Below are 56,313 nucleotides of genomic sequence, written 5' to 3' on the forward strand. Positions count from 1 at the left end.
CCGGGTCGGTCTTCGGGTCCCAGTTGGGGTTGCGGTCCAGGGTGATCTGCACGCCGACCTGGTTCTTCGCGACCTTGTACGGGCCGGACGAGAACGGCTGCTTGTCCAGGTCGACGCCGGTGTCCTTGTCCGGCGGCAGCGGCGCGGTGGTCGGCAGCGAGACCGCGAACGGCAGGTCACAGCGGGCCTTGGCGAACTCGAAGCGCAGGGTCTTGGCGTCCGGCGTGCTCAGGCCGGGCGGCAGCGACGCCTTGTTCTTCTTGAAGTCCCACTTGGTGTCGAACTGCGGGGTGTCGGCCAGCCACTCCTGAATGTAGGTGGGGCCGCTGGTCAGGTCCGGGTCGAAGGAGCGGGCGATGCCGTAGGCGATCTCCTTGGAGGTGATCGGCCGGCCGTCCTCGAACTTCACCCCGTCCTTGACCGTGAATTCCCAGACCTTGCAGTCATTGTTGACGTTCTTACCCGGGGTCTCGGCCAGGTCGCCGACGAGGACCAGGCCGCCCTTGCCGTCGTCCTTCCAGGTGGTCAGATAGCGGGCGAAGAGCGGGTTGGTCATCAGACCGGCGAACGAGTACGTCCGCTGCGGGTCGAGGTGGGAGATCGGCGACTCCCGGATGATGGTGAAGGTGCCACCCTTCGCAGCGCCACTCACCTCGGCCGCCGGGCCCTGCGAGTCCTTGGGGTCGGTCGCGATGACCCCGGTCTGCTGCCGTTCGGTGTCCACCGTGGTGCCCTCGCCCGTGTTCTTCGAGCACGCACCCAATGCCACAACCAGAGCTATCGCGCCGCCTGCGGCAGCCACTACGCGTGGTCTCATGAAGTACCCCCTTCACCCATGTGCCGTGCGGTTTCGTCGGGGCGAGAACCGCCGACGTCCCGTGGATCGTAAGGAAGAAAACCTGCAAATTGTGTAACAGTTGTCGATAAATTCCGCCACGGTCGGTGTGGCGGACACCCGGCTGCTCAGCGCAGCCGCACCCGGGGGTCGATCGCCGCGTAGAGCAGGTCGACCAGCACGTTCGCCAGCACCACGAAGACGGCCGCGATCAGCACGGTGGCCATGATGGTGGGCAGGTCGCCCGAACGCACCGCGTCCACCGCCGTACGCCCCAACCCCTGGATGCCGAACGTCGTCTCGGTGATCACCGTGCCGCCCAGCGCCCCGCCCACGTCCAGGCCGGCGATGGTCACCACCGGCGTGATCGCCGCGCGCAGCGCGTGCCGCCCGTACACCTTGGGTTTCGCCAGGCCCTTGGCCCGCGCGGTTCGGACGAAGTCCTCCGACAGCGTTTCCAACATCTGCGCCCGCGACAGTCGGGCATAGATGGCTGAGAAGAGGAAGGCCAACGCCACCCAGGCGAGCACCAGCCCACTGGCCCACTTCAGCGGGTTGTCGAACAGGGACGTGTAGCTGGGCACCGGCAGCAGTCGCAGGTTGTAGACGAACACCAGCAGCAGCACCGCGCCCACGAAGTACAGCTGCAACGAGGCGCCGGTCAGGGAGAAACCGATGGCGGCCCGGTCCACCCAGGTGCCCCGGCGCAACGCGGACACCATGCCCAGCCCCACCCCGAGCAGCAACCAGAGAATGGCAGCCGGGATCACGATGCTCAGCGTCACCGGCAGCACCCGGGAGATGGTGTCCGAGACGGCCTCGTTGCTGACGTACGACCAGCCCAGGCAGGGCGCGTCGCACCGGCCGCCCTGGGCGCTGCCCAGGTCCCGTCCGGTGACGATGCCCTTCATGTAGCCGGCGTACTGGCTGATCAACGGGTCGTTCAGGCCCAGATCGTCGCGGACCCGCTCCAGCCGCTCCGGGTTGCAGTTCTTCGGGCACATGCCGGTGACCGGGTCACGCGGCAGGGCGAAGAACATCAGGAAGGTCAGTACGCTCACCGCGAAGAGGGTCAGCGTGGCCGAGAAGAGCCGCTTGATCAGAAATCGCGACATGGTTAACCCCTACCGGGACGACTTCGGGTCGAGCGCGTCACGCAACGCGTCGCCGAAGAGGTTGAAGGCGAACACCAGCGCGAAGATCATGATGCCCGGGAAGAACACGTACGCCGGGTCCGTCTGGAGGAAGTCCAGACTGTCGTAGATCATCCGGCCGAAACTCGGAGTCTCGTCGCTGAGGCCCACGCCGATGAACGAGAGCGCAGCCTCGCTGGTGATGAACTGTGGGACCGCCAGTGAGAACGAGACCAGGATCGGTGCCCAGATGTTCGGCAGCAGTTGCCGGAAGAGCATGTGCCCCAGCCCGGCGCCGCTGGCCTTCGCCGCCTCCACGAACTCGCGCTCGCGCAGCGCGATCACCTGCCCACGGACCAGCCTCGCCGTGCTGGTCCAACCGAAGATGGCGAAGACGGCGATCAGCACGCCCACCCCGAAGGCCGCCGACACCTGCCCCCGCTCGCCGTAGAAGCGCAGCGTCAGGGTGGGGGTCAGCGCCAAGGCGATGATCAGGAACGGCATGGCCAGCGTCAGGTCGGTGATCCAGTTGATCACTGCGTCGAACCAACCGCCGAGGTAGCCGGCGAGGGCACCGAGCACCACGCCGATCGTCGCGGTGATCAGGGCCGCCGCGAACGCGATGAAGAGCGAGGTCCGCAGCCCGTAGATCAGCCGGATGAAGATGTCCCGACCCAGCCCCGGCTCCAGACCGAACCAGTGGTCCCCGGTCACACCGCCGACGTAGCCCAGCGGCATCCCGAAGCCGTCCAGCAGGTTCTGGAACTGCTCCCGCGGGCCGATCCCGTAGACCATCTCGATCAGCGGGGCCGCCAGCGCCAGCAGCATGAAGAAGATCAGCAGTACGCCGCTGACCCTGGCCGTACGGTCGCGGCGCAGTCGCAGCCAGGCGAGTTGACCGGGTGAGCGGCCGACGACGCCCTTCGCGGCGGGTGCGGTCGCGTCCGGGTCGGACTCGATCTCGGCCAGCGCCACACCCTCCACCGGGGACAGGCTCACGACGGCACCTCCTCGACGTTCGCTTCGACCCCGCGACCCGCCGGCTCGACGTTCGCTTCGACCCCGCGACCCGCCGGCTCGGCGCCGATCACGGCGGCGTCCGCCACCAGGCCGGCACCGGCTGGTTCCGGGCTCGTGCTGCCCGCTTCCCCTTCGGGGCTCGTGCTGCCCGCTTCCCCTTCGGGGAAGTGACACGCGGTGGCCTGCCGACCACCGTCGCGCGGGACCAGCGCCGGTTCCTCGGTGGCGCAGATGTCCTGCGCCTTCCAACAGCGGGTGCGGAAACGGCAACCCGACGGCGGGTCAAGCGGGGTGGGCACGTCACCGGTCAGCCGGATCCGGCCCGCCGGGCCGAGCTTGGTGACGTCCGGGATCGCCGAGAGCAGCGCCCGGGTGTACGGGTGCTGCGGGCGCTCGTAGATGTCCGCCCGATCGCCGATCTCCACGATCCGGCCCAGGTACATCACCGCGACCCGCTGGCAGAAGTGCCGGACCACGGCCAGGTCGTGCGCGATGAACACGAACGCCAGGCCAAGCTCCCGTTGCAGGTCGCGCAGCAGGTTGACGACCTGCGCCTGGATCGAGACGTCCAGCGCGGAGACCGGCTCGTCGGCGACGATCAGCTTGGGTCGCAGGGCCAGCGCGCGGGCGATGCCGATGCGCTGACGCTGGCCGCCGGAGAACTCGTGCGGGTACCGGTTGTAGTGCTCCGGGTTCAACCCGACCAGCTCCAGCAGCTCCTGCACCCGGGCCTTGATCCCACCCGGCGGCTTGATTCCGTTGACCTGCAACGGCATCGCCACGATCCGGCCGACCGTGTGCCGGGGGTTCAACGAGGCGTACGGGTCCTGGAAGATGATCTGCAGGTCCTGTCGCAGCGGGCGTAGCTCCCGGCGGCCGGCGTGGGTGATGTCCCGTCCGGCAAACTCGATGCTGCCGCTGGTCGGCTCCAGCAGCCGCACCAGCATCCGGCCGGTGGTGGTCTTGCCGCAGCCCGACTCCCCCACCAGGCCGAGCGTCTCGCCCGGGCGCACATCGAAGTCGAGCCCGTCCACCGCCCGCACCAGGCCGGTGGCGCGCAACCCCTGCCGTACCGGGAAATGCTTGCTCAGGCCGCGGACCCGCAACAACGGCTCATCGGTCATCGGGCCACCCCCACGGATGCGACGTCCTCGGCGTAGAGCGCGGTGCGCTCCTCGGCGCTCAGGTGGCAGGCGACCAGGTGGCCGGCCGGGTCGGCCAAGCCAGCTGCGTCGGCCGCGCTGGCCGCGTCGGCGGGGCGCAGCGCGGGCACGTCGGTGTGGGACCGGCCCCCGGTGCGGTCCGCGTACCGGCAGCGTGGGTGGAAGGCGCAGCCGGACGGCAGGTTGATCAGGCTGGGCGGGTTGCCCCGGATCGGCAACAGGTCCGCGTCCGCGTCGCCGTGCAGCGACGGCACGCTGGAGAGCAACCCCCAGGTGTACGGGTGCTGCGGCGAGCGGAGCACCTGCTCCACGCTGCCCCGCTCGACGGCGCGACCGCCGTACATGACCAGCACCTCGTCGGCGACCTGGCCAACCACGCCGAGGTCGTGGGTGATCAGGATGATCGCGGAGTGGAACTCGGCCTGGAGGTCGGCGAGCAGATCCAGGATCTGTGCCTGCACGGTGACGTCCAGTGCGGTGGTCGGCTCGTCGGCGATCAGCAGCGCCGGGTCGTTGACCAGGGACATCGCGATCATCGCCCGTTGCCGCATACCGCCGGAGAATTCGTGCGGGTACTGGTCGAAGCGACGCGCCGGCTGCGGAATGCCGACCCGGTCGAGCATGTCGATCGCTCGCTGGCGGGCCGCGCGCCGGTTGGCCTTCGGGTGGTGCACCCGGTACGCCTCGGCGATCTGCCGGCCCACCGTGTAGTAGGGGTGCAGTGCCGACAGTGGATCCTGGAAGATCATCGCCATGTCCCGGCCGCGCAGCCGACGTACCTCCTCGTCGGCGAGGCCGACCACCTGCCGACCACCGACGGAGATCTCGCCGGTGATGGTGGTCCGCTTGGGATCGTGCAGGCCGAGAATGGCCAGCGAGGTGACACTCTTGCCGGAGCCGGACTCGCCGACGATGCCGAGGGTGCGGCCCCGCTCGACGGCGAACGACACCCCGTCGACCGCGCGCACCACGCCGTCCTCGGTGTCGAACCGGACCCGCAGGTCGCTCACCCGCAGGTAGGCGTCCTCGTTACCGCGCTGGGCCGGCACGGTGGGATGGTCGTCCGGTTTCCCGGACGGCGCCGGATCAGAGCTGTCCACGGCCGCCTCCCTCAGTGACGAAGAGAACTTACAGGAAAGTCCCGAGGGTGAAAGTAAGCTACAAAGTCGGCAACTGTCAGCGTGCCCGAGCGTAACGAGTCAGCATCGGCCCCGCACCCCCGCCACCTCGCCATCCACGCCCATTCATCTCGCACCCCGCGCCCCACGCCCCGCTCATGGACTCGTGCCCGGCGCCCGGCGCCCGGCGCCCCGCGCCCCGCGCTCCGCGCCCCGCGCTCCGCGCCCCGCGCCCCGCGCCCCGCGCCCCGCGCCCCGCGCCCCGCGCCCCGCGCCCCGCGCCCCGCGCCCCGCGCCAAGATCAACGCAACTTCCCCGATGTTGCTGTCTCCGACGCGCGAGAAGCAGCAACATCCCCGATATTGCGCGAATCTTGACGACGAACACTGCCCCCACGAGACCGGCAGCGGGGTTTGGGGCGCCCACTGCCGCCAAGATCACGCTCGAACCAGGATGTAGTGGCATCACCGACGCGCTACACCACTACAACCAGGATGTTGCGCGATCTTGCGGCCCGCAGCTCGGCGCAACGCGGCCGGCGCGGCGCGGCACGGCGGCGCAGGACGGGGCGGGGGCGCGGGCTACGGGGCGGGCGACGGCAGCGGCGTCTAGGTCATGCTCGAATCCGGGGCCGGTGAGGTGCTGGAGTTGACAGAGCCGGTGCGGGTCACGATCCGGCCGGAGGATCTCGTCCCCTGACGGGTGTCGGCCGGCTGGCCTAGGGTCGGTCGCATGACCGAGTTCGACGCGGCCACCGCCGCCGTCCAAGCCGCCCTCGACGCGGGCGCACGGTACGCCGACGCCCGGGTGATGCACCGCCGCTACGAGTCGATGACCGCGCGCAACGGGGACGTGGAAGAGCTGACCCAGGATGAGAGCATCGGGCTCGGTGTCCGCGCACTTGTCGGGGCGAGTTGGGGCTTCTACGCCGTACCCGATCTGTCGGACGCCGCCGCCCGCGACGCTGGCCGACGTGCGGCACGGACGGCGATGGCCAGCGCGCGGGTGCCCGGCCCGCCGGTCGACCTGGTGCCGGTCGAGGCGGTCACCGCCAGTTGGGCGTCCAATTGCGAGGTCGATCCGCTCGGGGTGCCGCTTTCGGACAAGGGTGACCTGCTGGTCGGCGCGACCCGCACGATGGCCGAGCACGGCGCGGACCTGGCCGAGGGCCTGTACCAGATCTGGGACACCGCCAAATGGTTCGTCTCCAGCGAGGGCCACCGGATCGACCAGCGGATCCGTGAGTGCGGCGGCGGCATCTCCGCCACCTCGATCGGTGACGGCGAGACGCAGCGCCGGTCCTGGCCGAGCTACCGAGGGCAGTACGGCACCACCGGCTGGGAGTTGGTCGAGTCGCTGGATCTGGCCGCGCACGCCGCGCAGATCGCCGAGGAGTCCCGGGCGTTGCTCACCGCACCGCTCTGCCCGGCCGGCGAGACGGATCTGATCCTCGGCGGCGAGCAGTTGGCCCTGCAGATCCACGAGTCGGTCGGCCACGCCATCGAGCTGGACCGGATCCTCGGCTGGGAGGCCGCGTTCGCCGGCACGTCCTGGCTGGACCTGGCCCAGCTCGGCTCGCTGCGCTACGGCTCGGAGCTGATGAACATCACCATCGACCCGACGATCCCGGGGGCGCTGGGCAGCTTCGGCTTCGACGACGAGGGTTCCCCGGCGGTCAAGCGGGACGCGGTCCGTGACGGCCGCTGGGTGGGTGTGCTCGCCGGCCGGGATTCCGCCGCCATGGCCAGCCTGGACTACGGCGGCAGCGTACGGGCCGACGGGTGGGCCCGGCTACCGATGGTGCGGATGACCAACGTCGGTCTGGAACCCGGCCCGCACACTCTGGACGAGATCATCGCTGCGACCGACGACGGTGTGCTGATGGACCTCAACCGGTCCTGGTCGATCGACGACAAGCGACTCAACTTCCAGTTCGGCTGCGAGGTCGGGTGGGAGATCAAGAAGGGTCGGCGGGGGCGGATGCTGCGCAATCCCACGTACACCGGGATCGGTCCGCTCTTCTGGCGGTCGATGGACATGCTCTCCAGCGAGACGGTCTCCTGGGGCACGCCCAACTGCGGCAAGGGCCAACCCGGTCAGACCGGGCACACCGGCCACCCGGCCGCGCCGGCCCGGTTCAAGAACGTCCGGGTGGGGGTATCGGCATGACGGAGTTGGAGCTGGCCGGGCAGGTCATCGAGTTGGTCCGCCGCCTCGGTGGCCCGACCGTGCAGGCCGAGGCGGTGGTGACACGCGCGGATCTGGCGTTGACCCGCTTTGCCAATTCGGCCATCCACCAGAACGTCGCGGAGTCGACCGTCGGAGTCCGGCTCCGGCTACACGTCGATGGTCGGACCGCCGCGGGCAGCGGAAGCGTGCTCACCGCCGACGGCCTGCGCGCACTGGTGGAGCGCACCCTGGCCGCGGCGCGACTCTGCCCGCCCGACCCGGGCTGGCCGGGCCTGGCACCGCCCACACCCACGCCGGACGCTCCGGGGGTCGACGAGGCCACCGCGTACGCCGAGCCGGATCAGCGGGCCGACCGGGTCGGCGCGTTCGTGGCCGCCGCCGGGGGCCTCACCACGGCGGGATACTGCCGCACCGCGCACCGCTCGTCGGCGTTCGCCAACTCGGCCGGGCACACCGCGCACGGCCGCTCCGCGGAGGCGGCGATGGACGGCATCGCCCGCCGAGACGGGGCGGACGGGGTGGCCCGACGCTACGCCGACCGGCTCTCCGACCTCGACGGTGCCGAGTTGGGGGCGCAGGCGGCGGCGAAGGCGCAGGCGGCGGCCGACCCGGTCGAGCTGCCGCCGGGGCGCTACGAGGTGGTGTTCGAGCCGGCCGCCGTGGCGGATCTGCTGCAGAACCTCTCCTGGTACGGCTTCAACGGCAAGCGGTACGCCGAGCGGCAGTCGTTCGCCGAGCCGGGGTCGGCCCAGTTCGACTCGACGGTGACCCTGGTGGACGACCCGCTGGGTTCGTCGGGTCTACCGTTCGACGCGGAGGGCACCGGTCGACGGGCGCTGACCCTGGTCGAGGCGGGCACCACCCGGGCGGTGGCACACGATCGGCGGACGGCCGCCGAGGCGGGCGCGGAGTCCACGGGGCACGCGGTCGCGGGTGGAGCCACCTGGGGCCCGATGGCCCGCAACCTGCGCCTCTCCGGCGCTGTGGCCGGCCCGGCCAGCCCGGTTGGCCGGAGCACCACCGGCACGGCGGCCGGTGCGGTGGTCGACGCGGACACCGCCGCACTGGTCGCTGGCGTACGCCGAGGGTTGTTGGTCAGCGATCTCTGGTACACCCGGGTGCTCGACCCGAAGAGCCTCGTCGTCACCGGGTTGACCCGCAACGGCGTCTGGCTGATCGAGGACGGCACCGTCGTGCGGGCCGTACGCGATCTGCGGTTCACCGAGTCGTACCCGCGGGCCCTCGGGCCCGGGGCGGTGCTCGGGCTGGGCGCGCGGGCGGTGCGTCAACCAGACCGGGTGGACGGTGCCTGGTGGGCTGCCCCCTCGCTGCGGCTGGCGTCCTGGCACTTCACCGGAGGTGCTTCCGGCTGAGCGGGTGACGTTTCTCGATGACGTGCCATCGACCGCCGTGCCAAGGCTTTTCCGCAGGCCAGACACACGGGACACTCCCTTGCGCGGACGGCTCGCGGAGATCGGCGTAACGTGTGTCACTTAGCTGCGTCGGTCGATCCGGCGTGGTCGTTGGTGTGCGCATGACGTGGCAGCGGGTGCGGGTTCGCCGGTCCCGCGTGCCGACCGGAGAAAGATCAGCCCGCCCGTACGGGCCCGTCGAGGAGACGACTCGAATGACTTCATCGGCAACGAGGCCGCGGGGAGCGCGGGCGCGCGCCGCCATCGCGGCGAAGACGTTGCGTACCGACCGCTGGTGGTTGGCCCCGCTGATCACCGTGATCGGGCTCAGCGCCTGGGTCGCGTACGCGACGGTCCGGGTCTTCCAGCATGACAACTACTGGGTGGACGCGTACCACTATCTGACCCCGTTCTATTCCCCGTGCGTGACCGACCGGTGCGTCGAGGCGGCCTCGCACTTCGGCCGGTTCCTGCCCGGCTGGTGGGTCATTCCGGACGCCGCGCTGACCCTGCCGTTCCTGCTGCTGTTCCGGCTCACCTGCTACTACTACCGCAAGGCCTACTACCGGTCGTTCTGGCTGTCGCCGCCGGCCTGCGCGGTGCCGGACGGGCACAAGGAGTACGCCGGTGAGACTCGTTTCCCGCTGCTCGGTCAGAACCTGCACCGCTACTTCTTCTACGCCGCGGCGATCATCTCGCTGATCAACACCTGGGACGCGATCCTCGCCTTCCACTCGCCAAAGGGCTTCGGCTTCGGGCTGGGCAACATCATCCTGCTGGTCAACGTGGTGATGCTCTGGGCGTACACGATCTCCTGCCACTCGTGCCGGCACATCATCGGTGGCCGGCTCAAGCACTTCTCCAAGCACCCGGTGCGGTACAAGGCCTGGACGTTCGTCTCGGCCCTGAACGTCCGGCACATGCAGCTCGCCTGGATCACCCTCGGCACCCTGGCGCTGGCCGACTTCTACATCATGGCGCTCGCGGCTGGCTGGTTCTCCGACCTGCGGTTCATCAACTAAAGGGCCCCTGACATGACCACTACCACTCGTATCGAACGACACCACTACGACGTCGTCGTCATCGGGGCCGGCGGCGCCGGTCTGCGCGCGGCGATCGAGGCCCGGCTCGCCGGCAAGAAGACCGCGATCATCTCCAAGTCGCTCTTCGGCAAGGCACACACGGTGATGGCCGAGGGCGGCGCGGCCGCCGCGATGGGCAACGTGAACAGCCGGGACAACTGGCAGGTGCACTTCCGCGACACCATGCGCGGCGGCAAGTTCCTCAACAACTTCCGGATGGCCGAGCTGCACGCGAAGGAGTCGCCGCAGCGGATCTGGGAGCTGGAGACGTACGGTGCGCTCTTCGACCGCACCAAGGACGGCAAGATCTCCCAGCGTAACTTCGGTGGCCACGAGTACCCGCGGCTGGCGCACGTGGGCGACCGGACCGGCCTGGAGCTGATCCGCACCCTCCAGCAGAAGATCGTCTCGCTCCAGCAGGAGGACCAGCGGGAGTACGGCTCGTACGACGCCCGGATCAGGGTGTTCTCCGAAACGACCATCACCGAGCTGCTGCTCGACGGTGACCGGGTGGCCGGCGCGTTCGGCTACTACCGCGAGTCGGGCGAGTTCATCCTCTTCGAGGCGCCGGCCGTCGTGCTGGCCACCGGTGGCGTCGGCCGCTCCTACAAGGTCACCTCGAACTCGTGGGAGTACACCGGGGACGGGCACGCGTTGGCGCTGCGCGCCGGGGCGACGCTGATCAACATGGAGTTCCTCCAGTTCCACCCGACCGGCATGGTCTGGCCGCCCTCGGTGAAGGGCATCCTCGTCACCGAATCGGTACGTGGTGACGGTGGCGTCCTGAAGAACTCCGACGGCAAGCGGTTCATGTTCGACTACGTCCCCGACGTCTTCCGCAAGCAGTACGCGGAGACCGAGGAAGAGGCGGACCGCTGGTACACCGATCCGGACAACAACCGGCGCCCGCCGGAGCTGCTGCCCCGCGACGAGGTGGCCCGCGCGATCAACAGTGAGGTCAAGGCCGGCCGGGGCTCCCCCGCCGGCGGTGTCTTCCTCGACATCGCGAGCCGGCGTTCGGCCGACGAGATCCGCCGACGGCTGCCGTCGATGTACCACCAGTTCAAGGAGCTGGCCGACGTCGACATCACCTCCGAGCCGATGGAGGTCGGGCCGACCTGCCACTACGTGATGGGCGGCGTGGAGGTGGACCCGGACTCGGGTGCCGCCTTCGGCCACGTACGCGGGCTGTTCGCCGCCGGCGAGGTCTCCGGTGGCATGCACGGCTCCAACCGGCTGGGCGGCAACTCACTGTCCGACCTGCTGGTCTTCGGCAAGCGGGCCGGCGGGCACGCGGCCAGCTACGCCGACGGGCTGGCCGCCAAGCCGAAGGTGGCCGTGGACGCGGTCGAGGCTGCTGTAGAGACTGCGCTCGCCCCGCTGCAACGGGACACCGGCGAGAGCCCGTACACCCTGCAGCAGGACCTCCAGGCGGTCATGGGGGATCTGGTGGGGATCATCCGCCGGGAGGGCGAACTGGCCGACGCGCTCCGTCGGCTCGCCGAGTTGCGTGAGCGGGTGGCCAAGGTGAGCGCGGCCGGCGGCCGACGCTACAACCCGGGCTGGCACCTGGCCCTGGATCTGCGCAACATGCTGGTGGTCTCGGAGTGCACCGCGAAGGCGGCGCTGGAGCGGCAGGAGTCGCGCGGCGGGCACACCCGGGAGGACTATCCGGCGATGGAGCCGAAGTGGCGGCAGGTCAACCTGGTCTGCTCGTTGGACGGTGACACCGTGCAGCTGACCCGCAAGCCACTGCCGAAGATGCGGCCGGAGCTGATCGGCCTCTTCGAGCGGGCGGAGCTGGGCAAGTACCTCACCGACGAGGAGCTCGCTGACTTCGACGCCCTCGTCGCCGACGCTGGAGAGGCGGACAACCGATGAGCGCGAAGCGTCAGTTCCGGATCTGGCGGGGTGACGAGACCGGCGGGGACCTGCAGGACTACATGGTCGAGGTGAACGAGGGCGAGGTCGTCCTCGACGTCATCCACCGCCTGCAGGCCACCGACGCGCCCGACCTGGCCTGCCGCTGGAACTGCAAGGCCGGCAAGTGCGGCTCCTGCTCCATGGAGATCAACGGCAAGCCGCGGTTGGGCTGCATGACCCGGATGTCGACCTTCGGCGACGAGGAGACCGTCACGGTCACCCCGCTGCGCACCTTCCCGGTCATCCGGGACCTGGTCACCGACGTCTCGTTCAACTACGAGAAGGCACGGGAGACCCCGGCGTTCGCCCCGCCGGCGGACGTGGCTCCGGGTGACTACCGGATGCAGCAGGTCGACGTCGAGCGCTCGCAGGAGTTCCGCAAGTGCATCGAGTGCTTCCTGTGCCAGACGGTCTGCCACGTGATCCGCGATCACGACGAGAACAAGCAGGCGTTCTCCGGCCCGCGATACTTCATCCGCGCTGCCGAGTTGGACATGCACCCACTGGACAGCCGGACCGACCGCAAGGAGTACGCGCAGGCCGAACAGGGCCTCGGATTCTGCAACATCACCAAGTGCTGCACCGAGGTCTGCCCCGAGCACATCAAGATCACTGACAACGGGATCATCCCCATGAAGGAACGGGTCGTCGACCGCAGGTACGATCCCCTTGTGTGGCTTGGTAGCAAGATCTTCCGTCGGGGCGAGACGCCCCAGACCAGCGTGACCACTGCCCGTCAGGGCTCGCCGACGCCGGGCTCAGCCCGTGGTGGGCTGCACTCGCACGCGGGTGGGTCCCACGACTCGCAGGCTGAGGCGCAGGCGCAGAGCGGCGTCAACTGGCATCGGGAGGTGCCCCACCCGACCGCTCCGGCTGTCGACGACCGGGGCAAGCTTCCGCTGACCGAGCTCACCTTCGACCGGGCTGCCGCGCCGTCGCCGTTCGGCGACGACGTGACCTTCCCGCTGCCTCCGGAGCACCTCAACTTCGCGCACCCGGAGCAGGACGACAAGCAGCACTAGACACCGCAACGAAGACGGGGGCCGCGGCAACTGCCGCCGGCCCCCGTCCCATTTCCCCCACCCCCACCCCACCACCCCCACCCTCCCCACCACCCCCGTCCCAATAGTTGATCATGAGGTTATAGCTGCGACACGCCGGAGAGCGCGGCTATAACCTCATGATCAACGAGGGTCGGCGGGGGCCGGTGGGGGGCGGCGGGGGCGGGTGGGGTTGGGTTAGGTGGTTTTTAGTAGGGGGCGGAGGGCCGCGACGATGGGGGCGTCGGCCGGGAGCCAGGTGACCGACTCCAGCTCGTCGGCGGCGAGCCAGCGGAGCGCGGAGTGCTCCAGTGCCTGCGGCTGGTCGCCGTGCAGCAGGCGCGCGGCATACACCTTGAGCACCGAACGGCCGTGTGCCATCCGTACGTTGCGGCCGACCCGGTCGCCGATCTCCACGCGTACGGCCAGCTCCTCGGCGCACTCCCGGATCAGCGCGTCGGTCTCGGCCTCCCCCGGCTCGACCTTCCCGCCGGGAAACTCCCACATTCCCGCCACCTCGGGCGGGGCGGAACGCGCACAGGCGAGCACCCGCCCGTCCCGGATGATCGCCGCGCCGACGATCACCTTCAGGTCCCGTCGTTCGGCCTGCCCGCCATCATTCGCCCGTTCGGTCTGCACGGGCGTCCAGGGTGCCAGATCAATCGGCGGTTTGGGTACCGTAGCCGTCCGCTAGGCCAGCAGAACACGGAAGTGTGGGCGTGGACACCCCTTCCGAGCGGCGAGAGACTAGGGGACACCGACAAGACACGGGATGGCGACGATTTGGCCACGAGCCGACAACGGCGCTTGGGGGGTGCGGTGATGCGCGTGTTGTTCAACAGCAGGGCCAAGCAGGACTATCTTTCCGACGCGTTGACCTTGCTGTCTGGTTGGACGCGCGAAGGTGAGCAGATCCGACGGACGCTCGCGATCGACGATTCCCAACACGCCGCCCTCACTGAACGGGTCAAGGTCGTCGCGGACGCGCTGCACCTGCGCCCCGAGATCAGCCGTTCGCCCGACAGCACCCAGATCCGGGTCGGGCACGGCAACGGCGAGCCGCTGACCGAGGGTGAGGTCCTGCTGGCCGCCCGCATCGAGGACGCGTACCGGGCGGTCACCGAGTCCTGATGCCCGTGTCCGGAACCACCTCCGCGTCCTGGGGGTACCAGCGCAGCTCCACCGAGTTGCCGTCCGGATCTTCCACGTAGACCGAGGTCGCCGACCCGCGGGCGCCGAACCGCCCGACCGGCCCGGTCAGCACCGTGAAAGCCCCGGAGTCGACCACCCCAGCCCAGTCCAGCGGTGCCACCACCAGGCAGAAGTGGTCGACGTTCGCGCCCTGCCGCTCGCCTCGGACGAGGTCGATGATGCTGTCGGGGCTGATCCGCACCGACGGGAACGGGACGGCACCCGCGCGCCACTCGTCGACCCGTACCGGCGTCAGGCCGAGTCGGCCGCAGTAGAAGTCCAAGGACCGTTCCACGTCGGCGACGGTCAGCACCAGATGATCGAAGCCGGTCACCCGCACCGCGTTCACGCCTCCTCCAGCGCGGCCGCCGCGCCCAGCCAGCCCGCGAACAGGGCCGGATCGAGGTCGGCGACGTCGCGCAGCTGCACGGTCGCCATCGCGCGGGCGGCGGGCGCCAGTCGCCCGGACGGGTCCGCGATTTCCTGCCCCCGCCACAGCCCGAAGGTCACGTACGCCCGGTAGGCCTTGAAGAAGCAGACCGGGCGCTGACCGGGCCGGTCGCCCAGGCTCCAGACCGGGTGACCGTGCCAGATCGCCCCCGTCGCTCCGGGCAGTGCGTCCGCGATGATGGGCGTCAGCTTCTCCCCGATCTCGCGCAGCGGGCCGGCCAGGCCGGCCAGGTATTCGTCGATGCTCATCTCGCGGCCTCTCAGTCGTGCGGTGTTCTTGCTGGCTTCACGATTCCCTGACGGGGAACGCCGACCAAGACCTGATGTCGCTACGATCGTTGCCCACAGGTCAACGATGGGGGCGTGGTGCTGGAGCGGTACGAGGTCGAGACGTTCCTGACCCTCGCCGAGGAGCTGCACTTCGGCCGCACCGCCGAGCGGCTGGGGGTCAGCACCGGCCGGGTCAGCCACGTGGTCAAGAAATTGGAGCGCCAGGTCGGGGCGCCACTGTTCGCCCGGACCAGTCGAGTCGTCCGGCTCACTCCCATCGGCCGGCAGTTCGCCGATGATCTGGCCCCGCTGGTCGCCGGCATGGACGAGGCTTTCCGGCGCGCGGTCGACGCCGGCCGGGGCGTCACCGGGACGCTACGGGTGGCGTTCCTCGGCGAGTGGACCGCACCGGTGCTGCTGCGGGCCGTGGCCCTGTTCAGCGAACGGCACCCCGACTGCCGGGTGGAGGTGCACGAGGCGCAGCTGTCCAACACTCGTTCCGGGCTGCTCGACGGCTCCACGGACGTGTTGATCGCCTCGTACCCCTTTGACGGAATGGCCACCGGCCCGGCGCTGCTCTGCGAGGGCCGGGCACTGGCGGTGGCCGCGGGTCACCCGCTCACCCGGGAACGGTCGGTGTCGCTGGAGGTGCTCGCCGACCACCCGGTGGTGCAGTACCCGACGGTCACCTCGGTGGAGTTCAAGCGGGACCGCACCCCGGAACGCACCCCGTCCGGGCGGCCGGTGCCGAAGGGCCCCGCCGGGAACACCTTCTCCGAGATGCTGTCCCTGGTCGCGCTGGGTCGGGGTGTCCTGCCGGTCGGCGAACACACGCGGCGCTACTACCCGCGCTCCGACGTGGCCTACCTGCCCATCCACGACGCGCCACCCATCGAGCGAGGGCCGGTCTGGCTGCCCAGCAACACCACCACCCGGGTACGCGAGTTCGTCCGCGCCGCAGCCGACGCGAACGCCCGATGAGACACGGGGAGTTCCGCCACCAACGGCTGGTCCAGGTCTACGACGCCGAGTGTCCGTGGGGGCCCGACGACGATTTCTTCCAGGCGGTGGTCGACGAGACCCCGGCAGCCCGGGTTCTCGATCTGGGCTGTGGCACCGGCCGGCTCACCGTCGCCCTCGCCGCGGCCGGCCACACCATCACCGGCGTGGACCCGGCCGGCGCGTCCCTGGCCGCCGCGCGCGCCAGGCCAGGCGGCGAGCGGGTGACCTGGATCGAGGGCACCTCGGCGCGGTTACCGACCCGGGCGTTCGACGTGGCGGTGCTGACCAGCCACGTCGCGCAGTTCTTCGTCGACGACGCGGAGTGGGCACGTACCCTCGGCGACCTGCGGCGGGCGCTCGTGCCCGGCGGCCGGCTGGTGTTCGACGCCCGCGACCCGGCGGACCGTCGCTGGGAGCGGTGGAACCCGGTGGATTCGCAGCGGCGGATCACGCTGCCGGACGGCGGCGAGGTCCGCGCGTGGACCAAGGTCACCGGGGTACGCGACGAAGTGGTCGACTTTGTCCACCACTACCACTTCGCCGACGGTGCGGAGTTGCTCAGCTCGGCGACCCTGCGCTTCCGTACCGAGGCCGAGCTGCGCGACTCCCTGACCGCGGCGGGCTTCACTGTGGACCGCATCCACGGCGGCTGGCACGGCGAGCCGGTGGGCCGGGGCGACGGCGAGTTCGTCGTCATCGCCCGTGCGGACACGCTGGCACCGGTTTTCTAGCCTTGGGCGCATGGCGAACATCGCGTATGACCGCAAAGAGCAGGTCCAGCAGATCGAGAGTGGCCTCCTCGACGGTGAGCAGATCATCGCCGTCTACGACGCCGTCGGCACCGGCACCGGGTTCATCGGGCTGACCGACCGCCGCGTGATCATCCAGGACCGCTCCTTCATCGGGAAGCGGTTCGCGATCACGAGCATCCCGTACTCGAAGATCACCAGCGTGAGCGTGGTCAGCAACAAGTCCTGGGGTGGTTCGTTCTTCTCCACCGGGGCGATCGCCATCCACGTCGGCACGCACACCTACGAGGTGGAGTTCCGTGGCGCGCAGAAGAGCCACCACGTGCACAACGTGATCCTGCACCACATCTCCTGACCGCACGTCCCGTCGTGGGCCCGGCCGGCGTAATTGCCTTGCCGGGCCCGCAGCGTCTCTGATGTCCTCGGTCCACAGCCGCACGAAGGGAGCAGCCACCATGCCCGTCACGACGAAGTCCCCCGAACCCACCGTCATCCGACCTGAGGAATCGAGACTTCGTGAGCAGGACCGTTCCCCTGGCGCTGGGCGCCACTGACCCCAACCCCGGAGGCCGCTGATGTCGGTCTTCGACGATCCCGGCCTCTTCGGCCGGCTCTGGGCCGCCGGATACGACGACGGCGGCACCAACCCCGACCCGGCCCCCGCCGTCGACTTCCTGGCCGATCTGGCCGACGGGGGTCCGGTTCTCGAACTGGCGATCGGCACCGGCCGGGTCGCACTGCCGCTGGCCGAGCGCGGCCTCACCGTGCACGGCGTCGACGCGTCCGAGGAGATGCTCGCGCAACTGCGGGCGAAACCCGGAGGCGACCAGATCCCGGTCGTCGTCGCCGACATGGCGGACGTACCGGTGGCCGGTGAGTTCCGACTCGCGTACCTGGTCTTCAACACCCTGTTCAACCTGGTGGACGCCGAGCGGCAGGCGGACTGCTTCCGCAACGTCGCCCGGGTGCTGTCGCCCGGAGGCGCGTTCGTCATCGAGACGTTCGTGCCCGACCCGCGCAGCTTCGACTCGGACGAGCAGGTGCAGGTGCGTGCCGTGACCGAGGACTCCGCGACGATCCGGCTGCACCGGTACGACCGGCCGGCGCAGCGGTTCATCCGGCAGACCATCACGTTCGACGCGGACGGTGTGCACCTGAAGCCGTTCGCCATGCGGTACGCCTGGCCGCACCAGATCGACGAGATGGCGCAGCAGGCAGGGCTCCGGCTCACCGAACGGTACGCCGACTGGCACCGGCGACCGTTCCAGGCCGACAGCCCGTCGCACATCTCCGTCTACCGCGCGGAGTAACGGCGGTTGGTCGACTCCGGTTCCGGGAACCTGGGGTGTCAAGGCTGCCTTGCCCCGCCTTCGAGGAACCGGAGTCGATCTCCGCCGCCCGGAAGTGAGATGCCGCCATGAGCAGACGCGCCATCCAGGCAATCCTGGCCCTGTCGGTCGTCCTGATGCCGGTGATTCGAGCCCTCGCGCCCTCGGCTGATTCTGCTGGTAGCAGTAGGTGTTGATCCGCAGGTCCCACACCGGGTGAGCTGACAGCATGCCGGACGCCTCCCGATTCCCGCGCTCCTCGCCGTACTGGCCGGTGGTCAGTCACCCTCAACTCCGGCGCGTCCTGCCCGGGCTCGCCGTCTCCGCGTTGGGCGACGGCCTGGCGGTGGTCGCGGTCACCTGGCTCGCCATCCAACTCGCCCCGCACGATCAACGGGGCACCTGGATCGCGCTGGCCATGGCGGCGTACACGCTGCCCAGCGCGGCCGGGACCGTCGTCTTCGGCCGGCTGCTGCGTGGGCGTGGCGGCGCCCAACTCGCCGGGTGGGACGCCATCCTGCGGGCCACGGCGCTCGCGGCAATCCCCCTCGCCTACCTCCTCGGCGCACTCACCATCGGGCTGTACGTCGTCCTGCTGGCCGCGTCCGCATTGCTGCACTCGTGGGGTTCCGCCGGGCGTTTCACCCTGATCGCCGAACTGCTGCCGCAGCGACACCACCTGCCGGCCAACGCCGTGCTCGCCAGCATCGCCGGGTTCGCCACCATCGTCGGTCCACCACTGGCGGGCCTCCTGATCGCCTGGGTTGGGCCGGTATGGGTCATCGCCATCGACGCCGCCACCTTCGCCGCGCTGGCCCTCACGTACCGTCTCGCCCTTCCCGCACGCAAGAGCGACCACCGGCATGAGCCCGGCACCTCGCGGACCGCCGGCTTCGCCGTCATCCGCCGCAACCCCGCGTTGCTGGGCCTGCTGGTGCTGAGCCTCTGGTTCTTCTTCCTCTTCGGGCCGGTGTACGTGGCCATGCCGATCCACATCACCGACGACCTGCACGCCTCCGCGACGCTGCTCGGTGCCTACTACACCGCGTTCGGTGTCGGCGGTCTGGTCGGCGGTGTGGTCGCCGGCCAGCTACGTCGCTGGCCGTTGCGCGCCACCACCATCAGCATCGTCGTCGGGTTCGGCGTCGCCATGCTGCCGCTCGGCCTGGGAGCACCTGTCAGCCTGTCGCTGCCCGCCTTCGCCCTGGCGGGCCTGATCTGGGCACCGTACATGTCCACGTCGATGGCGCTGTTCCAGCGCAGCACGTCCATCGCGCAGCTACCGGCGGTGCTCGCCGCGAACGGCGCCATCCTCGTGCTGGCGGTGCCCCTGGGCACCATGCTCGGCGGGCCACTGGTGGGTGCCATCGGCGCACGCCCGACGCTGCTGCTGTGCGCCATGGCGATCGTGGCCCTCGGCCTGACCGCCGGGGCAATCGCGATCTCCAGGCGGAGCTCGCGATTGCCCGGCGATGCGGCCGTCACCGAGGTCAGTGCCAGTCGCTGATCCGGACGTCGTCCGGAGCCGGTCGGCCGTGCCCGGTCTCCACCTGCTCCTTGAGGCTCATCAGGAACAGCGCCCACTTGGTGCTGCAGTGGTGCATGAACTCGACCGGCTCGCGCCAGCCCTGGTGCGCGAACTGGACGATCGTGTACTCGCCGCGCTGGTCGAAACGCCAGTCGACCTCGGTGCCGACCCACTCCTCGGGGCCGTCGACGACGCGCCACCGCACCCGCCCGGCGGGGTTCAGCTCCAGGACCTCCATGTCGAAGCCGCCGGCATCGCCGAACCGGAAGGCCAACTGTCCACCGACTTCGCTCTTGCCCACCGTGTCGGTGGTCCACCAGGCGGCGAGGCCCTCCGGCGTTGCCACCGCTCGGTAGACGTCGTCGAGCGGAGCGACGACGCCGACCCGGTGCAGGATGTCGACCATTCTCAGTCTCCTTCGTCGTTGGTGCGGGTGCGTTCGATCGCCTCGGCGATCCGCTTGATCCGGCGCAGTCGGGCGTCCCAGGTGGAGCCGACCGCCGACAACTGGGCGACCGCGCGGGCGAGTTGCGCCTCGTCCACCTGGTAATGACGCTCGCGACCGGCCGGCTCGGCGTGGATCAGCCCAACCCGGTCGAGGACCGCCAGGTGCTTCGAGACGGCCTGACGGGTGACGGGTAACCGCCTGCTCAACGAGGTGGCTGTGCCCGGCCCGTCAGAGAGAAGAAGATCGATCATCGTACGTCGAATCGGGTCGCCGATCGCCGACCACAACTCGTCGTCGACCACCGTGCTCACGGGGTCGCGACCAGCCGCGCAACGTACGCGCCCAGCCGGGGCATGTAGTGGTCCCAACCGTTCTCGTGGTCGCGGTACTGCTCCTCCAGGACGGCGACCTCCCAACCCAGCTCACGGAATCCGGTCTCGGTCATCCGGACCAAGGTCCCCGCGCCGCTGGGCGCCAGGTCAAAGGTGACGAACAGCGCCTGCCCGCTCCGGTCCGGCTCGGTGAAGCACCACCGGAAGGAGAACCGCTTCGGCGGGTCGACCTCGACGACGGCGAGCGCGACGGTCTTCGTCTCACCGGTGTCAGCGTCGCGCCACACCAGCTCGCCGGGCGCGCCGGCGACCGACTCGAACCGCGCGTCGTCGGGCCACCACTCCCGCATGTGCTCGGGTTGGCTGACCACCTCGAAGACGACCTCGGGTGACGCGTTGACGTGGATGTCGCGTTCGATCGTTCCCTGTTCCATGCTCACAACCTTTCGCAACCTTTGGTTGCACTTAACCTACGACGTCCGCGGCCTATGCGCAACCTTTCGTTGCAGATCGCGATCTCGTCGTACCCGGGCCGCACAATGCCGCGTATGTCTGAGCCCTCTCCGCACCGGCACCATGCCATCGACTACGTCGAGCTCACGGTCAACGACCTCGTCGAGGCCAAGCGCTTCTACGCCGACGCGTTCGGCTGGCAGTTCAACGACTACGGGCCGGGATACTCCGGCATCCGGAGTCCCCACGGCGACGCCGCTCCGGAGGTGGGCGGCCTCCGCCTGGACCAGGACGTCCGGTCCGGCGGGCCACTGATCCTGCTCTACTCAAGCGACTTGGACCGGTCCGTGCAGGCCGTGAAGGACGCCGGCGGCCAGGTGGTGAACGGTCCCTACGACTTCCCCGGGGGCCGCCGGTTCCAGTTCACCGACCCCAGCGGCAATGAGCTGGGCGTCTGGGCCGAACAGTAGGGGCGCGACCCCGCGTCAAGATCGTGCTCGATCATGGATGCGGTGGTGTTCGGGTGTTGATCTCCGGCAGAGTGAGCCCATGGGCGGAAGAGGATTGGACGTCGAGGGGTCGATCGCGCGCGAAGGTGCGTTGAGTCGGGTCCAGGGCGCCTTCGTCGATGTTGTCGACGCGGCACGCACGCGGATAACCGAGTCCTTCGGCGCCGCGGGCCAGGGCGCGGACGGCGGCGGCCGACTGCACAGCGCCTACATCTACGGCAGCATCCCGCGTGGCACCGCCATTTCCGGAGTTTCTGATCTCGACCTGCTTCTTGCCCTGAACACCGAACCGACCGAGGCCGACCGGGCAGACGCCAAGAGCATCGAGCAGGCCCTCGACCGTTCCTTCGCACAGATCGACGGTGTGGGCATCCTGCTGTTCAGTGCACGTACCCTGCTCAGCGAGCTGGAACGTCACGACCTCGGCTTCTTCGTCGCCTGCCTGTGCACCCCACTGCTGGGCGACGACCTTGCCGACCATCTCCCCCGTTACCGGCCAACTCCCTTGCTGGCCCGCGAGACAAACGGCGACCTGTCACTTGCGCTCCCGGGTTGGCGGAGCCAAGCGGCCGAAGCGAACACCGACAATCAACGCAAGGCCCTCAGCCGGCTCGTCGCTCGTCGCATTGTCCGAACGGGATTTACCCTGATCATGCCTCGCTGGGGAGGCTGGACAAGCGACCTCGGCGAATCCGCTGAGGCGTTCGGGTTCTACTACCCGGAACGTGCCGGGCAGATGAGCAGAGCTGCCACCACCGGCCGTACGCCGTCGCCAACTCCTGCCGTGCTGCGCGAGCTCATCGACGACCTTGGCCCCTGGCTCGCGGCAGAATACGCAGCCGTACATGGCGAGAAGACCCTCCGCCCCTGACGCTGCGAGGTGCCAAAGGTCCGACATAGCCAACGTCAGCGGCGCGCCTCACGGCACGTGCCGACGTTTCTATCGGAGGTCCTCGCCGCTCAGCACGACACAACCGAACATGTCGCTGAGGACAGCTCGCTGGTGGTCGGTCAACGGGTTCACGAAGACCGCGACGCCGACTCCGTACGCCCGGCACGCATCGGCGACCTCACGCGCCTTGCCGGGGCTGAGCAACGTCCGTCGCGAGAACGGAGTGGTCATCTTGTCCACACCGCCGGAAGAGACGCCCCGCCGCTGAACATGCCGGCTCACCACGTGGCCACCCCGGGCTTCCACTGAGGTGGCCAGAAGATCGATCTTGCCGGCGAACTCCTTGTCCCTGGCCGAAAACAGACCCACCAACGCCACGTCGACGCCTGCCAGCACCGCGCTCGATGTCCCGACCCGATCTCGGCTCACTGCGTAATGATGTCGAACAGGCCGTCCGCCGATGGGCGCTGACGAAGGCCTTCGCTACCCATGACGAATGACCTGATAGAACGTCTCACGCTCCGGTCACAGCCGCCGGACGCGCAGCACGCCGGTCAGCATCGGCAGGGTGAACTCACCCTGGGCCGTTTCGGGCCTGTTCCCGAGGAAGGCGCGGATGCCACCGAGGGCGGCCTCGCGGTCCGAATCTGCCATGACCAGCATCCCTGCCCGCGTCGCGAGTGTCGCGACGAGGGAGTCGGCGGTCCGGCGCTGCCCGTGGGGGAACTCGGCCTGCTCCCGTGCACCGAACCGGGCGACCAGGCCAGGGCTGGGAACGAGCAGGTCCGCCGTCGCCGCGCGCCAACTACTCAACGTGTCACGGGGGCCGATGGCCGCGCTCCCGCTGACCCGTTCGAGCTCGCCGATCCAGTCGATCCGGTCGTCCATGACGTTCCACAGACCAGCCAGGGTGCCTTCGGGTGCGAGCACTCTGGTGATTTCCGCCCCCGCGACGGCCATGTCGAACCAGTGCAGCGCATTACCGGCCAGCACGGCATCGACGGAGGCGTCCGGCAACGGGATCGCCTCGGCGCTCCCCGGCAGGGCACGGACGGCCGGCAACGCGCGGCGCAGCTCGGTGAGCATCGCCGGGTCGGGTTCGACCGCGACAACGTCTGCACCAAGTGCGACCAGCGTGGCGGACAACTTGCCGGTGCCAGCGCCAAGATCGAGAATTCGCGGGCCGGGCGCGAGCTCAAGCGCCCAGCGCACCGCGGCCTCCGCATAGTCCGGGCGGTGCTCGGCGTATGCGGTCGCGGCCGCACCGAACGATGAACTGAGCCGCAGGCGTTCCTCCACGCGGCCACCCTATCGTCGCGCCACCCCCAATTGGGGGCGGTCAATCCGGCGAGGGCGGAGATACCGACTCTGGAGTGGCGTTGGAAGATCAGTTCGTCTCACCGGAACAGCAGGAGCAGCCGGGCTCGCACCCGCAGGCGTCGGGGCTCTCACCGTCAACGGCGAGTGAGGTCGAGCCGTTGGCGGGCATCGCGCAGCAGGTGTCCCCGCGCCACGCCTCGCGTCCTTCCTTGACCGCCACCACAGCGATGACGAGCGCCGCCACGGGGTCGGCCCAGGACCAGCCGAACAGGCTGTTGAGACCCAGGCCGACGAGCACCACGGCCGACAGGTAGGTACAGAGCAGGGTTTGCTTGGAGTCAGCCACCGCCGATCGAGAACCCAACTCACGCCCGGTTCGACGCTGAGCGTAGGACAGCACCGGCATGATGAGCAGCGACAGGGCAGCCAGGACCAGGCCGACAGTGGAGTGCTCGGCCTCTCCGCTGCCGGCCAGCGCACGAACCGATTCCACGGTGACGTACGCGGCCAGCGCGAAGAACGACACCGCAATGATCCGCAGTGCGACCTTTTCCCGCGCCTCAGGGTCACGGCCGGCGAACTGCCACGCGACCGCCGCCGCTGAGGACACCTCGATCACCGAATCCAGACCGAAGCCGATCAAGGCAGTAGAGGATGCAGCGGCACCGGCCGTGATCGCCACTACCGCCTCGATCACGTTGTAGGTGATCGTCGCAGCCACCAGGAGCCGCACCCGCCGAGCGAGGACACCACGCCGAGCCGCGGGGCTGCCGGACTGGATTTGCAGCAGAGGGGCGGACATCAGCAGCACCCCTTCTCATCGGCATCCGCGCACGCCGTCGGGTCAACTGTCAGGACCAGATTCAGCAGGTCACCGAGAGCGTGTGCGAGCCGAGCATCGGTCAGCTCGTAGCGCGTCCGCCGCCCCTCGGGCACCGCCACGACCAGGCCACAGCCGCGTAGGCAGGCAAGGTGGTTGGACAGGTTCTGACGCGTCGTGCCGAGCAGGTCAGCAAGGTCCGCCGGATAAGCGGGGGCATCGCGCAGCGCCAGGAGCAACCGCGCTCGAATGGGATCAGACAGTGCATGGCCGAACCGTGCAAGCACCTGCCCGTACGTCAAGGTCTCCATCCGCCGACAATACAGCTTTCGCTGTATTCAGCGTCAGCTGTACAGTGCTGCTGCCATCACTCAGTGCCGGAGGCATCAGTGGGCTGGGCCGACCGCCGTTCGTAGCCGCAGACGTCGTACAGCCAATAGTCGAAGTACCTACGTACCGCTTCGCTGTCGCGAGGATCCAGTGCCAGCCAATCACGAGCAGCGCGAGTCATCTCGGCAAAGGCGCGCTCTTCCTCGTCCGGCTTGAGTTCAACCCAGTCGGTGAGCGCGCCCCACAGGTTGTACATGCTGACTGCGTACTCGCCGATGCTGATCACGTCGATCGTCTCGCCCATGAACTGCAAGCCGAGATCGTACGGATCGTCCGCGCGAAGGACCTGTTCGGCGAGGTTTCGGACGCGTTCCAGATAGGCCGACCATGCCTCGTCGTCTGAGCTGCTCACCCGCGGGAGGATCACACACGGCCAAGTCCGACTGCAATCCCCGCGGACCCGGCTGCGTTTGCAACCGCCTGAACTGCGGAAACAGGCCGGATTCAGACGTTGAAGCGGAACTCCACAACGTCGCCGTCCTGCATGACGTACTCCTTGCCCTCGATGCGGACCTTGCCCGCCGCCTTGGCCGCCGACATCGAACCGTGCTCGACCAGGTCGTGGTAGGAGACCACCTCGGCCTTGATGAAGCCGCGCTGGAAGTCACTGTGGATGACACCCGCGGCCTCCGGCGCGGTGGCGCCGACCGGGACGGTCCAGGCGCGCGCTTCCTTGGGGCCGGCCGTGAGGTACGTCTGCAGGCCGAGGGTGCGGAAGCCGACCCGGACGAGCTGGTTGAGGCCGGGCTCGTTCTGCCCGATCGACTCCAGCAGCTCGCGGGCCTCCTCCTCCGGCAGGTCCACCAACTCAGACTCGATCTTGGCGTCCATGAAGACGGCCTCGGCGGGGGCGACCAGGGCGCGCAGCTCGTCGAGGAACGACTCGTTGGCCAGCTCGGCCTCGTCGACGTTGAAGACGTACAGGAAGGGCTTCGTGGTGAGCAGGTGCAGCTCGCGCAGGTGCTCCAGCTCGATCTTGGCGGCGGCGGCCCCGGAGTAGAGGGTGGTGCCGCCGTCGAGCACCTCGATGGCTGCCTTCGCGGCGGCGACCGCGGCGGCCCGGTCCTTGCGGAGCTTGGCTTCCTTCTCCAACCGCGGCAGAGCCTTGTCCAGGGTCTGCAGGTCGGCGAGGATCAGCTCGGTGTTGATCGTCTCGATGTCGTCGGCCGGGGAGATCTTGCCGTCGACGTGCACCACGTTCGGGTCGGAGAAGGCCCGAACGACCTGACAGATCGCCGAAGCGTCCCGGATGTTGGCCAGGAAGGCGTTGCCCCGGCCCTGTCCCTTCGACGCGCCGCGAACCAGGCCGGCGATGTCGACGAACGACACCGGGGCCGGCAGCACCTTCTGCGAGGAGAAGATCTCGGCCAGCTTGCCCAGCCTCTCGTCGGGCAGCCCGACCACACCGACGTTGGGCTCGATGGTGGCGAACGGGTAGTTCGCCGCCAGCACGTCGTTCTTGGTCAACGCGTTGAAAAGCGTGCTCTTGCCGACGTTGGGCAGGCCGACGATGCCGATGGAGAGACTCACGACCAGCCAGCTTACGCGGGTGCCGACCGGGCCGGCCCACGCGGCTCCGATTCGACAGTCCGGGCGATCGATCGTCGCTTCCGCCGGGCCGGGGCAGGCATTGCTACTCTCCCGATTCGATGTCTCGCTGCTGGAGGTGGGATGACCTCGACCTTGCCCGAGCTGTACATCGCCGTCGATGTGGAAGCGGACGGGCCGATCCCCGGGCCGTACAGCATGATCTCGCTGGGTATGGCCGTGACCGGCCAACCGGAGGAGACCTTCTACACGGAGCTGCGTCCCATCTCCGATGAGTTCGTGCCTGCGGCGCTGGCCGTCTCCGGCCTGGACCGGGACCGCCTGCTGCGGGAGGCGCCCACCGCGCAGGAGGCGATGTCGGCCGCGGCGGCCTGGGTCAACGGCCTGCGCCGGATCGGCCGCCCGGTCTTCCTCGCCGCACCCGCCGTCTGGGACGGCATGTTCGTGCACTGGTACTTCGTCCGCTTCGTCGGCCACAGCCCGTTCGGTGCCACCGGCTCTGGTGTCGATCTCCGCAGCTACTGGATGGGGCTGACCGGCAGCGAATGGGTCCAGACCCGCCAGGGCACGATCAAACAACACCTGGGCCTGCACGACGTGCCGCACACGCACCACGCCGGGGAGGACGCCGCCGAGCTGGCGCAGGTCTTCGACGCGGTGCTCCGCCGCCGGTCCGGCGAGCAGGACTGACGGTCAGCCGAGCAGGCGCGGGGCGATGACCGTCTCCTGGACGCTGCCGTCCGCGCTGCGGCTGACCTCGTACGCCGAAGCACCCTCGCGGTCCGCGATCGCCTCGACCAGCCGCGTGCCCCGGTAGACCAGGCCGACCCCGTCGTCGGTGCAGTGGCTGGTCGGCAGCGTCCCGTTGCCGACCAACTCGTGCATGAGCGGGCGCCGCTCAGCCTCGCTGTCGTAGTGCACCCCGTTGCCGTAGGGCAGCCAGGCCAAGCCCTCGGTGTAGCCGCGCAGGCGGGGGCCGAAGCTGTCGGTGGCACCGCCGACATGCCAGCAGATCGAGCCGGCGGAGACGCCGGCCAGCACCACGCCGGCCTGCCAGCACTCGCGCAGGATCTCGTCGAGCCCATGCACCCGCCAAACGGCGACCAGGTTGGCCACGCTGCCGCCACCGACCCAGACCACGTCCTGAGCGAGCAGGTGGGCGCGGACGTCCTCGACGTTCGGCATCGGGAACAGGGCGAGGTGCGACAGCCGGAACCGGGTGTCGGCGAACGCGCCGTAGACCGCCGTCAGCGAGGTGGGCTGGTCCCCGACGGCCTGCCCGAGGTAGCAGATCCGCGGCTGCGGACCGGCCTCGGCCAGCTCGGCCGCCAACTCGAAGACCGGGCCGGGGCGCAGGTCGGCGGGGCCGCGGTCGCCCCGGAAGAAGCCCATGCTGGTGGCGAGGATCGTCGGTTCGCTGGCAGGCATCGGAGGTGTCCTTCCGTCGGGGCGGTGCGCCGTCCATCCTGCCGCAGCCGGCCGCCTGCCCACGCGGCGGTCGCCTTGCCGCCCACCGCACTGATCATGAGATCAACCGGACAGGTCCGGCCGCCGCTGGCGGGGCACCTCGACCTCGGGCCGCTGGGCTGCCGAGGGCAACTCGTCGGCCGGGGCCAGTTGCGCGGACGCTGCGCGGGGCAGGGTGAACCGATCGGCGGCGGCCGGGCCGGCCGAGAACGACTCGCGCAGCATCCAGTGCACCTCGTCGGCCGTCCAGCCCAGCCCCGGCCGGGCGGCGATCTCGCGAACCAACCGCCGGCCGACCCGGGTGTCGTCGTCGTAGAAGCGCATGCACCAGTGGTGCGTCCACATCCCGAGCGCCCGCAGGCCCGCGTCGTCGAGTGAGCCCGCCAACCGGCCACAGGCGGTGTCGGAAAACGCCTGCTCCGGGTCGGTCACCCGGTCCCGTTCGATGGCCCCCACGGCGGCCGGCGCGACGGCCCGCATCCGGCGGTAGAGGGACTGCGCCACCGCGCGGGGCAGCGGCGGGAACGCGCCCTGTGTCGACGCCGCCGCCCAACCCGCCACGCTCGCCATTTCGCCGCACCCCTTCTTCAGTTGGTGGCCGGACGCTACCCGCCACGACCGACACTTCCGGGTCGAAAACACCCGTCGGATCGCGGATAGCGACGATGACCTGGGGCGTCTGTAGATGTGACAAAGAAACGGGGGGTGGTGGGTGGACGAGGACGAACGGAGATCCCGGTCACCTTCGCCCGGCGCTCCGCATGCCGGCGAGCGCGCCCCGCACCGGCGGACAGGATGCACCGGTCCACCACGTTTGCCGAGGCCGGCAGGTCCGCTCATTCTTGGGCCATGACCGAGCACGGACATCCGGTATGCGAGCTGCGGAGGCGGCGATGACGACCGCCATGGCCCGGGTGCCCAACTCGCTCACCGGGCAGATCGTCACACCCGGTGACCGCCGGTACGCGCAGCTGCGCTCGACGTACACCACGTCGGCGTCGCCGGCCGCCGTCCTGCTGCCGAAGACCACCGCGCAGGTGATCGACGCGCTGCGCTACGCGCGGGAACAGCGGCTGCCCATTGCCGTCCGCAGCGGCGGGCACGGCTTCTCCGGGGCGTCCTCCAACAACGGCGGCGTGGTCATCGACCTGTCCATGCTCAACCGGGTGCAGGTGCTCGACGAGCGGGCCGGGCTGGTCCGGGTCGAGGCCGGTGCCCGCTGGGCGAACGTCGCGAAGGCGCTGGCCCCGTACGACCTGGTGATCAGTTCAGGTGACCACGGCAATGTCGGCGTCGGCGGCCTGGCCACCGGTGGCGGGGTCGGTTGGCTGGTCCGCGCCCACGGCCTCACCATCGACCGTGTCCGCGCGGTCGAGGTGGTGCTCGCCGACGGAACGCTGGTACGTGCCGATGCGGAGCACGAGCCAGAGTTGTTCTGGCTGGTCCGCGGTGCCGGAGCCGGCGCGGGGATCGTGGTGGCCTTCGAGATCGAGGCAGCCGAGCAGCGCAACGTCGGCGTGGCGCAGTTGGTCGTCGAGGCGCACCCCGACGGTCGCACCATCCGGGAGTGGGCCGCTTACCTCTCGCAGGCCCCACGGGAGTTGTCCGCGGCAGCCGTGCTGTACGCGGAGGGCCGCTCGGCCCTCATGTCCATCACCGCCGTGGTGGCCGCCGAGAGCCTGCGCCGGGCCCGGCCCGCGGTGGAGCCGCTGCTCGCCATCGGAAAGGTGCTCGAACACCGGACCGACCTGCTGCCCTACCCAACCCTGGTGCCGACCGCGCACCTGCACCCCAACGTCGGGCAGCAGCGTGGCACGACCACCAACGGTCTGTTCACCGGGCTGGACGACGCCGTCGCGCGGGCCGTGATGCGAGCGGTGACCGGGCCGGGGCGGGCGGTGATCCAACTCCGTTCGATGGGTGGGGCGGTCAACGACGTCGCTCCCGACGCGACCGCGTATTCGCATCGCCACCAGGACACGCTTGTCATTGCCTCGGTGTTCCCACCGCAGGGCGGGGCGGCGTTGGACGCCGCCTGGCGGGCGCCTGGCGCCCGCGCCGACGGCGCGTACGTCAATTTCGAGAGCCGGCCGAACCCGGCCGCGTTCGCCCGGATCTACCCGGGCGAGACCGGGGCCCGGGTGCGGCGGCTGTGGAAGCGGTACGACCCGGATGGTGTCTTCCGGCCGGCCCTGCTGACCGGCCAGCCCACCCGACCCGGTCAGCAGGGTCGCGTCGGCCAGTCCAGCCGATCGGGCCAGCCCGGCCGATCCGGTCAGCCTCATCGGCGCCGCCGCTGACCCCCACGCCCTGCGCCGAGGCCGACCACCGACAGCCCGACCGGCGGGCCGTTGATGCGGGTCCCGCCCGGCCGGGCACACCGAGGTCCGATTCCCGCCAGCAGGCGGCCCGACCAGCGGGGCATCATCGGTGACATGGAGTTGGACTTCGAGCGTTGCTACCGGGCCGTGGACAGCCGCGACCAGCGGTTCGACGGCTGGTTCTACACCGGTGTGACGTCCACCGGCATCTACTGCCGGCCGTCCTGCCCGGCGATCACACCCAAGCGGCAGAACGTCCGATTCTTTCCGTCGGCCGCCGCCGCGCAGGGCATCGGGCTGCGCGCCTGCCGCCGCTGCCGGCCGGACGCAGCGCCGGGCTCACCCCTGTGGGACGTCCGCGCGGACGTGGTCGGCCGGGCGATGCGGCTGATCGCCGACGGGGTGGTCGACCGGGACGGCGTACCGGGGCTGGCCTCCCGTCTGGGCTACACCGAACGGCACCTGCACCGGATGTTGAGCGCCGAGATGGGCGCCGGCCCGCTCGCGCTGGCCCGGGCTCAGCGCGCGCAGACCGCCCGGATCCTGATCGAGACGACCGGCCTGCCAATGGCGGAGATCGCGTTCGCCGCGGGCTTCGGCAGTATCCGGCAGTTCAACGACACGCTCCGCGAGGTGTACGCGAGCGCACCGTCCGACCTGCGAACGGCCCGGGGCCGCCCGCAGGCGCCGACCGGAGCGGGGACCATCGCGCTCCGGCTGGCGTACCGCCCGCCGCTGCACGCCCGGGCGCTGCTGGACTTCCTCGCGGTGCGGGCGCTGCCCGGCGTGGACGAGGTTCGCGACGGGACGTACCACCGGGGTCTGCGGTTGCCACACGGCGCCGGCCAGGTGGCGCTGACCCCGGCGGACGGGCACGTCGCTGCGACGCTGCGCCTGGCCGACCTGCGCGACCTGGCACCCGCGGTGGCCCGCTGTCGGCGGCTGCTCGACCTGGACGCGGACCCGGCGGCCATCGACGCCACGCTCGCCGCCGACCCGGCGCTCGCCCCGGCGGTCGCCGCCGAACCGGGCATCCGGGTCCCCCGCGCGGTAGACGGCTTCGAGATGGCCGTCCGCGCCGTCATCGGCCAACAAGTCTCGGTCACCGCAGCCCAAAAATCCCTAACCCGCCTCCTGCTGACCCCCATCCCCACCCCCACCCCCACCCCCGACCGCGTCGATCATGAGGTTATTGCCGACGGCGTCGGCGTGTCGCGACAACAACCTCATGATCACCAAGGCGACGGAGGGCCGGACGCGGGGGGACTGCGGGGGTTCTTGAGCGCGGAGGACCTGTTGTCGCTGCCGGACTCGGGCTTCGGGATGCCCGCCGCACGGCGGGAGACCCTGCGGGGGCTGGCACGGGCGGTGGTCGACGGATCAGTGGACCTCGCGGCGGGTGCCCATCGGGAGGACGCCGTCCGGCGGCTGCTCGCGCTGCCCGGCATCGGCCCGTGGACCGCCAACTACCTGGCCATGCGCATCTTCGGCGACCCGGATGTCCTGCTCAGCACCGACCTCGCGGTCCGGCGCGGCGCCGCCGCGCTGGGCCTGCCCGACACCCCGACAACCCTCGACGGGTACGCCGAACGCTGGCGCCCCTGGCGGTCCTACGCCACGATCAGACTCTGGAGAGCGGCATGAGCATCGACAGCACTGTGCTGAGCACACCGACCGGCCCGCTCAGCATCCTCGCCGGCCCGGACGGCGACGTTCGGGCGGCCGGTTTCACCCCGGACCCGGCGGCGCTGCTGCCCCTGGTCCACCCGACCCTGCGGGCTCCGCTGCGACAGCGGGCCGACCTCGGCCCGGTCAGCGCGGCCGTTCGGTCCTACCTGGACGGTGACCTCAGCGCCATCGACGCGGTGCCGATCCGTCAGCACACCGGCGGAGAGTTCATGGCGCACGCCTGGCAGGTGCTGCGCGAGGTGCCTGCGGGCACCCCGATCACCTACACCGGGTATGCCGCGCTCGCCGGTCGGCCACCGGCGGTGCGGGCCGCCGCGGCTGCCTGCGCCCGGAACGCGGCGGCGCTGTTCGTGCCCTGCCACCGGGTACTTCGCACCGACGGCACGCTCGGTGGCTACCGCTGGGGGCTGGACGTGAAAAAGTGGCTTCTCGGTCATGAGCGGCGCTTGACGGCAAGCTGACACAATCGTCGCCTTCTATTAACGCTACCGTCTGGTAGTGCCTGTGGAGAGCGGCGGCAACCCGGCCACGCGGGCCGCCGCGCCCCTCCACCCGTTGCACAACCTCTGGCGGCTCCGTCCCTACCTGCGCCCGTACGCCACCGAGTTCGCCTGGCTGCTCGTCGCGGGGCTCGCCGGAACGGCGGCCGGGATCGCCGTACCGCTGGTCGTGCAGCGGGTGGTGGACGGGCCGGTGGCCCGACACCAACCGGTCGGGCTGCTCCAGCTCGGCGGCCTGGCGCTGCTGCTCGGCGTGGTCGAGGCGGTGCTCATCTTCATCCGTCGGTGGGTGCAGTCCTCCTCCGCGGTGGGCATGGAGGCGGCACTACGCGCCGACGTCTACGCCCACCTGCAACGGTTGCCGACGAACTTCCACGACCGCTGGCAGTCCGGCCAGTTGCTCTCCCGGATCACCAGTGACCTGTCGGTGATCCGCCGTTTCCTCTCCTTCGGCGTGTTCTTCCTGGTGCTCAACCTGACCACCTATGTGGTCGTGGTGGTGCTCCTGATCAACCTGCACCCGCTACTCGGGGTGCTGGTCGCGGCCAGCGCGGTGCCACTGCTGCTGATCAGTCGCCGGTTCGGGCGGCACTACCACGCCGCGTCCCGGCGGATGCAGGATCAGCAGGGCGACGTGGCAACCCTGGTCGAGGAGACCGCACAGGGCCTGCGCACCATGAAGGCGTACGGCCGGGGGCCCGAACTGGCGGCCCGCTTCGCCGGTGGGGCCCGGACACTGCACGACACGGGGGTCAGCAAGGCGCGGCTGCTGGCCAGCACCTCGGCGTTGCTCGACCTGGTGCCCAACGTCACCCTGGGCCTGGTGCTGGTGGCCGGAGCGGCCGCCGCCGCGAAGGGCTCGCTCACCATCGGCGAGCTGGTCGCGTTCGTCAGCCTTCAACTGATGCTCATCTGGCCGGTGCAGTCGCTGGGTTGGATCATCGCCAACGGCCAGGAGGCCGCCACCGCCGCCGACCGGCTTCAGGAGGTGCTGGACACCCCGCCCCAGATCGTGGACCGGCCCGGCGCGCTCGCGCTGCCCCGCGACGCGGTCCGCGGCCGGCTCCGCTTCGAGCGCGTCGCGTTCAGCTACCCGGGTGCCACCACACCGGTGCTGCGCGAAATCGACCTGATCATCGAACCAGGCGAAACGCTCGCCCTGGTCGGTGCCACCGGGTCCGGCAAGAGCACGCTGCTCTCCCTGGTGCCCCGGCTGAACGACGTGACCGCCGGCCGGATCACCCTGGACGGGCACGACCTGCGCGAGCTGCGGCTGGCCTCCCTGCGCCGACTGGTCGGGGTGGCGTTCGAGGAGCCCACGCTCTTCTCCATGTCGGTGCGGGAGAACCTCACCCTGGGACGCCCGGACGCCGGCGACGACGACGTCCGGGCGGCCCTCGCGCTGGCTCAGGCGGACTTCGCGTACGAGTTGCCGTGGGGACTTGCCACCCGGGTAGGTGAACAGGGGCTGTCCCTCTCCGGCGGGCAACGGCAACGACTCGCGTTGGCGCGGGCCGTGCTCGGCCGACCGGCGGTGCTGGTGCTGGACGACCCGCTGTCGGCCCTCGACGTGCACACCGAAGCGCTCGTCGAGGCGGCACTGCGGCGGGTCCTGCGCAACAGCACCGCGCTGCTGGTGGTGCACCGGCCGTCGACGATCGCTCTGGCCGACCGGGTCGCCCTGCTCCAAGACGGGCGCATCACCGCGATCGGGCGGCACTCCGAGCTGCTGGCCACCGTGCCGGCGTACCGGGCGTTGCTCGCCGCCGAGCCGCCGACCGGGCACCCACCCGTAGCCGGAGCCGCCGGCCCGAGCCAGTCCCCTTCGGACGGGTGGGGACTGGTGCACTCGTGACGGTGCCGAAGCAGGCCGACCCACCACCCGAGGAGGAACCGGAGCTCACCCGCTGGCGCGGAACCGCCACCGACCCGGAGGCCGACCGCAGCCGAGCCGAGGACGCCGCACCCGAAGCGGTGGCCCGGCTGCGCCGGCTCGGCCGGGCCCTGCTCGCCGACGAGCTTCGACCACACCGGGGGCGACTCGCCGCCGCGGTCGGCCTGCTGCTGACCCAGAACGCCGCCGCGATGGCCGGCCCGTACCTCGTCATGGTCGGCATCGACCGGGCCATCCCGCCGCTGCGCGCCGGCGACCCTGGCCCGCTGGTCGCCGTCGCCGCGGCGTTCGCGGTCGCCTCGATGACCGAGTACGCGGCCCGCCGCGGGTTCCTCACGATCTCTGCCCGGATCGGCCAGGCCGTCCTGCTCGACCTGCGGCAACGGGTGTTCGGGCACTTCCTGCGGCTGTCCGTGGGCTTCCACGAGCGGTACACCTCCGGCCGGATGGTCTCCCGGCTCACCAGTGACCTGGACTCGATTGCCGAACTGGTCGACGGTGGGATCGACAGCCTGGTGATGGCCGGGCTGTCGATGCTGTCGGTGGCTGCCATCCTGCTCTGGCTGGACCTGCCGCTGGCCGCCGTGACGCTGCTCGCCTTCCCGTTCCTGTTCTGGCTCTCCCGCTGGTTCGCCCGATCGTCGGCGAGCGCGTACCGGCGGACCCGGGACGCGGTCGCGCTGGTCATCGTGCACTTCGTGGAGTCGATGCGGGGCATCCGGGCGGTGCAGGCGTTCCGCCGGGAGCCGCGCAACCAACGCATCTTCGTGGCGCTCGGCGACGACTACCGGCGAACCAGCCTGCACACATTCCGGCTGATCGCCACGTACTCGCCGGCGATCAAGCTGATCGGCAACGTCACCGTGGCGGCGGTGCTCTGCTACGGCGGCTGGCGGGTGCTGGACGGCCAGACCGAGGTCGGCGTGCTCGCCGCGTTCCTGCTCTACCTACGTCGCTTCTTCGAGCCGATGCAGGAGTTGAGCCAGTTCTACAACTCGCTGCAGTCGGCAACGGCGGCACTGGAGAAGTTGGCCGGGGTGCTCGACGAACGGCCGGCCGTGGCCGAGCCGGCCCGGCCCATACCGCTGCCGACCGGGCCCGGTCGCGGCGAGTTGACCTTCCGCGCGGTCTCCTTCGGATACCGCGCGGGCACCCCGATCCTCGGCGGGCTGGAGCTGACCGTGTCGGCCGGACAGACCGTGGCACTGATCGGGCCGACCGGCGCGGGCAAGTCGACCATCGCGAAGCTGGTCGCCCGGTTCCACGACCCGGACACCGGCACCGTCCGGCTGGACGGGGTCGACCTTCGCGACGTGAGCGACGCCGACCTGCGCCGCGCGGTCGTGCTGGTGACGCAGGAGAACCACCTGTTCAGTGGGACCGTCGCGGAGAACATCCGGTTCGGCCGCCCGAGCGCCGACGACGCGGCGGTCGAGGCCGCCGCGCGGTCGATCGGCGCCCACGATTTCATCGCCGCCCTGCCCGAGGGGTACGCCACGCAGGTGCACCGACGCGGCGGCCGGCTCTCCGCCGGGCAGCGGCAGCTGGTCGCGTTCGCCCGGGCGTTCCTGGCCGACCCGACCGTGCTGATCCTGGACGAGGCGACGTCGTCGCTGGACGTGCCGACCGAACGGCTCGTGCAGCGGGCACTCGGCACCATCCTGCGCGACCGCACCGCCCTGGTGATCGCACATCGACTCTCCACCGTGGAGACAGCTGACCGGGTGCTCGTCCTCGACGACGGGAAGGTCGTCGAGGACGGCCCACCCGGCGTGCTGGCCGAGGCCGACGGCCGGTACGCGGCCCTGCACCGGCAGTGGCGCGACTCGCTGATCTGAACCAGCGATCCGTAACTGCGTGGCCCGACCCCCTGGTGGTGCCTACGATCGCAGGATGACCGATACGGCGAGGACGGCCCGCGCCGGCGTCCCCGAGCGTCCGACCCTGGACGGGCTCGAGGAGCGCTGGGCACGCCACTGGCAGGAGGAGGGCACGTACGCGTTCGACCGCTCGAAAAAGCGAGCCGACGTGTACTCGATCGACACCCCGCCGCCGACCGTATCGGGCGAGTTGCACATGGGGCACGTGTTCTCGTACACGCACACCGACACCGTCGCGCGTTACCAGCGGATGCGCGGCAAGTCCGTCTTCTACCCGATGGGCTGGGACGACAACGGCCTACCCACCGAGCGTCGCGTGCAGAACGTCTACGGGGTGCGCTGCGATCCGGCGCTGGCGTACGACCCGGTGTGGCGGCCACCGGCGACTCCGGTCGACGACGCGGCCCGCCGCGACCCCACCCCGATCTCCCGGCGCAACTTCATCGAGCTCTGCGAACGGCTGACGGTCACCGACGAGCAGGCCTTCGAGGCGCTGTGGCGACGGCTCGGGCTCTCGGTGGACTGGTCGTTGACCTACACGACGATCGGCCGGATCGCCCGGACCACCAGTCAGCGGGCGTTCGTGCGTAACCTGCTGCGCGGCGAGGCGTACCAGTCGGAGGCGCCGACGCTCTGGGACGTCGGCTTCGCCACCGCCGTCGCCCAGGCCGAGTTGGAGGACCGGGAGCGCCCCGGTGCCTACCACCGGCTGCGGTTCGCCGGGCCGGACGGGCGCGAGGTGCAGATCGACACCACCCGACCGGAGTTGTTGCCCGCCTGTGTGGCACTGGTCTGTCACCCCGACGACGAGCGGTACGCCGACCTGGTGGGCACGACGGTGCGCAGCCCGCTGTTCGACGTCGAGGTGCCGGTGCGGGCCCACCCGCTCGCCGAACCGGGCAAGGGCACCGGCATCGCGATGGTCTGCACGTTCGGCGACCTGAGCGACGTGACCTGGTGGCGGGATCTCGAACTCGACACCCGGGTGATCATCGACCGCGACGGCCGGCTGCTTCCGGAGCCGCCGGCCGGGGTGCCGGCACAGCCGTACGCGGCGCTGGCCGGGCAGACCGTCAACGGCGCCCGCCGGGAGATCGTCGGGATGCTGGCCGACGCGGGTGCCCTGATCGGCGAGCCACGCCCGATCACCCATCCGGTCAAGTTCTACGAGCGCGGCGACCGCCCACTGGAGATCGTCTCGACTCGACAGTGGTATCTGCGCAATGGCGGCCGGGACGCCGACCTGCGGGCCACGCTGCTGGCCCGGGGCGAGGAGCTGCACTGGGTGCCGGCGCACATGAAGCACCGCTACGACAACTGGGTCGGCGGCCTGACCGGGGACTGGCTGGTCAGTCGGCAGCGCTTCTTCGGGGTCCCGGTGCCGGTGTGGTACCGGCTCGACAACACTGGCGAGCCGGACTGGTCCCACCCTCTCACGCCGGACGAGTCCGCGCTGCCAGTCGACCCGTCCAGTGACCCGGCACCCGGGTACGACGAGTCGCAGCGCGGCCACCCGGGCGGTTTCATCGGCGATCCGGACGTGCTGGACACCTGGGCGACCTCGTCGCTGACCCCGCAGATCGTCGGCGGCTGGGAGACCGACCCGGAGCTGTTCGCGCAGGTCTTTCCGATGGACCTCCGCCCGCAGGGGCAGGAGATCATCCGGACCTGGCTCTTCGACAGCGTGGTCCGTTCGCACTTCGAGCACGGGGTGCTGCCCTGGCGGGACACGGTGCTCTCCGGGTGGATCCTCGACCCGGACCGCAAGAAGATGGCCAAGTCCAAGGGGAACGTGGTCACCCCGCTGGCGCTGTTGGAGCAGCACGGCTCGGACGCGGTCCGCTACTGGGCGGCCAGTGGCAAGCCCGGCACGGACCTGGCCTTCGACCCGGCGCAAATCAAGATCGGCCGTCGGCTGGCCACCAAACTGCTCAACGCGTCCAAGTTCGCGCTCGGGCTGGGGGCGGCGGACGCGCTGCGCGCCCCCGCGACCACGCCACTGGACCGGGCCATGCTCGCCGAGCTGGCCACCGTGGTCACCGCCGCGAGCTCCGCCTTCGACGCGTACGACCACACGGCGGCGTTGCAGGCGACCGAGGCGTTCTTCTGGCGGTTCTGCGACGACTACATCGAGCTGGTCAAGGAACGCGCGTACGGCACCGGCGCGGCCGCCGACTCGGCGCGGGCGGCGCTGGCCTCGGCTCTGTCGGTGCAGCTACGACTGTTCGCTCCGGTGTTGCCCTACGTGACCGAGGAGGTCTGGTCGTGGTGGCGGTACGGCTCGGTGCACCGCGCGCCGTGGCCCACCACCCACGAGGTGGCCCGGACGATCGAGGGGTCGGGTGACCCGGCGCTGCTGCGGCTTGCCGGCGACGCGTTGAGCCAGGTGCGGCGGGCCAAGTCGGAGCGGAAACTGTCGATGAAGGCGGAGGTGCCGCTGGCCGAGGCGCTCGGCCCGGCGGCGCTTCTGGAACAGCTCACCCTGGTCGCCGACGACCTGCGGGCGGCCGGCCGGATCGGCAAACTCGACCTGCTCCCCGACCGCACCCCGGAGCTCGTCATCGCCTGCGCCTTCTGACCCGCGTCCGCCGCCGCCCACCCCGCCGGGGCGGCGGCGGACCGGTCATCACCAGCCGCGCAGGAAACGCAGCCCGAGCAGGAATGCGATCACAGCGGGCCCCACCAGCAGGGTGATCGCCTGGAGGCGGTACGGCATCCGGTGCCGGGTCAGCTCGCCCGCGTTGCCGAGCACGATGGCCCCGGCCAGCATCAGGAACGCCCCCCACCAGCCGGTTTCCAGGTCGAGCAGATCCACCCGGATCAGTTGCAGGGTCAGGCCGAGCAACGCGCCGGTCAGCGCGAGCAGGGCCACCGCCCGGTGCAGGCCCCGGGCCAGCGGGTGGGCTGCCCGCCAACCGTAGGTGCCGGCGACCGCCAGGCAGGGCAGCACCACCATCAGCGGCCAACCCCGCCCCATCACGCCGAACATCAGCAGCGCGCCCACCGCGAACACCAGGGTGCCGACGCAGGCGAGCATGTAACCGGCGAAGGCCCGGCCACCACCCCGGGCCAGCAACGGCCCGCCGCTGGCCGCGATCAACGCGGCCGGGATCAGGATGAACACGGCCCACCAGTGGAACTGGCCGCTGCCCTGGGCAGCCGTGGCGACCGTGGCGCAGGCCAGCCCGGCGACCGCCAGGCTGGTCAGCCACGGCCGGCTGCTCCGGGAGTACGGCTCAGCCAACGACGTCCGCTCCGCTTCGACGCTCACACCCGACAGCCTGGCCCGACGGGGCCCCACCGGTCCATCCGGCCAGCCCTACCGCCGGACGGTGGCTGGCCGGAACACCGCTGCGCACCGGTCTCAGCTCGTTTCGCCGGCCACGCTGAACGAGCGCAGACGGTCGATGGCCAGCACGGTGAAGCCGACACTCACCAGCGCGGTCATCACCGACGCCACCGGCACCGACACGGTGGTCTCCAGCAGCCCGGTAGGGGCGATCCGATCGGCGAGGGCGATCACGTACTGCTGGATGGAGAGCACCTTGGTGCCGCTGACGAAGTTGCCCAGCAGCCCCTCCCAGATCAGCACGTACACCAGGCCGAGCAGCACCGGCCGCCTGGTGACCAGGCTGAGCGCGAGGAACAACGCCGAGTACGCCAGCGCGCCGAGCGCCGCCGAGACCGCCAGCGCCAGACCGAGGCGTACCGAATCGGCCAGCACGCCTGCGACGTAGAGCGGCACCGCGACGGTGACCGCGGTGACCCCGGCGGCCACCGCGAGCTTCGGCAGCACGATCTGCCAGCGCGGCAGCGGCTTGGTCAGGATGTGCACGACCGTGCCGTCGTCGATCTCCGCGCCCAGCACGCCCGTGCCGATGATCAGCGCAACCACCGGCAGCACCACGGCCAGCCCGAGGCCGACCAGCACCGGCGGCCCCCACTCGCCCGGGTCCACCCCCAGCGACCGGCAGAGCACGGCCAGCCCGAGCAGCACCACCGGCAGCGGGAGCAGCAGCAGGAACCGCCGCCGGCCGAACAGCCCGCGCGCGGTGATCCAGGTAATGGTCGACATGTCAGCTTCTTTCGTTCGTGACTGCGGGGCTCACTCGCTGCGCTCGTTCACTCCTCGCACTCACTGGTCAGGCCTCCACGAGATAGGAGAAGACGCTCTCCAGAGACTCGTCGGACGGCACCAGTTGGCGCACCCGGATGCCTTGCTTGAGCGCGATCCGGGGCAACGCGCGGGTGAAGGCGCCATAGTCGCCGGCCCGCACGGTCAGGCCCGTCGGGTCCAACTCGACCCCACTCACCGACGGCTCGGCGATCAGCGCGACAGCCAGCGCCCGGTCGTCGGTGGAGCGCACCGCGAAGACGTGCGGGCGATTGGTCATCAACCGGCGGATGGTCCGGAAGTCGCCGGAGGCCGCCAGCCGGCCGGCCACCATCACCTGCACCGTCCCGGAGACCTGCTCGACCTCCTCCAGGATGTGCGAGCTGAACAGGATCGTCCGGCCGGCGTCGCCCAACGTGTGCAGCAACTGCATCATGTGCAGCCGCTGGCGCGGGTCCATCCCGTTGAACGGTTCGTCGAGCAGCAGCACCTGCGGGTCGTGCACCAACGCGGCGGCCACCCGGGCCCGCTGCCGCATGCCCTTGGAGTACGTGCCGATCCGGCGGTCCTGCGCCGCCTCCAGCTCCACCAGGTCGATCGCCCGTCGGGCGGCCGCCGCCGGGTCGGCCAGCCGGTGCAGCTTCGCGCTGGCCAGCACGAACTCGTACGCGGTGAGGAAACCCTGCACCGCTTCCCGTTCGCTGACCAGCCCCAACCGGCGATAGACGTCCGGGTTACGCCAGGTCGGCTCGTCGTCGAGGGTGACCGTGCCACGTGACGGCGCGAGGAACCCGGCCATCATGTGCAGCAGCGTGGTCTTGCCGGCGCCGTTCGGGCCGAGCAGGCCGGTCACGCCCGGCCCGAGGGCCATGCTGATGTCGTTCACCGCGACCACGTTGCCGTACCACCGGGACACCCCGGTCAGACTCAGCGTGCTCATCAGGAGGCGACCTTCCGGTAGCGGGCCAGCAGGAGGGCGGTCGCGCCGGCGACCAGCAGCACCGCGGCCAGGGCGTAGACCGGACCGAAACCGCCGATCATCATCTCGCCCGGATCGCCCTCGACCAGGAGGTCGCCCAGCGACCAGATGCCGACCCCCTGCACCAGGGTGGAGGGGGAGGCGAGCCCGGCCAGCTCGTTGGCCGCCCGCGACGGCAGGATGCTCAGCACGCCCACGATCGGGGTGGTCATGAGGAAGACCGCGACCACGCCGCCTGCGGCGAAGGCCCGCTTGCCGGTCAGCGACGCGACCAGCAGCCCGATCGAGGCGAAGACCACCGCCCAGAGGCCGGCGTAGAGCAGCCCGGGCAGCAGGTCGAGCAGCTCGTTCCAGACCCCGCGCATGCCGTCCTTGGTGGTGAAAGCGGCACCCAGGAACATCACCAGCTGCGGACCACCGAGCAGCAGCCAGAGCGCGGTGACGAGCGCCAGCAGCTTGGCCAGCGCGTAGTCGGTGCGCGGCAGCGGTCGGGAGAAATACAGTGGCAGCACCCCGCTGCGCAGGTCGCGGGAGACCAGCTCGGGCGCGGCCACCGCGACGAAGAAGATGACCAGCCAGCTCATCGCATCGGCGAACTGGGCGTACGTGGCGACCACCTCGCCGATCTGGCTGCGGACGGCCGCGAGGGCCACCGCGACCAGGGTGACGATGCCGACCACCAGCCACGGGAAGATCTTGGCCTTGGCGCTGCGGCCGAACCCGAACGTGGTGCGCAGCCCGTGCAGGTAGAGCGCGCCGAAGACGTGCCGGCGGCCCAGCCTCGGCCCCTCGTAGCGCTGGTAGCCGATGTCATGGATGACGCCGGTCGGCGCGGGGCGCACGGCGGCGGAAGACGGCTCAGGCATTGGTGAGCTCCCTCGTGGCGAAGAGTTCGGCCACCCGGTGCCGGCGCTGGTCCAGTCGGTGCAGTGGCAGGTCCAGTTCGGCGACCGCGCCCAGGATCAGGTCGTAGGTGCGGTCATCGGCGAGCGGTACGAGTAGCAGACGCCCGTCCCGCGCCACCGGCAGCTTGAGCGCCGTGAGCCGGGCGGCGAGCTCCTCGGTGCCCTCACTGACCTCCACGGCGAGCACGTCGGTGGCCGTGGTCATCGCCGAGATGTGGTCGGCGCGCAGCAGCTTGCCGCCGTCGATGGCGATCAGCGTGTCGCAGATCCGCTCCACCTCGCCGAGCAGGTGTGAGCAGACCAGCACGGAGATGCCGAACTCGGTGCCGATCCGGTGCACCAGGGCCAGCATGGCGTCGCGGCCGGCCGGGTCCAGACCGTTGGTCGGCTCGTCGAGCAACAGCAGGTCGGGGTCGTGCACCAACGCCTGGGCCAGCTTGACCCGTTGCTTCATGCCGGTCGAGTAGCCACCGACCGGGCGGTAACGCTCCTCGTAGAGGCCGACGTGCCGCAGCGCCTCCGACGCCCGCTCGCGGGCGGCGGTGCGGGGCAGGCCACTCATCCGGCCGAGGTGGGTGACCAGCTCGGCGGCGGACAGGTCCGGCGGAAGACAGTCGTGCTCGGGCATGTAACCGACGCGGGCACGTACCGCCGCCGGGTCGGCGGTCGGGTCGATGCCGAGCACCGAGACCTGACCGCTGGTCGGGGCGATCAGGCCGAGCAGGATCTTGATCAACGTGGATTTTCCGGCGCCGTTCGCGCCCACCAGGCCGATGATCCCGGGCTCGACGGCGACGGTGAGGTCGGCCAACGCGGTGACCCGACCTCCGTACGTCTTGGTGAGCGACTGGGTCGCGATCAGTGTCACGCTGCCCAGCGTAGGGAGTCGATGCCCACCACGGACACCGGCACGCCCCCGGCGCTCCCCTGATCATTGCCGGTGCGGACCCCTAAGGTCCCTCGCCGGGGCGGCGGTTGGATCATCGTCGCCGTACGCGGCCGGCACGACCCCGCCTCGGGAAAGGCCCATCCGGGGTGACACCATTCACCTCCCGGCCGGCTGGCCGTCGCGCCCGCGTCACGGACGTGTCGAGCGAGTTCCTCTTCGCCGCCGGGGACCGGTTCGATGTGGAGCCGGGTGCGATCGGCGGCGCCGGCGTTGATCCGCCCGTAGGGGTCGTGGAGTGGCGCCCTCGACCGATCGGCGGTCGGCTGCGAAACTGTGTGCCGGTCAGCGAGTGGGGGGTGTGGATGAGCAACGGCTGGGTGCTGCCCGACGAGGTGCTACGGGACGCACCGGCGTACACGCCGCGTCCCGGTGAGCTCGCGGATCTGGAGCTGCTGCTGACCGGTGCGTACGCCCCTCTGACTGGCTTCATGACCCGCGCCGACCTGGTATCGGTCAGCCGGCGCGGCCGACTGGCCGACGGCACTCCGTGGCAGGTCGCTGTGACGCTGCAGGTGCCGACCGCGCTGGCTCAGGGTTTCGATCCGCGCGACCCGGCCCGCCGGGCGCTGGTGCTGACCGACGGCGAGGGCGCACCGGCGGCCGCCCTCGACGTGGCGGACGTCTGGCAGGTGCGCGAGGGCGTGGCAGGAGTGGGCGGCCAGATCCGACGGCTGGGCGACGGTGGGCACGGCCCGTTCCAGCGACTGCGCCGCAGCCCCGAGGAGGTCCGCGCGTTGCTGCCCCCGGGCCGGGTGCTCGGGGTGATCGCCGACCGGCCGCTGCATCGTCCGCAGCTCGCCCAGATCGCCCACGCCGCCCGTACCCTGGCCGCGCACCTGCTCGTGATGATCCCGGTCGGTGAGGGTGGCGCGGGTGGGCTCCCGCCGGAGGCGCTGGTACGCACCGTCTTCGCCGCCCGGGACCGGATGCCACCCGCCACCGTGGTCGCGGTGCCGCTGTCGCACCGACGGGAAGAGATCAGCGACGCGCTGCTGCGCGCCCGGGTCTCCGCCGCGTACGGAGTCACCCACCTGCTCTCCACCGGCGAGATGCTCTCCGGCGCCGGGCTACGGGTGCTGGTGCCACGCGAACTCGCGTACGACAACCGGGACGGGCAGTGGCGCTGGCGGGAGGACATCCCACCGCGCAACCGGCGGCTCGCGCTGACCCAGCAGGAGATCGACGACCTGCTCGACCGGGGCTTCCCGTTGCCGGAGTGGCACACCCCGCCGGCCGTGGCGAGGGAGCTGGCCCGGGCCCGGCCACCGCGCCGGCACCGCGGGTTGGTGGTCTTCCTGACCGGCCTCTCCGGCTCCGGCAAGTCGACAATCGCCCGAGGCCTGGCGGACGCGTTGCGGGAGAGCGGTGATCGCACGGTGACCCTGCTCGACGGGGACGTGGTGCGCCGGGAACTCTCCGCCGGGCTGGGCTTCACCAAGGCCGACCGGGATCTCAACGTCCGGCGGATCGGGTGGGTGGCTGCCGAGATCGCGCGGCACCGGGGGGTGGGCATCTGCTGCCCGATCGCCCCGTACGCGGCGGCCCGCACAACCGCCCGTGAGATGGCCCTGGCCGCCGGGGCGGGTTTCGTGCTGGTGCACGTCGCCACTCCGCTGGAGGTGTGTGAACGTCGGGACCGGAAGGGTCTGTACGCGCGAGCACGAGCCGGCCTGCTGACCGGGATGACCGGCATCGACGACCCGTACGAGGAGCCGGCCGACGCCGATCTGGTGCTCGACACCACCGACCTGAGCGTCGCGGACGCGGTGCAGGCAGTGCTGCACCATCTGACCGAGACCGGTTGGGTGGAGCTGAAGGTCGCGTCCGCCTGAGGCGTCGCCGTACCCCGTTTCTTCCGGCGCTGCCCGCTACGCGCTAGTGTTCATCTTTGTTGGAACACGTTTGACCGCGTGAGAGTACGTGGACCCCCGGGAGGCACGGCGAATGCTCGCTCAACAGCGGCAGGCGGCCATCCTGGAGCGGGTCCGGTCGACGGGCGGCGTCCGGGTGAGTGAGCTGGCCGGCGAGTTCGGTGTCTCCGACATGACCATCCGGCGCGATCTGGAGGCGCTGCACGAGCGTGGCCTGCTGGCCAAGGTGCACGGCGGTGCCACGACAGCCGGGTCGAGTTCGACCGACGAGCCGGGCTTCCACGCCAAGTCGGTCCGCCAACTGTCGGAGAAGGCCGCCATCGCGGACCGGGCGGCCCAACTGGTCCAGCCTGGCGCGGCTATCGCGCTGTCCGCCGGCACCACCACGGCCGAGCTGGCCCGGAGGCTGGTGGACGTGCCCGGCCTGACAGTGGTGACCAACTCGTTGCCGGTGGCCGAGATCCTGCACGCCGGAGGTCGACCGGACCAGACGGTGGTGCTCACCGGCGGCGTACGCACGCCGTCGGACGCGCTGGTCGGTCCACTCGCGGTCGGAGCCGTCCGGTCACTGCATTTGGATCTGCTCTTCCTGGGCGTCCACGGCATCACCGAGCGGGCCGGCTTCACCACTCCGAACCTGATGGAGGCGGAGACCGACCGGGCACTGGTGGCTGCGGCGGATCAGCTGGTGGTGCTCGCCGACCACACCAAGTGGGGCACGGTGGGCATCTCCTCGATCGTCGAGCTGGCAGCAGCACACGTACTGGTCAGCGACGACCGGTTGCCTCCGCCCGCGCGACGGGTACTCGGCGAGCAGGTAGGCGAATTGATCATGGTAAAGGCAACAGGGGCGGACCGCGCGACGCGCACGCCGACAAGTGAGGGGGCGGCGCAGTGAAACGCACCGCGATCGACCTGGCCGACGGCCGGGAGCTGATCTATTTCGACGAGCGCGACGACGCGGTCCGCGACCAGCCGGACCGCCGCGACCTGCCGCCGCCGCCCCCGGCGTCCCAGCTGCGCTACGACCCGCTGACCGACGAGTGGGTGGCGGTCGCCGTGCACCGGCAGACCCGCATCTTCCTCCCGCCGGCGAGCGAGTGCCCCCTCGACCCGTCCGAGGGCGACCGGCTGACCGAGATCCCCGCTCCCGACTACGACGTGGTGGTCTTCGAGAACCGGTTCCCGTCGCTGAGCGGCCGAGTGGCCGACGAGCCCGGAGAGATCACCCCGTTCACACCGGCTCGACCGGGGCTCGGGCGGTGCGAGGTGGTCTGCTTCACCTCGGACCACAACGCCTCCTTCGCCAGCCTGCCCCCGCGCCGGGTCCGCACCGTGCTGGACGCACTCGCCGACCGCACCGAGGTGCTCGGTGAACTGCCCGGTGTGGAGCAGGTCTTCTGCTTCGAGAACCGGGGCGTCGAGATCGGCGTCACCCTGCACCACCCGCACGGGCAGATCTACGCGTACCCCTTCGTGACGCCGCGCACCCGCGCGCTGCTGGGTGCGGCACGCCGACACGCCGAGCGGACCGGCGGAGGCAACCTGTACGCGGACGTGCTGGCCGCCGAGCGCGCCACCGGCGACCGGGTGGTCGCCGAGAACGAACACTGGACGGCGTTCGTGCCGGCGGCCGCTCGCTGGCCGTTCGAGGTGCACGTCGCGCCGCATCGCGTGGTGCCGGACATCCCGGCCCTCAGCGACAGCGAGCGGGACGCTTTCGGGCCGCTCTACCTGGATCTGCTGCGCCGCTTCGACGGCCTGTTCGACATGCCGATGCCATACATCTCGGCCTGGCACCAGGCGCCGGTGCGGATCGACCGGGAGTTGGGCCACCTGCACCTACAGCTGTTCAGCATCCGGCGAGCCACGGACAAGCTGAAGTACCTGGCGGGCTCCGAGTCCGGAATGGGTGTCTTCATCAACGACATCGCTCCGGAACGTGCCGCCGAATTGCTCCGCGCCGCCTGACGAAGGCACCTGGGGAACAGGGCGCGGGGGGCCCGGGACAGGGCCCCCCGCAGGGAAGGGACGGCTGGCTGTGCACGGCACAGCCGGGAAGGCTGGCTGATCGGCGCACGGGTGCCGCGGGTCGACCGTGGTCAACCTTCCTCGGACGTGACTGGCATCTCGTCCATCCTGGTCAACGAGGCGCGCCGACGGCGGTGACGCCAACCGGCGCGTCGCGGCCAGAAACGCCGAAGCCCGCCGGCAGGTGCCGACGGGCTCCGATCATGCGGTACGCCTGGATCAGGCGCCGATCTTGCGGGCCAGGTTCTCGTCGAGCGCGTTCATGAACTCGTCCGTGGTCAGCCACGGCGCGTCGCGCGAGATGAGCAGCGAGAGGTCCTTGGTCATCTGGCCGCCCTCGACGGTGTCGACGATGACCTGCTCCAGGGTGTTGGCGAACTCGGTGACCGCCGGGGTGCCGTCCAGCTTGCCCCGGTGGGCCAGGCCCCGCGTCCAGGCGTAGATCGACGCGATCGGGTTGGTCGACGTCTTCTCACCCTTCTGCCACTGCCGGTAGTGCCGGGTGACCGTGCCGTGCGCGGCCTCGGCCTCGACGGTCCGGCCGTCCGGGGAGAGCAGAACCGAGGTCATCAGACCCAGCGAGCCGAAGCCCTGCGCGACGGTGTCGGACTGCACGTCACCGTCGTAGTTCTTGCAGGCCCAGACGTAGCCGCCCTCCCACTTGAGCGCGGCGGCGACCATGTCGTCGATCAGCCGGTGCTCGTAGGTGATGCCGGCGGCGGCGAACTCGGCCTTGAACTCGGCCTCGAACACCTCGGCGAAGATGTCCTTGAACCGACCGTCGTACGCCTTGAGGATGGTGTTCTTCGTGGACAGGTAGACCGGGTAGTTGCGGTCCAGCCCGTACCGGAACGACGCCCGGGCAAAGTCCCGGATCGACTCGTCGTAGTTGTACATGCCCATGGCGATGCCGCCGCCCGGGAAGTTGGCGACCTCCATCTCCATCGGCGCGCCGCCGTCGGCCGGCGTGTAGGTGATGGTCACCGTGCCCGGGCCGGGGACGACGAAGTCGGTGGCCTTGTACTGGTCACCGTGGGCGTGCCGGCCGATGATGATCGGCTTGGTCCAGCCGGGGACCAGCCGCGGCACGTTGGACATGATGATCGGCTCGCGGAAGACGACGCCACCGAGGATGTTGCGGATGGTGCCGTTGGGCGACCGCCACATCTTCTTCAGGCCGAACTCCTCCACCCGGGCCTCGTCCGGGGTGATGGTCGCGCACTTGACACCGACGCCGTGCTCCTTGATGGCGTTGGCGGCGTCAATCGTGACCTGGTCGTCGGTCTCGTCGCGGTGCTGGATCGACAGGTCGTAGTAGTGCAGGTCGACGTCGAGGTAGGGCAGGATCAGCTGCTCCCGGATCTGCTTCCAGATGATCCGGGTCATCTCGTCGCCGTCGAGTTCTACGACCGGGTTGTTTACCTTGATCTTCGCCATCGGCCGGCGCTCCTCTCGGGGGACACGTGCTCAAGCAGTACGAGCGTACTGCAATGGGGCCGGCAGCTCCCAGCCGGCCTCGACCGGCCGGCGGAAACCGGGCTGCACGACGCAGGATTTCGCTGGCAGGATCGCCCGATGCCACTGAGCCGCACCCTCGGGTCTATCACGGTCACCGCACTCACCGACGGCGAGGGGGCCTTCTTCACCCCCACCCCGGTTGATCATGAAGTTATTGCCTCAACTCGCCGACATGACTGGCAATAACTTCATGATCAACAAAGCTGGCGGGGTGGGTGGGGGCTGGACGGCGAAGGGCGCCCCGGCGAAGCCGGCGCGCCCTTCGGTGGTGCTGCGGTTCGGGGGAACTACATGCTGGAGATGTCGCCCTGCTTGGCGCGGACGGCTTCGGCGGCCGCCAGGAGGCTGGCGCGCTCGTCGGCGTCCAGGTCGGTCTCGACGACCCGCTTGACGCCTTCAGCGCCGATCTCGGCCTCGACACCGAGGTAGACGCCGGAGATGCCGTACTCGCCGTCGACCCAGGCGCAGACCGGCATGACCTCGCCGGAGTCCTCGGCGACGGCCTTCGCCATCCGGGCCGCGGCGGCGGACGGGGCGTAGTACGCCGAGCCGGTCTTGAGCAGCGCAACCACCTCGGCGCCGCCGTTACGGGTCTTGACGACCAGTTCCTCGATCTGCTCGGCCGGCATCGCCTCACGCAGCGGCTTGCCGTTGACGGTGCTCTTCGACGGCACCGGGACCATGGTGTCGCCGTGCGAGCCGAGCGTCAGCGTGCGTACCGACGCCACCGGCACGTTCAGTGCCTCGGCGACGAAGTTGCTGAACCGGGCGGAGTCCAGCATGCCGGCCTGGCCGAGCACCCGGTTCTTCGGGAACTGGGTGGCGAGCTGCGCGAGCGCGGTCATCTCGTCCAGCGGGTTGGAGACCACGATGACGACGGCGTTCGGGGCGTACTTGGCGACGTTCTCGGCGACCTGGCGGACGATCTTGGCGTTGGTCTCCAGCAGGTCCATCCGGCTCATGCCGGGCTTCCGCGGCAGACCGGCGGTGATCACGACGACGTCGGAGCCCTCGATGTTCTCGTAGCCCTCACCGTTGGGGCCGGTGGTCACGCCGACCACCTTGGTCTCGAAGCCCTCGATGGCCCGGGACTGGTTGAGGTCGAGCGCGAGACCCGCGGGCTTGCCCTCCACGATGTCGGTGATCACTACGGTGTCGAAGACGTCGTACTCGGCGAGGCGCTGTGCGGTGGTGGAGCCGTAGAAGCCAGCCCCGACGACAGTGACCTTCTTACCCATGGTCGTCCCACTCCCTGCTAACCAGTCGGTTTTCCGGACCGTATCAGCCATCCTGGCACCGATCAGGTCAGGGTCGGACGGTTACGGCTTTACACCTCAACCGCGCTCGGCGCGCTCCACGACGTTGGTGAGCAGCATGGCCCGGGTCATCGGACCCACGCCGCCGGGCATGGGGACCAGCGCGCCGGCCGTCTCGGCCACCTCCGGGTCCACGTCGCCGGTGTAGCGGCCCTTGCCGTCCGCGCCGATCACACGGGTGATGCCGACGTCCACCACGACCGCGCCGGGGTGGATCATGTCGCCGGTGAGCAGGCCCGGCACGCCGGCCGCGACGATGACGATGTCAGCGGCCCGAGTGTGCGAGGCGAGGTCGAGGGTGCCGGTGTGGCACAGGGTGACCGTGGCGTTCTCGCTGCGCCGGGTGAGCAGCAGGCCGAGCGGGCGGCCGACGGTGTTGCCCCGACCGACCACCGCGACGGTGGCGCCGCGCAGCGCCACGTCGTGCCGGCGGAGCAGCTCCACGATGCCGCGCGGGGTGCAGGGCAGCGGACCGTCGTAGCCGAGGACGAGCCGGCCCAGGTTGACCGGGTGCAGGCCGTCGGCGTCCTTGTCCGGGTCGATCAGCTCCAGCACCCGCTGGGTGTCGAGGTGCGCCGGCAGCGGCAACTGGACGATGTAGCCGTGGCACGCCGGGTCGGCGTTCAGCTCGGCCAGCACGTCGTCGACCTGCTGCTGGGTGGCGTCGGCCGGCAGTTCTCGGCGGATCGAGGCGATGCCCACCTCTGCGCAGTCACGGTGCTTGCCGTTGACGTACGCCTGACTGCCCGGGTCCGCCCCGACCAGGACCGTGCCGAGCCCGGGGGTGATGCCGCGTTCCGCGAGTGCCTTCACCCGTATCCGCAGCTCGTCCTTGATCTCTGCCGCGGTTGCCTTGCCGTCCAGAAGCGTCGCCGTCACGACCTGATCGTCTCACGACCACCGCTCGCGGTTCAGACGACCTCGCTCGGGCGGCCCACCGACACCTGACTGTCGCCGGACGGGTGTGACGTTCCGTGACGTGTCGCTAGTCACTCTCAGTCACATTTTGTGGATTCGGTCACTGTCGAACCAGACATCAGGGCCGAGGGCGGCAGAGACCGGACGACCAGCCGAGATGGTGCGAACCGCACTGCGGGCGGCACAGCTTGCACTGCATCCGGCCGAACAATCACAGGCCAGAGACGTTTGAACCGCTTTTCGCTAGCAGGTCCGCCGGCCCTGAGCAAGCCGGGACGGCCCGGACCGTTACCCACCCGCAACCGCCTCGTTGCCGAAGACCCGTCGCCGACCTACCGTTGCCGCTTGTTGCGCAGCGTAAACCCAGCGTCGGGCCTGACTGCGCAGCGTGAGGAGATGAGGAGGCTCAATGCGAGTTCGTAGACTCGCCGCCTGGACCGCCCTCCCGCTCGCGGTGACGCTGGGCCTCGCGGCCTGCGGCAGCGGCGGAGACGGTGGATCCGGCGGCAGCGGCAGTTCGGCGGTCAGCATCCAGATCGCCGAGCCGAAGCACCTGGTTCCCACCAACACGACGGAGACGTCCGGGGCGCAGGTGCTCACCGGCCTGTTCAGCCCGCTCGTCGACTACGACGCCCAGAACAAGCCGTACGAGGTCGCGGCCCAGTCGGTGACCTCGTCCGACAACAAGGTCTGGACGATCAAGCTCAAGGACGGCTTCACCTTCCACAACGGTGAGAAGGTCACGTCCGAGGACTACATCAACGCCTGGAACTACGGCGCGTACGCCCCCAACGGTCAGGACAGCAACTACTTCTTCGAGAAGATCGCTGGCTACACGGACCTGCAGGGCAAGGCGCCGAAGGCCAAGGAGATGTCCGGTCTGAAGAAGGTCGACGACCTCACCTTCACCGTGACGCTGTCCGACCCGTACATCGACTTCAAGACGGTGCTCGGCTACACCGCGTTCTACCCGATGCCCGACGCCGCGTTCTCGGCCCCGGGCGTGCTCAAGGACTCCTACGAGCAGGCACCGATCGGGCAGGGCCCCTTCAAGATGAAGGGCACGTGGCAGCACGACAGCAAGATCGATGTCGAGCGCTACGACGCGTACCCGGGCGAGAAGCCCAAGGTCAAGAACATTGAGTTCCGGATCTACCAGCAGCTGACCGCGGCCTACGCGGACGTCCTGGCGGACAACCTGGACGTGCTGCCCACGATCCCGTCCGAGAGCCTGAGCACCGCGCCGAGCGACCTGGGCGACCGGTACAAGACGAGCCCGATGTCGTCGTTCCAGTTCCTGGCGTTCCCGACGTTCGACAAGGACTACAGCAACCCGGACGTGCGTAAGGCCATCTCGATGGCGATCGACCGTGAGGAGATCACCAAGTCGGTCTTCAAGGACTCGCAGCAGCCGGCGCGCTCCTTCGTCTCGCCGGTCCTGCCGGGCTACCGGGAGAACACCGCGGGCAAGGCCGGGGAGTTCAACCCGACCGAGGCCAAGAAGCTCTACCAGGCCGCGGGTGGTCCGTCGAAGATCGTCATCTCCTACAACGGCGACGGCGGTCACAAGGACTGGGTCGACGCCACGGTCAACCAGCTGAAGGCCAACCTGGGTGTCGACGCCGTCGGTTCGGCCGAGCCGAAGTTCGCCGACCTGCTGACCAAGGTCGAGAAGAAGCAGCCGGTGGGTATGTTCCGGATGGCCTGGGTCATGGACTACCCGACCATGGAGGACTACCTCGGCCCGCTGTACACCACGAACGGCTCGTCGAACTACTACGGCTACAGCAACCCGGACTTCGACCGACTGGTCAAGGAGGGTTCCGCCGCCAAGACGCAGGACGAGGCGATCGCCAAGTACCAGCAGGCGGAGGACATCCTGGCCAAGGACATGCCGGTGATCCCGCTCCGCTTCGGCGAGAACGTGTTCGGCACCTCGTCCAAGGTCAAGAACGTGCAGATGGACCTGTTCCAGCGGGTCAACCTCGTCAAGATCGAAGCAGCCAGCTGAGCTGACCATGGTGCGGGCCACCTGGGCGACGACGCCCGGGTGGCCCGGACCGCACCACCGGGGCCGGGCCGCAGCAGCGGACCCGGCGTCGGTGGTGCCGGCTCCCCCGGGCCGGACGGAATGTCTCGGATATTTCGGGTACGACCAGAGATGCCGTCCTGCGACCCTTTCGCACATTTCCGGAGAGACTGCTAAGCATGTTCCGCTACATCTTGCGGCGCCTACTGCAGATGGTCCTGGCGTTCTTCGGGACCACCCTGATCGTCTACGCGCTGACATTCGCCGGGCAGGGCGACCCCATCCAGGCGCTCGCCGGCGAGCGGCCGGTGACGCCAGCCCAACGGGCCTACCTGACCGAGAAGTACCACCTGGACGCCACCGGCGTCGGCGGCTTCTTCTACCGCTACTTCGACTACGTGAAGAACCTCCTCCAGGGCAACCTGGGCGAATCGCTGACCGGTCGGAACATCGGTGACATCCTCCAGCAAGCTTGGCCGGTCACCGTTCAACTCGCGCTCATCGCCCTCGCCGTGGCGATCATCTTCGGCGTCAGCGCCGGCGTGATCGCCGGTATCCGCCGGGCCAGCATCTTCGACAACTCGACGCTGGTGCTCACCCTGCTGGTGCTGGGCATCCCGACCATCGTGCTGGCACCGCTGGCGCAGTACTTCCTGGGCGTCAAGTGGCAGCTCTTCCCGCCCACCGCCGGCTCCGACCCGACGTTCTACGCGCTCCTGCTGCCCGGCATCGTGCTCGGCTCGCTGTCGCTGGCCACGGCGCTGCGGCTCACCCGCGCCTCGGTGGCGGAGAACCTGCGCGCGGACTACGTCCGGACCGCCCGGTCCAAGGGCCTGGTCAAGCGCCGGATCGTCGTCGTCCACGTGCTGCGCAACTCGCTCATCCCGGTGGTCACCTTCCTCGGTGTGGAGCTGGGCAACCTGATGAGCGGCGCGATCATCACCGAGGGCGTCTTCAACATCCCCGGCGTGGGCTTCAACCTCTTCCGCGGCATCCGCACCGAGGACGGCCCCCTGGTGGTGGGCATCGTCAGTGTGCTCGTCGTGGTCTACCTGGTCTCGAACCTGGTGGTGGACGTCCTGTACGCCGTACTCGACCCGAGGATCCGCTATGAGTGAGCGCAGCGAACGAATCGTCAGCGCAGCGTGCCCCGGCTCTCCTGCCGGCACCGAGCGCAGCGAGGTGGCGGCATGAGTGATTTTGAAACGGTGGCGGCCAGCGAGAACCAGGCCGCGCGGCGTGGCCCCTCGGGCGAGCCGGGCGCACCCAACCAGGTCGGCGCCCCGCACAAGCCTCGCAGCCTGGCCGGAGACGCCTGGCGCGACCTGCGCCGCAACCCGATCTTCTGGATCTCGCTGGCACTGGTCGTCACCTTCACCCTGATGGCGCTGTTCCCCGGCGTGTTCACCGCCAACAACCCGAACGACTGCGTGCTCTCCCGGCAGCACGCCGGACCGTCCGGCGGGGCCATCTTCGGGTACGACTTCCAGGGCTGCGACACGTTCTCCCGGGCGGTCTACGGCACCCGGGCCTCGCTGGTGGTCGGTGCGCTCGCCGCGCTCGGCACCGGGATCATCGCGCTGGTGGTCGGCATGCTCGCCGGCTACTTCGGCCACTGGGTCGACGCGGTGCTCTCCCGGGTGATCGACGTGGTGCTCGGCATCCCGCTGCTGCTGGCCGCGATCGTGCTGCTCAAGCGGGTGTCCAGCGACAGCCAGTGGGCACGGATCGGCGCGGTCGTCTTCGTGCTTGCCCTTCTCGGCTGGACGACCGCCGCCCGGGTGGTGCGTTCCTCGGTGATCACCGCGAAGGAGCAGGACTACGTCGCGGCGGCCCGGATGCTCGGCGCCGGCAACGGCCGGATCATGTGGCGGCACATCCTGCCGAACTCACTGGCCCCGGCCATCGTCGTACTGACCATCGCGCTCGGGTCGTTCATCGCGGCCGAGGCGACGCTCTCGTTCCTCGGCATCGGGCTGAAGGCACCGACCATCTCGTGGGGCCAGGACATCGACACCGGCCGGATCCACATGCGCGAGGCGGCCACGCCGCTGATCGTCCCGTCCGCGTTCCTCGCGCTGACCGTGCTGGCGTTCATCATGCTCGGCGACGCGATCCGTGACGCCTTCGACCCGAAGCTCCGGTGAGACATGCGAGCGCGAGGAGTGAACGTAGCGAGCCCCGCAGTCGCGAGCGAAAGGCAGGCACTGTCATGACCGTTCAACCCACGCCCGCCTCCGCAACTCCAGAAGGCGGCCACCTGCTGGAGTTGCGGGACCTGCACATCGAGTTCCGCACCAACGAGGGTGTGGCCCAGGTGATCAACGGCGTGTCGTACCACCTCGACGCCGGCGAGACGCTGGCCGTGCTCGGTGAGTCGGGGTCCGGCAAGTCGGTCACCGCTCAGGCGATCATGGGCATCCTGGACACGCCGCCCGCGTTCATCCGTTCCGGCCAGATCCTTTACCAGGGTCAGGACCTGCTCACCCGTTCCGAGGAGCAGCGCCGGCAGATCCGCGGCACGGAGATCGCGATGATCTTCCAGGACGCGCTCTCCGCGCTGAACCCGGTCTTCCCGGTCGGTTGGCAGATCGGCGAGACGCTGCGCCAGCGCGCCGGCATGTCCCGGGCCGACGCCCGGCGCCGGGCCATCGAGCTGATGGACCTGGTCAAGATCCCGGGTGCCGCCAAGCGGATCGGCGACTACCCGCACCAGTTCTCCGGCGGTATGCGGCAGCGCGTCATGATCGCGATGGCGCTGGCGCTGGACCCGAAGGTGCTGATCGCCGACGAGCCCACCACGGCCCTCGACGTCACCGTGCAGGCCCAGATCATGGACCTGCTGGCCGACCTGCGCCGGGAATTCAACATGGCGATGATCCTGATCACCCACGACCTGGGTGTGGTCGCCGGTGTCGCCGACCGGATCGCGGTCATGTACGCCGGCCGGATCGTCGAGCACGCCGACGTCCGCTCGCTCTACAAGGCGCCGGCCCACCCGTACACCAAGGGGTTGTTGGAGTCGATCCCGCGGTTGGACGTCCGTGGCCAGGAGCTGTCGACGATCAAGGGATTGCCGCCGAACCTGATGCGCATCCCGTCCGGCTGCCCGTTCCACCCCCGCTGCCCGTACGTCCAGCAGGTCTGCGTGGACGTCGTGCCGCACGACCTGGTCCTCGGCGACGGCCGGACCAGCGCTTGCCACTTCGCGCAGGAGGTCCGTGATGACAGCGTCGCCCGCTAACTCCACAAAGGTCCGTGGCGAGACCATCCTCTCCGTGGACAACCTGGTGAAGCACTTCCCGATCACTCAGGGCGTGCTGTTCCAGCGGCAGATCGGCGCGGTCAAGGCCGTCGACGGGGTGAGCTTCGAGCTGCGCCGGGGCGAGACGCTGGGCGTGGTCGGCGAGTCCGGCTGCGGCAAGTCCACCCTCGCCCGGTTGCTGATGCGGCTGGAGACGCCCACCTCCGGGCAGGCAACCCTGGAGGGCCGGGACCTGTTCAAGGCATCCGGGGGTGAGCTGCGCCGGCTGCGCCGCAACATGCAGATGGTGATGCAGGACCCGTACACCTCGTTGAACCCGCGGATGACCGTCGGCGACATCATCGGCGAGCCGTTCGAGATCCACTCGGATGCCGCACCGAAGGGCAGCAAGCAGAAGCGGGTCCAGGAACTGCTCGACCTGGTCGGTCTCAACCCGGAGCACATCAACAGGTACCCGCACCAGTTCTCCGGCGGTCAGCGTCAGCGCATCGGCATCGCCCGCGCGCTCGCGCTGCGGCCCG

General features: G+C 70.1%; 55 protein-coding genes (2 of these 55 running past the window's edge). 28 read left to right on the forward strand and 27 right to left on the reverse strand.

Going from position 1 to position 56,313, the window contains the following annotated elements:
• The 5 genes from JOD64_RS09775 to JOD64_RS09795 all read right to left on the reverse strand — a co-directional run.
• Window positions 1-817, reverse strand: the 5' end (the start) of a protein-coding gene (locus JOD64_RS09775) for an ABC transporter substrate-binding protein (RefSeq protein WP_204941946.1). Its footprint begins 926 nt before the window's first position; the window shows 817 of its 1,743 coding nt (coding positions 1-817); its start codon is at window positions 815-817; the stop codon falls past the left edge of the window.
• 146 nt (window positions 818-963) lie between these two features.
• The gene (locus JOD64_RS09780; protein ID WP_204941947.1) at window positions 964-1,950 is read right to left on the reverse strand and encodes an ABC transporter permease; all 987 of its coding nucleotides are present in this window, start codon (window positions 1,948-1,950) and stop codon (window positions 964-966) included.
• 9 nt (window positions 1,951-1,959) lie between these two features.
• Window positions 1,960-2,967, reverse strand: a complete 1,008-nt coding sequence (locus JOD64_RS09785; RefSeq protein WP_204941948.1) for an ABC transporter permease — start codon at window positions 2,965-2,967, stop codon at window positions 1,960-1,962.
• Window positions 2,964-4,112 carry an ABC transporter ATP-binding protein gene (locus JOD64_RS09790; protein WP_239559471.1) on the reverse strand — a complete coding sequence of 383 codons (1,149 nt, stop codon included), beginning with the start codon at window positions 4,110-4,112 and terminating at the stop codon, window positions 2,964-2,966. The genes JOD64_RS09785 and JOD64_RS09790 overlap by 4 nt, the downstream gene beginning before the upstream one ends.
• Window positions 4,109-5,200 carry an ABC transporter ATP-binding protein gene (locus JOD64_RS09795; RefSeq protein WP_204946000.1) on the reverse strand — a complete coding sequence of 364 codons (1,092 nt, stop codon included), beginning with the start codon at window positions 5,198-5,200 and terminating at the stop codon, window positions 4,109-4,111. Before JOD64_RS09795 ends, JOD64_RS09790 begins: the two co-directional genes overlap by 4 nt.
• An 801-nt stretch (window positions 5,201-6,001) precedes the next feature.
• Between JOD64_RS09795 and JOD64_RS09800 the strand changes: the two genes are divergently transcribed.
• The 5 genes from JOD64_RS09800 (at window position 6,002) to JOD64_RS09820 (ending at window position 12,898) form a co-directional block, all read left to right on the forward strand.
• Window positions 6,002-7,438, forward strand: coding sequence for a TldD/PmbA family protein (locus tag JOD64_RS09800; protein ID WP_204941949.1), 1,437 nt, complete (start codon window positions 6,002-6,004; stop codon window positions 7,436-7,438).
• On the forward strand, window positions 7,435-8,832 hold the full coding sequence (locus JOD64_RS09805) for a TldD/PmbA family protein (protein ID WP_204941950.1): 1,398 nt from the start codon (window positions 7,435-7,437) through the stop codon (window positions 8,830-8,832). The genes JOD64_RS09800 and JOD64_RS09805 overlap by 4 nt, the downstream gene beginning before the upstream one ends.
• A gap of 254 nt (window positions 8,833-9,086) precedes the next feature.
• Window positions 9,087-9,893 carry a succinate dehydrogenase subunit SdhC gene (gene sdhC, locus JOD64_RS09810; RefSeq protein ID WP_204941951.1) on the forward strand — a complete coding sequence of 269 codons (807 nt, stop codon included), beginning with the start codon at window positions 9,087-9,089 and terminating at the stop codon, window positions 9,891-9,893.
• 12 nt (window positions 9,894-9,905) lie between these two features.
• Window positions 9,906-11,834: a fumarate reductase/succinate dehydrogenase flavoprotein subunit gene (locus JOD64_RS09815; protein WP_204941952.1), complete on the forward strand. Its 1,929-nt coding sequence runs from the start codon at window positions 9,906-9,908 to the stop codon at window positions 11,832-11,834.
• Entirely contained in the window at window positions 11,831-12,898 is a 1,068-nt protein-coding gene (locus tag JOD64_RS09820; RefSeq protein WP_204941953.1) for a succinate dehydrogenase/fumarate reductase iron-sulfur subunit, read from the forward strand. The genes JOD64_RS09815 and JOD64_RS09820 overlap by 4 nt, the downstream gene beginning before the upstream one ends.
• Window positions 12,899-13,114: 216 nt before the next feature.
• On the opposite strand, the gene JOD64_RS09825 is transcribed toward JOD64_RS09820, so the two are convergent.
• On the reverse strand, window positions 13,115-13,555 hold the full coding sequence (locus tag JOD64_RS09825) for a (deoxy)nucleoside triphosphate pyrophosphohydrolase (protein WP_204941954.1): 441 nt from the start codon (window positions 13,553-13,555) through the stop codon (window positions 13,115-13,117).
• A gap of 183 nt (window positions 13,556-13,738) precedes the next feature.
• Between JOD64_RS09825 and JOD64_RS09830 the strand changes: the two genes are divergently transcribed.
• Window positions 13,739-14,047 (forward strand): 4a-hydroxytetrahydrobiopterin dehydratase, encoded by a 309-nt coding sequence (locus JOD64_RS09830; RefSeq protein WP_204941955.1) that lies wholly within the window; start codon window positions 13,739-13,741, stop codon window positions 14,045-14,047.
• On the opposite strand, the gene JOD64_RS09835 is transcribed toward JOD64_RS09830, so the two are convergent.
• Together JOD64_RS09835 and JOD64_RS09840 are read right to left on the reverse strand one after the other, a co-directional pair.
• A complete protein-coding gene (locus JOD64_RS09835; RefSeq protein WP_204941956.1) occupies window positions 14,034-14,456 on the reverse strand; it encodes a VOC family protein in 423 nt (140 codons plus the stop codon). The two genes, JOD64_RS09830 and JOD64_RS09835, sit on opposite strands and share 14 nt — an antisense overlap.
• Window positions 14,453-14,806, reverse strand: coding sequence for a DUF1801 domain-containing protein (locus tag JOD64_RS09840; RefSeq protein ID WP_204941957.1), 354 nt, complete (start codon window positions 14,804-14,806; stop codon window positions 14,453-14,455). The genes JOD64_RS09835 and JOD64_RS09840 overlap by 4 nt, the downstream gene beginning before the upstream one ends.
• 117 nt (window positions 14,807-14,923) lie before the next feature.
• On the opposite strand from JOD64_RS09840, the gene JOD64_RS09845 reads away from it, so the two are divergent.
• The 5 genes from JOD64_RS09845 (at window position 14,924) to JOD64_RS09865 (ending at window position 19,413) form a co-directional block, all read left to right on the forward strand.
• Complete coding sequence (locus tag JOD64_RS09845) at window positions 14,924-15,808, forward strand: LysR family transcriptional regulator (protein WP_204946001.1); 885 nt, start codon at window positions 14,924-14,926, stop codon at window positions 15,806-15,808.
• On the forward strand, window positions 15,805-16,560 hold the full coding sequence (locus JOD64_RS09850; protein WP_204941958.1) for a class I SAM-dependent methyltransferase: 756 nt from the start codon (window positions 15,805-15,807) through the stop codon (window positions 16,558-16,560). Before JOD64_RS09845 ends, JOD64_RS09850 begins: the two co-directional genes overlap by 4 nt.
• A 10-nt stretch (window positions 16,561-16,570) precedes the next feature.
• Window positions 16,571-16,933 carry a PH domain-containing protein gene (locus tag JOD64_RS09855; RefSeq protein ID WP_110563545.1) on the forward strand — a complete coding sequence of 121 codons (363 nt, stop codon included), beginning with the start codon at window positions 16,571-16,573 and terminating at the stop codon, window positions 16,931-16,933.
• A gap of 220 nt (window positions 16,934-17,153) precedes the next feature.
• On the forward strand, window positions 17,154-17,888 hold the full coding sequence (locus JOD64_RS09860; protein WP_204941959.1) for a class I SAM-dependent methyltransferase: 735 nt from the start codon (window positions 17,154-17,156) through the stop codon (window positions 17,886-17,888).
• Between the two features lie 247 nt (window positions 17,889-18,135).
• On the forward strand, window positions 18,136-19,413 hold the full coding sequence (locus JOD64_RS09865; RefSeq protein ID WP_204941960.1) for an MFS transporter: 1,278 nt from the start codon (window positions 18,136-18,138) through the stop codon (window positions 19,411-19,413).
• Here the strand turns inward: JOD64_RS09865 and JOD64_RS09870 are convergent.
• From JOD64_RS09870 to JOD64_RS09880, 3 genes are read right to left on the reverse strand one after another with little or no spacing between them, the layout of a single operon-like run.
• Window positions 19,397-19,840, reverse strand: coding sequence for an SRPBCC family protein (locus JOD64_RS09870; RefSeq protein WP_204941961.1), 444 nt, complete (start codon window positions 19,838-19,840; stop codon window positions 19,397-19,399). The genes JOD64_RS09865 and JOD64_RS09870 overlap by 17 nt on opposite strands.
• 2 nt (window positions 19,841-19,842) lie before the next feature.
• Complete coding sequence (locus JOD64_RS09875) at window positions 19,843-20,193, reverse strand: ArsR/SmtB family transcription factor (RefSeq protein WP_204941962.1); 351 nt, start codon at window positions 20,191-20,193, stop codon at window positions 19,843-19,845.
• On the reverse strand, window positions 20,190-20,648 hold the full coding sequence (locus tag JOD64_RS09880) for an SRPBCC domain-containing protein (protein ID WP_204941963.1): 459 nt from the start codon (window positions 20,646-20,648) through the stop codon (window positions 20,190-20,192). Before JOD64_RS09880 ends, JOD64_RS09875 begins: the two co-directional genes overlap by 4 nt.
• Before the next feature lie 114 nt (window positions 20,649-20,762).
• On the opposite strand from JOD64_RS09880, the gene JOD64_RS09885 reads away from it, so the two are divergent.
• Window positions 20,763-21,137: a VOC family protein gene (locus tag JOD64_RS09885; protein ID WP_204941964.1), complete on the forward strand. Its 375-nt coding sequence runs from the start codon at window positions 20,763-20,765 to the stop codon at window positions 21,135-21,137.
• 79 nt (window positions 21,138-21,216) lie between these two features.
• Window positions 21,217-22,047 (forward strand): nucleotidyltransferase domain-containing protein, encoded by an 831-nt coding sequence (locus tag JOD64_RS09890; RefSeq protein ID WP_204941965.1) that lies wholly within the window; start codon window positions 21,217-21,219, stop codon window positions 22,045-22,047.
• A gap of 69 nt (window positions 22,048-22,116) precedes the next feature.
• On the opposite strand, the gene JOD64_RS09895 is transcribed toward JOD64_RS09890, so the two are convergent.
• From JOD64_RS09895 to ychF, 6 genes are all read right to left on the reverse strand, one after another.
• On the reverse strand, window positions 22,117-22,497 hold the full coding sequence (locus JOD64_RS09895; protein WP_204941966.1) for a hypothetical protein: 381 nt from the start codon (window positions 22,495-22,497) through the stop codon (window positions 22,117-22,119).
• Between the two features lie 96 nt (window positions 22,498-22,593).
• Window positions 22,594-23,367, reverse strand: coding sequence for a class I SAM-dependent methyltransferase (locus JOD64_RS09900; protein WP_204941967.1), 774 nt, complete (start codon window positions 23,365-23,367; stop codon window positions 22,594-22,596).
• Window positions 23,368-23,455: 88 nt separating this feature from the next.
• Window positions 23,456-24,190 carry a cation efflux transmembrane domain-containing protein gene (locus JOD64_RS09905; protein ID WP_204941968.1) on the reverse strand — a complete coding sequence of 245 codons (735 nt, stop codon included), beginning with the start codon at window positions 24,188-24,190 and terminating at the stop codon, window positions 23,456-23,458.
• The gene (locus JOD64_RS09910) at window positions 24,190-24,519 is read right to left on the reverse strand and encodes an ArsR/SmtB family transcription factor (RefSeq protein ID WP_204941969.1); all 330 of its coding nucleotides are present in this window, start codon (window positions 24,517-24,519) and stop codon (window positions 24,190-24,192) included. The genes JOD64_RS09905 and JOD64_RS09910 overlap by 1 nt, the downstream gene beginning before the upstream one ends.
• A 56-nt stretch (window positions 24,520-24,575) precedes the next feature.
• A complete protein-coding gene (locus JOD64_RS09915) occupies window positions 24,576-24,950 on the reverse strand; it encodes a hypothetical protein (RefSeq protein ID WP_204941970.1) in 375 nt (124 codons plus the stop codon).
• Window positions 24,951-25,042: 92 nt separating this feature from the next.
• On the reverse strand, window positions 25,043-26,128 hold the full coding sequence (ychF, locus tag JOD64_RS09920; protein WP_204941971.1) for a redox-regulated ATPase YchF: 1,086 nt from the start codon (window positions 26,126-26,128) through the stop codon (window positions 25,043-25,045).
• A 141-nt stretch (window positions 26,129-26,269) separates the two neighbouring features.
• On the opposite strand from ychF, the gene JOD64_RS09925 reads away from it, so the two are divergent.
• Window positions 26,270-26,836 (forward strand): exonuclease, encoded by a 567-nt coding sequence (locus tag JOD64_RS09925; RefSeq protein WP_204941972.1) that lies wholly within the window; start codon window positions 26,270-26,272, stop codon window positions 26,834-26,836.
• 3 nt (window positions 26,837-26,839) lie between these two features.
• On the opposite strand, the gene JOD64_RS09930 is transcribed toward JOD64_RS09925, so the two are convergent.
• Window positions 26,840-27,574 (reverse strand): Type 1 glutamine amidotransferase-like domain-containing protein, encoded by a 735-nt coding sequence (locus JOD64_RS09930; RefSeq protein WP_204941973.1) that lies wholly within the window; start codon window positions 27,572-27,574, stop codon window positions 26,840-26,842.
• A gap of 102 nt (window positions 27,575-27,676) precedes the next feature.
• Window positions 27,677-28,183 carry a hypothetical protein gene (locus JOD64_RS09935; protein WP_204941974.1) on the reverse strand — a complete coding sequence of 169 codons (507 nt, stop codon included), beginning with the start codon at window positions 28,181-28,183 and terminating at the stop codon, window positions 27,677-27,679.
• A gap of 323 nt (window positions 28,184-28,506) precedes the next feature.
• On the opposite strand from JOD64_RS09935, the gene JOD64_RS09940 reads away from it, so the two are divergent.
• From JOD64_RS09940 to valS, 6 genes are all read left to right on the forward strand, one after another.
• Window positions 28,507-29,913: an FAD-binding oxidoreductase gene (locus tag JOD64_RS09940; protein ID WP_204941975.1), complete on the forward strand. Its 1,407-nt coding sequence runs from the start codon at window positions 28,507-28,509 to the stop codon at window positions 29,911-29,913.
• A 135-nt stretch (window positions 29,914-30,048) separates the two neighbouring features.
• On the forward strand, window positions 30,049-31,578 hold the full coding sequence (locus tag JOD64_RS09945; RefSeq protein WP_204941976.1) for a DNA-3-methyladenine glycosylase 2 family protein: 1,530 nt from the start codon (window positions 30,049-30,051) through the stop codon (window positions 31,576-31,578).
• Window positions 31,575-32,084 carry a methylated-DNA--[protein]-cysteine S-methyltransferase gene (locus JOD64_RS09950; protein ID WP_204941977.1) on the forward strand — a complete coding sequence of 170 codons (510 nt, stop codon included), beginning with the start codon at window positions 31,575-31,577 and terminating at the stop codon, window positions 32,082-32,084. The genes JOD64_RS09945 and JOD64_RS09950 overlap by 4 nt, the downstream gene beginning before the upstream one ends.
• A gap of 37 nt (window positions 32,085-32,121) precedes the next feature.
• Entirely contained in the window at window positions 32,122-33,978 is a 1,857-nt protein-coding gene (locus JOD64_RS09955; protein ID WP_204941978.1) for an ABC transporter ATP-binding protein, read from the forward strand.
• Entirely contained in the window at window positions 33,975-35,855 is a 1,881-nt protein-coding gene (locus JOD64_RS09960; RefSeq protein ID WP_204941979.1) for an ABC transporter ATP-binding protein, read from the forward strand. The genes JOD64_RS09955 and JOD64_RS09960 overlap by 4 nt, the downstream gene beginning before the upstream one ends.
• Window positions 35,856-35,910: 55 nt before the next feature.
• The gene (valS, locus tag JOD64_RS09965; RefSeq protein ID WP_204941980.1) at window positions 35,911-38,475 is read left to right on the forward strand and encodes a valine--tRNA ligase; all 2,565 of its coding nucleotides are present in this window, start codon (window positions 35,911-35,913) and stop codon (window positions 38,473-38,475) included.
• 48 nt (window positions 38,476-38,523) lie between these two features.
• On the opposite strand, the gene JOD64_RS09970 is transcribed toward valS, so the two are convergent.
• The 5 genes from JOD64_RS09970 to JOD64_RS09990 form a co-directional block, all read right to left on the reverse strand.
• Window positions 38,524-39,168: a hypothetical protein gene (locus tag JOD64_RS09970; protein ID WP_204941981.1), complete on the reverse strand. Its 645-nt coding sequence runs from the start codon at window positions 39,166-39,168 to the stop codon at window positions 38,524-38,526.
• A gap of 93 nt (window positions 39,169-39,261) precedes the next feature.
• Window positions 39,262-39,972, reverse strand: coding sequence for an ABC transporter permease (locus JOD64_RS09975; RefSeq protein ID WP_204941982.1), 711 nt, complete (start codon window positions 39,970-39,972; stop codon window positions 39,262-39,264).
• Window positions 39,973-40,039: 67 nt separating this feature from the next.
• Window positions 40,040-40,951 carry an ABC transporter ATP-binding protein gene (locus tag JOD64_RS09980; RefSeq protein WP_204941983.1) on the reverse strand — a complete coding sequence of 304 codons (912 nt, stop codon included), beginning with the start codon at window positions 40,949-40,951 and terminating at the stop codon, window positions 40,040-40,042.
• Window positions 40,951-41,856, reverse strand: coding sequence for an ABC transporter permease (locus JOD64_RS09985; RefSeq protein WP_204941984.1), 906 nt, complete (start codon window positions 41,854-41,856; stop codon window positions 40,951-40,953). The genes JOD64_RS09980 and JOD64_RS09985 overlap by 1 nt, the downstream gene beginning before the upstream one ends.
• Window positions 41,849-42,763 (reverse strand): ABC transporter ATP-binding protein, encoded by a 915-nt coding sequence (locus JOD64_RS09990; RefSeq protein ID WP_204941985.1) that lies wholly within the window; start codon window positions 42,761-42,763, stop codon window positions 41,849-41,851. Before JOD64_RS09990 ends, JOD64_RS09985 begins: the two co-directional genes overlap by 8 nt.
• A 383-nt stretch (window positions 42,764-43,146) precedes the next feature.
• Here JOD64_RS09990 and cysC point away from each other — a divergent pair, with 383 nt between their 5' ends.
• From cysC to galT, 3 genes are all read left to right on the forward strand, one after another.
• The gene (cysC, locus tag JOD64_RS09995; protein ID WP_204946002.1) at window positions 43,147-44,676 is read left to right on the forward strand and encodes an adenylyl-sulfate kinase; all 1,530 of its coding nucleotides are present in this window, start codon (window positions 43,147-43,149) and stop codon (window positions 44,674-44,676) included.
• A gap of 112 nt (window positions 44,677-44,788) precedes the next feature.
• Window positions 44,789-45,613 (forward strand): DeoR/GlpR family DNA-binding transcription regulator, encoded by an 825-nt coding sequence (locus tag JOD64_RS10000; protein ID WP_204941986.1) that lies wholly within the window; start codon window positions 44,789-44,791, stop codon window positions 45,611-45,613.
• On the forward strand, window positions 45,610-46,686 hold the full coding sequence (gene galT / locus JOD64_RS10005) for a galactose-1-phosphate uridylyltransferase (RefSeq protein ID WP_204941987.1): 1,077 nt from the start codon (window positions 45,610-45,612) through the stop codon (window positions 46,684-46,686). Before JOD64_RS10000 ends, galT begins: the two co-directional genes overlap by 4 nt.
• Window positions 46,687-46,965: 279 nt before the next feature.
• Here the strand turns inward: galT and JOD64_RS10010 are convergent, their stop codons facing one another.
• The 3 genes from JOD64_RS10010 to JOD64_RS10020 all read right to left on the reverse strand — a co-directional run bounded on the left by JOD64_RS10010 (window position 46,966) and on the right by JOD64_RS10020 (window position 50,459).
• Window positions 46,966-48,183, reverse strand: coding sequence for an NADP-dependent isocitrate dehydrogenase (locus JOD64_RS10010; protein ID WP_204941988.1), 1,218 nt, complete (start codon window positions 48,181-48,183; stop codon window positions 46,966-46,968).
• 368 nt (window positions 48,184-48,551) lie between these two features.
• Window positions 48,552-49,502: a malate dehydrogenase gene (locus JOD64_RS10015; RefSeq protein ID WP_204941989.1), complete on the reverse strand. Its 951-nt coding sequence runs from the start codon at window positions 49,500-49,502 to the stop codon at window positions 48,552-48,554.
• A gap of 96 nt (window positions 49,503-49,598) precedes the next feature.
• A complete protein-coding gene (locus JOD64_RS10020) occupies window positions 49,599-50,459 on the reverse strand; it encodes a bifunctional methylenetetrahydrofolate dehydrogenase/methenyltetrahydrofolate cyclohydrolase (protein ID WP_204941990.1) in 861 nt (286 codons plus the stop codon).
• A 448-nt stretch (window positions 50,460-50,907) separates the two neighbouring features.
• Here JOD64_RS10020 and JOD64_RS10025 point away from each other — a divergent pair, with 448 nt between their 5' ends.
• The 5 genes from JOD64_RS10025 to JOD64_RS10045 form a co-directional block, all read left to right on the forward strand.
• The gene (locus tag JOD64_RS10025; protein ID WP_204941991.1) at window positions 50,908-52,509 is read left to right on the forward strand and encodes a peptide ABC transporter substrate-binding protein; all 1,602 of its coding nucleotides are present in this window, start codon (window positions 50,908-50,910) and stop codon (window positions 52,507-52,509) included.
• 197 nt (window positions 52,510-52,706) lie between these two features.
• Window positions 52,707-53,645: an ABC transporter permease gene (locus JOD64_RS10030; RefSeq protein WP_110562995.1), complete on the forward strand. Its 939-nt coding sequence runs from the start codon at window positions 52,707-52,709 to the stop codon at window positions 53,643-53,645.
• 72 nt (window positions 53,646-53,717) lie between these two features.
• Window positions 53,718-54,674 (forward strand): ABC transporter permease, encoded by a 957-nt coding sequence (locus tag JOD64_RS10035; protein ID WP_204941992.1) that lies wholly within the window; start codon window positions 53,718-53,720, stop codon window positions 54,672-54,674.
• Between the two features lie 65 nt (window positions 54,675-54,739).
• Window positions 54,740-55,771, forward strand: a complete 1,032-nt coding sequence (locus tag JOD64_RS10040; protein WP_204941993.1) for an ABC transporter ATP-binding protein — start codon at window positions 54,740-54,742, stop codon at window positions 55,769-55,771.
• Window positions 55,752-56,313, forward strand: the 5' portion of a protein-coding gene (locus JOD64_RS10045) for an ABC transporter ATP-binding protein (protein ID WP_204941994.1). The gene runs 473 nt beyond the window's last position; the window shows 562 of its 1,035 coding nt (coding positions 1-562); its start codon is at window positions 55,752-55,754; the stop codon falls past the right edge of the window. The genes JOD64_RS10040 and JOD64_RS10045 overlap by 20 nt, the downstream gene beginning before the upstream one ends.

This window comes from Micromonospora luteifusca, assembly GCF_016907275.1.
GTDB lineage: Bacteria > Actinomycetota > Actinomycetes > Mycobacteriales > Micromonosporaceae > Micromonospora > Micromonospora luteifusca.

Excerpts from the sequence above, each read along its gene's own strand:
- JOD64_RS09930 (WP_204941973.1), bottom strand. The coding sequence starts at position 27,574 with ATGCCTGCCAGCGAACCGACGATCCTCGCCACCAGCATGGGCTTCTTC.
- JOD64_RS09945 (WP_204941976.1), top strand. The coding sequence starts at position 30,049 with ATGGAGTTGGACTTCGAGCGTTGCTACCGGGCCGTGGACAGCCGCGAC.
- JOD64_RS10025 (WP_204941991.1), top strand. The coding sequence starts at position 50,908 with ATGCGAGTTCGTAGACTCGCCGCCTGGACCGCCCTCCCGCTCGCGGTG.
- JOD64_RS09880 (WP_204941963.1), bottom strand. The coding sequence starts at position 20,648 with ATGGAACAGGGAACGATCGAACGCGACATCCACGTCAACGCGTCACCC.
- JOD64_RS10010 (WP_204941988.1), bottom strand. The coding sequence starts at position 48,183 with ATGGCGAAGATCAAGGTAAACAACCCGGTCGTAGAACTCGACGGCGAC.
- JOD64_RS09940 (WP_204941975.1), top strand. The coding sequence starts at position 28,507 with ATGACGACCGCCATGGCCCGGGTGCCCAACTCGCTCACCGGGCAGATC.
- JOD64_RS09950 (WP_204941977.1), top strand. The coding sequence starts at position 31,575 with ATGAGCATCGACAGCACTGTGCTGAGCACACCGACCGGCCCGCTCAGC.
- JOD64_RS09800 (WP_204941949.1), top strand. The coding sequence starts at position 6,002 with ATGACCGAGTTCGACGCGGCCACCGCCGCCGTCCAAGCCGCCCTCGAC.
- JOD64_RS09975 (WP_204941982.1), bottom strand. The coding sequence starts at position 39,972 with ATGTCGACCATTACCTGGATCACCGCGCGCGGGCTGTTCGGCCGGCGG.
- JOD64_RS10000 (WP_204941986.1), top strand. The coding sequence starts at position 44,789 with ATGCTCGCTCAACAGCGGCAGGCGGCCATCCTGGAGCGGGTCCGGTCG.
- JOD64_RS10035 (WP_204941992.1), top strand. The coding sequence starts at position 53,718 with ATGAGTGATTTTGAAACGGTGGCGGCCAGCGAGAACCAGGCCGCGCGG.
- JOD64_RS09925 (WP_204941972.1), top strand. The coding sequence starts at position 26,270 with ATGACCTCGACCTTGCCCGAGCTGTACATCGCCGTCGATGTGGAAGCG.
- JOD64_RS09985 (WP_204941984.1), bottom strand. The coding sequence starts at position 41,856 with ATGCCTGAGCCGTCTTCCGCCGCCGTGCGCCCCGCGCCGACCGGCGTC.
- JOD64_RS09830 (WP_204941955.1), top strand. The coding sequence starts at position 13,739 with ATGCGCGTGTTGTTCAACAGCAGGGCCAAGCAGGACTATCTTTCCGAC.
- JOD64_RS09805 (WP_204941950.1), top strand. The coding sequence starts at position 7,435 with ATGACGGAGTTGGAGCTGGCCGGGCAGGTCATCGAGTTGGTCCGCCGC.
- JOD64_RS09840 (WP_204941957.1), bottom strand. The coding sequence starts at position 14,806 with ATGAGCATCGACGAATACCTGGCCGGCCTGGCCGGCCCGCTGCGCGAG.
- JOD64_RS10030 (WP_110562995.1), top strand. The coding sequence starts at position 52,707 with ATGTTCCGCTACATCTTGCGGCGCCTACTGCAGATGGTCCTGGCGTTC.
- JOD64_RS09820 (WP_204941953.1), top strand. The coding sequence starts at position 11,831 with ATGAGCGCGAAGCGTCAGTTCCGGATCTGGCGGGGTGACGAGACCGGC.
- JOD64_RS09910 (WP_204941969.1), bottom strand. The coding sequence starts at position 24,519 with ATGGAGACCTTGACGTACGGGCAGGTGCTTGCACGGTTCGGCCATGCA.
- JOD64_RS09780 (WP_204941947.1), bottom strand. The coding sequence starts at position 1,950 with ATGTCGCGATTTCTGATCAAGCGGCTCTTCTCGGCCACGCTGACCCTC.
- JOD64_RS10040 (WP_204941993.1), top strand. The coding sequence starts at position 54,740 with ATGACCGTTCAACCCACGCCCGCCTCCGCAACTCCAGAAGGCGGCCAC.
- JOD64_RS09890 (WP_204941965.1), top strand. The coding sequence starts at position 21,217 with ATGGGCGGAAGAGGATTGGACGTCGAGGGGTCGATCGCGCGCGAAGGT.
- JOD64_RS09815 (WP_204941952.1), top strand. The coding sequence starts at position 9,906 with ATGACCACTACCACTCGTATCGAACGACACCACTACGACGTCGTCGTC.
- JOD64_RS09860 (WP_204941959.1), top strand. The coding sequence starts at position 17,154 with ATGTCGGTCTTCGACGATCCCGGCCTCTTCGGCCGGCTCTGGGCCGCC.
- JOD64_RS09935 (WP_204941974.1), bottom strand. The coding sequence starts at position 28,183 with ATGGCGAGCGTGGCGGGTTGGGCGGCGGCGTCGACACAGGGCGCGTTC.
- JOD64_RS09790 (WP_239559471.1), bottom strand. The coding sequence starts at position 4,112 with ATGACCGATGAGCCGTTGTTGCGGGTCCGCGGCCTGAGCAAGCATTTC.
- JOD64_RS09885 (WP_204941964.1), top strand. The coding sequence starts at position 20,763 with ATGTCTGAGCCCTCTCCGCACCGGCACCATGCCATCGACTACGTCGAG.
- JOD64_RS09850 (WP_204941958.1), top strand. The coding sequence starts at position 15,805 with ATGAGACACGGGGAGTTCCGCCACCAACGGCTGGTCCAGGTCTACGAC.
- sdhC (WP_204941951.1), top strand. The coding sequence starts at position 9,087 with ATGACTTCATCGGCAACGAGGCCGCGGGGAGCGCGGGCGCGCGCCGCC.
- JOD64_RS09855 (WP_110563545.1), top strand. The coding sequence starts at position 16,571 with ATGGCGAACATCGCGTATGACCGCAAAGAGCAGGTCCAGCAGATCGAG.
- JOD64_RS09865 (WP_204941960.1), top strand. The coding sequence starts at position 18,136 with ATGCCGGACGCCTCCCGATTCCCGCGCTCCTCGCCGTACTGGCCGGTG.
- JOD64_RS10015 (WP_204941989.1), bottom strand. The coding sequence starts at position 49,502 with ATGGGTAAGAAGGTCACTGTCGTCGGGGCTGGCTTCTACGGCTCCACC.
- JOD64_RS09905 (WP_204941968.1), bottom strand. The coding sequence starts at position 24,190 with ATGTCCGCCCCTCTGCTGCAAATCCAGTCCGGCAGCCCCGCGGCTCGG.
- cysC (WP_204946002.1), top strand. The coding sequence starts at position 43,147 with ATGAGCAACGGCTGGGTGCTGCCCGACGAGGTGCTACGGGACGCACCG.
- valS (WP_204941980.1), top strand. The coding sequence starts at position 35,911 with ATGACCGATACGGCGAGGACGGCCCGCGCCGGCGTCCCCGAGCGTCCG.
- JOD64_RS09980 (WP_204941983.1), bottom strand. The coding sequence starts at position 40,951 with ATGAGCACGCTGAGTCTGACCGGGGTGTCCCGGTGGTACGGCAACGTG.
- JOD64_RS09870 (WP_204941961.1), bottom strand. The coding sequence starts at position 19,840 with ATGGTCGACATCCTGCACCGGGTCGGCGTCGTCGCTCCGCTCGACGAC.